General features: G+C 45.5%; 66 protein-coding genes and 1 riboswitch (1 of these 67 running past the window's edge). Of the genes, 46 read left to right on the top strand and 20 right to left on the bottom strand.

All coding sequences use genetic code 11. The annotated features are described in order from the left end of the window. The 28 genes from rpsJ to rplQ form a co-directional block, all read left to right on the top strand. Positions 1 to 206 carry the 3' portion of a 30S ribosomal protein S10 gene (gene rpsJ, locus R7E51_RS20290; RefSeq protein ID WP_004410492.1) on the top strand. 106 nt of this gene lie to the left of the window's left edge, so 206 of the gene's 312 nt are visible here — the last part of the coding sequence; the start codon falls outside the window, past its left edge; its stop codon occupies positions 204 to 206. Between the two features lie 14 nt (positions 207 to 220). Further along, positions 221 to 850 carry a 50S ribosomal protein L3 gene (rplC, locus tag R7E51_RS20285; RefSeq protein WP_005379555.1) on the top strand — a complete coding sequence of 210 codons (630 nt, stop codon included), beginning with the start codon at positions 221 to 223 and terminating at the stop codon, positions 848 to 850. A 17-nt stretch (positions 851 to 867) separates the two neighbouring features. Further along, the gene (gene rplD / locus R7E51_RS20280; protein ID WP_005379556.1) at positions 868 to 1,470 is read left to right on the top strand and encodes a 50S ribosomal protein L4; all 603 of its coding nucleotides are present in this window, start codon (positions 868 to 870) and stop codon (positions 1,468 to 1,470) included. Further along, entirely contained in the window at positions 1,467 to 1,769 is a 303-nt protein-coding gene (rplW, locus tag R7E51_RS20275; RefSeq protein WP_004398471.1) for a 50S ribosomal protein L23, read from the top strand. The genes rplD and rplW overlap by 4 nt, the downstream gene beginning before the upstream one ends. Positions 1,770 to 1,784: 15 nt before the next feature. Next, positions 1,785 to 2,609, top strand: coding sequence for a 50S ribosomal protein L2 (rplB, locus tag R7E51_RS20270; protein WP_005383168.1), 825 nt, complete (start codon positions 1,785 to 1,787; stop codon positions 2,607 to 2,609). Between the two features lie 21 nt (positions 2,610 to 2,630). After that, positions 2,631 to 2,909: a 30S ribosomal protein S19 gene (rpsS, locus tag R7E51_RS20265; RefSeq protein ID WP_004394525.1), complete on the top strand. Its 279-nt coding sequence runs from the start codon at positions 2,631 to 2,633 to the stop codon at positions 2,907 to 2,909. A 10-nt stretch (positions 2,910 to 2,919) separates the two neighbouring features. Beyond that, positions 2,920 to 3,252 (top strand): 50S ribosomal protein L22, encoded by a 333-nt coding sequence (rplV, locus tag R7E51_RS20260; RefSeq protein ID WP_005383164.1) that lies wholly within the window; start codon positions 2,920 to 2,922, stop codon positions 3,250 to 3,252. 18 nt (positions 3,253 to 3,270) lie between these two features. Next, positions 3,271 to 3,969, top strand: a complete 699-nt coding sequence (rpsC, locus tag R7E51_RS20255) for a 30S ribosomal protein S3 (protein WP_005383161.1) — start codon at positions 3,271 to 3,273, stop codon at positions 3,967 to 3,969. A gap of 11 nt (positions 3,970 to 3,980) precedes the next feature. Further along, positions 3,981 to 4,391 carry a 50S ribosomal protein L16 gene (rplP, locus tag R7E51_RS20250; RefSeq protein WP_005379577.1) on the top strand — a complete coding sequence of 137 codons (411 nt, stop codon included), beginning with the start codon at positions 3,981 to 3,983 and terminating at the stop codon, positions 4,389 to 4,391. Then, complete coding sequence (rpmC, locus tag R7E51_RS20245) at positions 4,391 to 4,582, top strand: 50S ribosomal protein L29 (RefSeq protein WP_005379576.1); 192 nt, start codon at positions 4,391 to 4,393, stop codon at positions 4,580 to 4,582. Before rplP ends, rpmC begins: the two co-directional genes overlap by 1 nt. Further along, entirely contained in the window at positions 4,582 to 4,836 is a 255-nt protein-coding gene (rpsQ, locus tag R7E51_RS20240; protein WP_005379575.1) for a 30S ribosomal protein S17, read from the top strand. Before rpmC ends, rpsQ begins: the two co-directional genes overlap by 1 nt. Positions 4,837 to 4,998: 162 nt before the next feature. Next, positions 4,999 to 5,370 carry a 50S ribosomal protein L14 gene (gene rplN, locus R7E51_RS20235; protein WP_004410450.1) on the top strand — a complete coding sequence of 124 codons (372 nt, stop codon included), beginning with the start codon at positions 4,999 to 5,001 and terminating at the stop codon, positions 5,368 to 5,370. A gap of 13 nt (positions 5,371 to 5,383) precedes the next feature. Next, positions 5,384 to 5,701 (top strand): 50S ribosomal protein L24, encoded by a 318-nt coding sequence (gene rplX, locus R7E51_RS20230; protein WP_005379574.1) that lies wholly within the window; start codon positions 5,384 to 5,386, stop codon positions 5,699 to 5,701. Between the two features lie 23 nt (positions 5,702 to 5,724). After that, complete coding sequence (gene rplE / locus R7E51_RS20225) at positions 5,725 to 6,264, top strand: 50S ribosomal protein L5 (RefSeq protein ID WP_005379573.1); 540 nt, start codon at positions 5,725 to 5,727, stop codon at positions 6,262 to 6,264. A 17-nt stretch (positions 6,265 to 6,281) separates the two neighbouring features. Beyond that, entirely contained in the window at positions 6,282 to 6,587 is a 306-nt protein-coding gene (gene rpsN, locus R7E51_RS20220) for a 30S ribosomal protein S14 (RefSeq protein ID WP_004410442.1), read from the top strand. Between the two features lie 29 nt (positions 6,588 to 6,616). Continuing rightward, positions 6,617 to 7,009 carry a 30S ribosomal protein S8 gene (rpsH, locus tag R7E51_RS20215; protein ID WP_005379572.1) on the top strand — a complete coding sequence of 131 codons (393 nt, stop codon included), beginning with the start codon at positions 6,617 to 6,619 and terminating at the stop codon, positions 7,007 to 7,009. A 13-nt stretch (positions 7,010 to 7,022) separates the two neighbouring features. Continuing rightward, the gene (rplF, locus tag R7E51_RS20210; RefSeq protein WP_005379570.1) at positions 7,023 to 7,556 is read left to right on the top strand and encodes a 50S ribosomal protein L6; all 534 of its coding nucleotides are present in this window, start codon (positions 7,023 to 7,025) and stop codon (positions 7,554 to 7,556) included. Between the two features lie 9 nt (positions 7,557 to 7,565). Beyond that, entirely contained in the window at positions 7,566 to 7,919 is a 354-nt protein-coding gene (gene rplR, locus R7E51_RS20205) for a 50S ribosomal protein L18 (protein WP_005379568.1), read from the top strand. Between the two features lie 14 nt (positions 7,920 to 7,933). Beyond that, positions 7,934 to 8,437 (top strand): 30S ribosomal protein S5, encoded by a 504-nt coding sequence (gene rpsE / locus R7E51_RS20200; protein ID WP_004745894.1) that lies wholly within the window; start codon positions 7,934 to 7,936, stop codon positions 8,435 to 8,437. Positions 8,438 to 8,444: 7 nt separating this feature from the next. Continuing rightward, the gene (gene rpmD / locus R7E51_RS20195) at positions 8,445 to 8,621 is read left to right on the top strand and encodes a 50S ribosomal protein L30 (RefSeq protein WP_005379565.1); all 177 of its coding nucleotides are present in this window, start codon (positions 8,445 to 8,447) and stop codon (positions 8,619 to 8,621) included. A 5-nt stretch (positions 8,622 to 8,626) separates the two neighbouring features. Beyond that, positions 8,627 to 9,061, top strand: a complete 435-nt coding sequence (rplO, locus tag R7E51_RS20190; protein WP_005383155.1) for a 50S ribosomal protein L15 — start codon at positions 8,627 to 8,629, stop codon at positions 9,059 to 9,061. A 20-nt stretch (positions 9,062 to 9,081) separates the two neighbouring features. Next, positions 9,082 to 10,416: a preprotein translocase subunit SecY gene (gene secY, locus R7E51_RS20185; protein WP_005379562.1), complete on the top strand. Its 1,335-nt coding sequence runs from the start codon at positions 9,082 to 9,084 to the stop codon at positions 10,414 to 10,416. A 38-nt stretch (positions 10,417 to 10,454) separates the two neighbouring features. Beyond that, on the top strand, positions 10,455 to 10,568 hold the full coding sequence (gene rpmJ, locus R7E51_RS20180) for a 50S ribosomal protein L36 (RefSeq protein WP_000868186.1): 114 nt from the start codon (positions 10,455 to 10,457) through the stop codon (positions 10,566 to 10,568). Between the two features lie 149 nt (positions 10,569 to 10,717). Next, the gene (gene rpsM, locus R7E51_RS20175; protein ID WP_005383154.1) at positions 10,718 to 11,074 is read left to right on the top strand and encodes a 30S ribosomal protein S13; all 357 of its coding nucleotides are present in this window, start codon (positions 10,718 to 10,720) and stop codon (positions 11,072 to 11,074) included. Positions 11,075 to 11,092: 18 nt separating this feature from the next. After that, positions 11,093 to 11,482, top strand: coding sequence for a 30S ribosomal protein S11 (gene rpsK, locus R7E51_RS20170; RefSeq protein WP_001118870.1), 390 nt, complete (start codon positions 11,093 to 11,095; stop codon positions 11,480 to 11,482). 27 nt (positions 11,483 to 11,509) lie between these two features. Continuing rightward, positions 11,510 to 12,130, top strand: coding sequence for a 30S ribosomal protein S4 (gene rpsD / locus R7E51_RS20165; RefSeq protein ID WP_005383146.1), 621 nt, complete (start codon positions 11,510 to 11,512; stop codon positions 12,128 to 12,130). Between the two features lie 24 nt (positions 12,131 to 12,154). Then, on the top strand, positions 12,155 to 13,147 hold the full coding sequence (locus R7E51_RS20160; RefSeq protein ID WP_005383143.1) for a DNA-directed RNA polymerase subunit alpha: 993 nt from the start codon (positions 12,155 to 12,157) through the stop codon (positions 13,145 to 13,147). Positions 13,148 to 13,173: 26 nt separating this feature from the next. After that, positions 13,174 to 13,554 carry a 50S ribosomal protein L17 gene (gene rplQ / locus R7E51_RS20155; protein WP_005383141.1) on the top strand — a complete coding sequence of 127 codons (381 nt, stop codon included), beginning with the start codon at positions 13,174 to 13,176 and terminating at the stop codon, positions 13,552 to 13,554. Between the two features lie 135 nt (positions 13,555 to 13,689). Here rplQ and R7E51_RS20150 read toward each other — a convergent pair whose 3' ends face one another. Next, positions 13,690 to 14,169 (bottom strand): DUF2780 domain-containing protein, encoded by a 480-nt coding sequence (locus R7E51_RS20150; RefSeq protein WP_017820297.1) that lies wholly within the window; start codon positions 14,167 to 14,169, stop codon positions 13,690 to 13,692. Positions 14,170 to 14,322: 153 nt separating this feature from the next. Beyond that, complete coding sequence (locus tag R7E51_RS20145; protein ID WP_005383137.1) at positions 14,323 to 14,943, bottom strand: FKBP-type peptidyl-prolyl cis-trans isomerase; 621 nt, start codon at positions 14,941 to 14,943, stop codon at positions 14,323 to 14,325. 232 nt (positions 14,944 to 15,175) lie between these two features. Between R7E51_RS20145 and R7E51_RS20140 the strand changes: the two genes are divergently transcribed. Beyond that, positions 15,176 to 15,772, top strand: a complete 597-nt coding sequence (locus R7E51_RS20140; RefSeq protein ID WP_033906006.1) for a LysM-like peptidoglycan-binding domain-containing protein — start codon at positions 15,176 to 15,178, stop codon at positions 15,770 to 15,772. 91 nt (positions 15,773 to 15,863) lie between these two features. On the opposite strand, the gene R7E51_RS20135 is transcribed toward R7E51_RS20140, so the two are convergent. Then, complete coding sequence (locus R7E51_RS20135) at positions 15,864 to 16,325, bottom strand: GNAT family N-acetyltransferase (protein ID WP_033906124.1); 462 nt, start codon at positions 16,323 to 16,325, stop codon at positions 15,864 to 15,866. Between the two features lie 142 nt (positions 16,326 to 16,467). Here R7E51_RS20135 and dbpA point away from each other — a divergent pair, with 142 nt between their 5' ends. Then, entirely contained in the window at positions 16,468 to 17,847 is a 1,380-nt protein-coding gene (gene dbpA, locus R7E51_RS20130) for an ATP-dependent RNA helicase DbpA (RefSeq protein ID WP_005379583.1), read from the top strand. Between the two features lie 54 nt (positions 17,848 to 17,901). On the opposite strand, the gene R7E51_RS20125 is transcribed toward dbpA, so the two are convergent. Continuing rightward, on the bottom strand, positions 17,902 to 18,480 hold the full coding sequence (locus R7E51_RS20125) for a Crp/Fnr family transcriptional regulator (protein ID WP_005379584.1): 579 nt from the start codon (positions 18,478 to 18,480) through the stop codon (positions 17,902 to 17,904). Between the two features lie 97 nt (positions 18,481 to 18,577). Further along, entirely contained in the window at positions 18,578 to 20,539 is a 1,962-nt protein-coding gene (gene cpdB, locus R7E51_RS20120; RefSeq protein ID WP_206958343.1) for a 2',3'-cyclic-nucleotide 2'-phosphodiesterase, read from the bottom strand. Between the two features lie 275 nt (positions 20,540 to 20,814). Between cpdB and cobA the strand changes: the two genes are divergently transcribed. The 5 genes from cobA (at position 20,815) to cysC (ending at position 26,725) form a co-directional block, all read left to right on the top strand. After that, complete coding sequence (gene cobA / locus R7E51_RS20115) at positions 20,815 to 21,690, top strand: uroporphyrinogen-III C-methyltransferase (RefSeq protein ID WP_005379589.1); 876 nt, start codon at positions 20,815 to 20,817, stop codon at positions 21,688 to 21,690. A gap of 59 nt (positions 21,691 to 21,749) precedes the next feature. Further along, the gene (cysD, locus tag R7E51_RS20110; RefSeq protein WP_005379592.1) at positions 21,750 to 22,658 is read left to right on the top strand and encodes a sulfate adenylyltransferase subunit CysD; all 909 of its coding nucleotides are present in this window, start codon (positions 21,750 to 21,752) and stop codon (positions 22,656 to 22,658) included. An 18-nt stretch (positions 22,659 to 22,676) separates the two neighbouring features. Beyond that, a complete protein-coding gene (gene cysN, locus R7E51_RS20105; protein WP_047101905.1) occupies positions 22,677 to 24,107 on the top strand; it encodes a sulfate adenylyltransferase subunit CysN in 1,431 nt (476 codons plus the stop codon). 251 nt (positions 24,108 to 24,358) lie between these two features. Further along, the gene (locus tag R7E51_RS20100) at positions 24,359 to 26,083 is read left to right on the top strand and encodes an SLC13 family permease (protein WP_047101907.1); all 1,725 of its coding nucleotides are present in this window, start codon (positions 24,359 to 24,361) and stop codon (positions 26,081 to 26,083) included. A gap of 24 nt (positions 26,084 to 26,107) precedes the next feature. Further along, entirely contained in the window at positions 26,108 to 26,725 is a 618-nt protein-coding gene (gene cysC / locus R7E51_RS20095; RefSeq protein ID WP_005379598.1) for an adenylyl-sulfate kinase, read from the top strand. Positions 26,726 to 26,814: 89 nt separating this feature from the next. Here the strand turns inward: cysC and R7E51_RS20090 are convergent, their stop codons facing one another. From R7E51_RS20090 to R7E51_RS20060, 7 genes are all read right to left on the bottom strand, one after another. Next, complete coding sequence (locus tag R7E51_RS20090) at positions 26,815 to 27,720, bottom strand: TIGR03899 family protein (RefSeq protein WP_005379599.1); 906 nt, start codon at positions 27,718 to 27,720, stop codon at positions 26,815 to 26,817. 322 nt (positions 27,721 to 28,042) lie between these two features. Next, positions 28,043 to 28,537: a DUF3299 domain-containing protein gene (locus R7E51_RS20085; RefSeq protein WP_005379600.1), complete on the bottom strand. Its 495-nt coding sequence runs from the start codon at positions 28,535 to 28,537 to the stop codon at positions 28,043 to 28,045. A 4-nt stretch (positions 28,538 to 28,541) separates the two neighbouring features. Next, on the bottom strand, positions 28,542 to 29,801 hold the full coding sequence (locus R7E51_RS20080; RefSeq protein ID WP_005379602.1) for an ABC transporter permease: 1,260 nt from the start codon (positions 29,799 to 29,801) through the stop codon (positions 28,542 to 28,544). Further along, complete coding sequence (locus tag R7E51_RS20075; RefSeq protein ID WP_005379603.1) at positions 29,798 to 30,526, bottom strand: ABC transporter ATP-binding protein; 729 nt, start codon at positions 30,524 to 30,526, stop codon at positions 29,798 to 29,800. Before R7E51_RS20075 ends, R7E51_RS20080 begins: the two co-directional genes overlap by 4 nt. A 52-nt stretch (positions 30,527 to 30,578) precedes the next feature. After that, positions 30,579 to 31,232, bottom strand: coding sequence for a zinc uptake protein ZrgA (gene zrgA, locus R7E51_RS20070; RefSeq protein ID WP_085569684.1), 654 nt, complete (start codon positions 31,230 to 31,232; stop codon positions 30,579 to 30,581). Between the two features lie 134 nt (positions 31,233 to 31,366). Next, positions 31,367 to 31,666 (bottom strand): DUF2607 family protein, encoded by a 300-nt coding sequence (locus R7E51_RS20065; RefSeq protein WP_005379608.1) that lies wholly within the window; start codon positions 31,664 to 31,666, stop codon positions 31,367 to 31,369. Between the two features lie 227 nt (positions 31,667 to 31,893). After that, positions 31,894 to 32,445, bottom strand: a complete 552-nt coding sequence (locus R7E51_RS20060; RefSeq protein ID WP_005379610.1) for a YtfJ family protein — start codon at positions 32,443 to 32,445, stop codon at positions 31,894 to 31,896. Between the two features lie 215 nt (positions 32,446 to 32,660). Here R7E51_RS20060 and R7E51_RS20055 point away from each other — a divergent pair, with 215 nt between their 5' ends. Continuing rightward, a complete protein-coding gene (locus tag R7E51_RS20055; protein WP_005379612.1) occupies positions 32,661 to 32,861 on the top strand; it encodes a DUF1107 domain-containing protein in 201 nt (66 codons plus the stop codon). Positions 32,862 to 32,931: 70 nt separating this feature from the next. Here the strand turns inward: R7E51_RS20055 and msrA are convergent, their stop codons facing one another. Next, positions 32,932 to 33,570 carry a peptide-methionine (S)-S-oxide reductase MsrA gene (gene msrA / locus R7E51_RS20050; RefSeq protein WP_017633451.1) on the bottom strand — a complete coding sequence of 213 codons (639 nt, stop codon included), beginning with the start codon at positions 33,568 to 33,570 and terminating at the stop codon, positions 32,932 to 32,934. A gap of 167 nt (positions 33,571 to 33,737) precedes the next feature. Here msrA and tamA point away from each other — a divergent pair, with 167 nt between their 5' ends. From tamA to R7E51_RS20030, 4 genes are read left to right on the top strand one after another with little or no spacing between them, the layout of a single operon-like run. Beyond that, on the top strand, positions 33,738 to 35,450 hold the full coding sequence (gene tamA / locus R7E51_RS20045) for an autotransporter assembly complex protein TamA (protein WP_206958341.1): 1,713 nt from the start codon (positions 33,738 to 33,740) through the stop codon (positions 35,448 to 35,450). Then, entirely contained in the window at positions 35,447 to 39,211 is a 3,765-nt protein-coding gene (tamB, locus tag R7E51_RS20040; RefSeq protein WP_206958339.1) for an autotransporter assembly complex protein TamB, read from the top strand. The genes tamA and tamB overlap by 4 nt, the downstream gene beginning before the upstream one ends. Before the next feature lie 44 nt (positions 39,212 to 39,255). Next, entirely contained in the window at positions 39,256 to 39,603 is a 348-nt protein-coding gene (locus tag R7E51_RS20035; protein WP_033906019.1) for a gamma-glutamylcyclotransferase family protein, read from the top strand. Positions 39,604 to 39,652: 49 nt separating this feature from the next. Beyond that, the gene (locus R7E51_RS20030) at positions 39,653 to 40,015 is read left to right on the top strand and encodes a DUF2799 domain-containing protein (protein WP_005379633.1); all 363 of its coding nucleotides are present in this window, start codon (positions 39,653 to 39,655) and stop codon (positions 40,013 to 40,015) included. A 73-nt stretch (positions 40,016 to 40,088) separates the two neighbouring features. Here the strand turns inward: R7E51_RS20030 and ppa are convergent, their stop codons facing one another. Then, a complete protein-coding gene (ppa, locus tag R7E51_RS20025) occupies positions 40,089 to 40,619 on the bottom strand; it encodes an inorganic diphosphatase (RefSeq protein WP_005379635.1) in 531 nt (176 codons plus the stop codon). A gap of 127 nt (positions 40,620 to 40,746) precedes the next feature. Then, positions 40,747 to 41,763, bottom strand: a complete 1,017-nt coding sequence (gene fbp / locus R7E51_RS20020) for a class 1 fructose-bisphosphatase (RefSeq protein WP_005383114.1) — start codon at positions 41,761 to 41,763, stop codon at positions 40,747 to 40,749. A 312-nt stretch (positions 41,764 to 42,075) separates the two neighbouring features. Here fbp and mpl point away from each other — a divergent pair, with 312 nt between their 5' ends. The 5 genes from mpl (at position 42,076) to thiQ (ending at position 47,649) form a co-directional block, all read left to right on the top strand. Further along, a complete protein-coding gene (gene mpl, locus R7E51_RS20015; protein ID WP_206958337.1) occupies positions 42,076 to 43,434 on the top strand; it encodes a UDP-N-acetylmuramate:L-alanyl-gamma-D-glutamyl-meso-diaminopimelate ligase in 1,359 nt (452 codons plus the stop codon). Between the two features lie 5 nt (positions 43,435 to 43,439). Beyond that, on the top strand, positions 43,440 to 44,078 hold the full coding sequence (locus R7E51_RS20010; protein WP_033906022.1) for a flavin prenyltransferase UbiX: 639 nt from the start codon (positions 43,440 to 43,442) through the stop codon (positions 44,076 to 44,078). A gap of 37 nt (positions 44,079 to 44,115) precedes the next feature. Continuing rightward, positions 44,116 to 44,252: riboswitch (TPP riboswitch) on the top strand. A 72-nt stretch (positions 44,253 to 44,324) separates the two neighbouring features. Next, complete coding sequence (gene thiB, locus R7E51_RS20005; protein ID WP_005379642.1) at positions 44,325 to 45,317, top strand: thiamine ABC transporter substrate binding subunit; 993 nt, start codon at positions 44,325 to 44,327, stop codon at positions 45,315 to 45,317. Positions 45,318 to 45,358: 41 nt separating this feature from the next. Then, positions 45,359 to 46,945: a thiamine/thiamine pyrophosphate ABC transporter permease ThiP gene (gene thiP / locus R7E51_RS20000; RefSeq protein WP_154204871.1), complete on the top strand. Its 1,587-nt coding sequence runs from the start codon at positions 45,359 to 45,361 to the stop codon at positions 46,943 to 46,945. After that, positions 46,945 to 47,649 carry a thiamine ABC transporter ATP-binding protein gene (gene thiQ, locus R7E51_RS19995; RefSeq protein ID WP_005379648.1) on the top strand — a complete coding sequence of 235 codons (705 nt, stop codon included), beginning with the start codon at positions 46,945 to 46,947 and terminating at the stop codon, positions 47,647 to 47,649. The genes thiP and thiQ overlap by 1 nt, the downstream gene beginning before the upstream one ends. Positions 47,650 to 47,667: 18 nt before the next feature. Here the strand turns inward: thiQ and R7E51_RS19990 are convergent, their stop codons facing one another. Continuing rightward, entirely contained in the window at positions 47,668 to 48,615 is a 948-nt protein-coding gene (locus R7E51_RS19990; protein WP_005379650.1) for a LysR family transcriptional regulator, read from the bottom strand. A 92-nt stretch (positions 48,616 to 48,707) separates the two neighbouring features. Between R7E51_RS19990 and R7E51_RS19985 the strand changes: the two genes are divergently transcribed. Further along, positions 48,708 to 49,784 (top strand): alkene reductase, encoded by a 1,077-nt coding sequence (locus tag R7E51_RS19985; RefSeq protein ID WP_206958335.1) that lies wholly within the window; start codon positions 48,708 to 48,710, stop codon positions 49,782 to 49,784. Between the two features lie 63 nt (positions 49,785 to 49,847). On the opposite strand, the gene R7E51_RS19980 is transcribed toward R7E51_RS19985, so the two are convergent. From R7E51_RS19980 to argR, 4 genes are all read right to left on the bottom strand, one after another. Further along, entirely contained in the window at positions 49,848 to 50,285 is a 438-nt protein-coding gene (locus R7E51_RS19980) for a universal stress protein (RefSeq protein WP_005379654.1), read from the bottom strand. Positions 50,286 to 50,330: 45 nt separating this feature from the next. Continuing rightward, on the bottom strand, positions 50,331 to 52,910 hold the full coding sequence (locus tag R7E51_RS19975; protein WP_017820274.1) for a TRAP transporter permease: 2,580 nt from the start codon (positions 52,908 to 52,910) through the stop codon (positions 50,331 to 50,333). 291 nt (positions 52,911 to 53,201) lie between these two features. After that, complete coding sequence (locus R7E51_RS19970; RefSeq protein WP_005379657.1) at positions 53,202 to 54,170, bottom strand: TAXI family TRAP transporter solute-binding subunit; 969 nt, start codon at positions 54,168 to 54,170, stop codon at positions 53,202 to 53,204. Positions 54,171 to 54,575: 405 nt separating this feature from the next. Next, entirely contained in the window at positions 54,576 to 55,046 is a 471-nt protein-coding gene (gene argR / locus R7E51_RS19965; RefSeq protein WP_005379659.1) for a transcriptional regulator ArgR, read from the bottom strand. Between the last annotated feature and the right edge of the window lie 375 nt (positions 55,047 to 55,421).

Raw genomic sequence — 55,421 nt, 5'->3', positions numbered from 1 at the left:
TTCGTGGTCCAATCCCACTGCCAACTCGTAAAGAGCGTTTCACAGTTCTTATCTCTCCACACGTTAACAAGAAAGCACGTGACCAGTACGAAATCCGTACTCACAAGCGTCTAATCGACATCGTTGAGCCAACAGACAAGACTGTTGATGCTCTAATGCGTCTAGACCTTGCTGCGGGCGTTGACGTTCAAATTAGCCTAGGTTAAGGGAGATTAGAAGTATGATTGGTCTAATCGGTCGTAAAGTGGGCATGACCCGCGTATTTACTGAAGAAGGCGTTTCTATCCCAGTAACAGTTGTTGAGGTTGAAGCTAACCGTGTTTCTCAAGTGAAAACTCTTGAAACTGACGGCTACGCAGCAATCCAGGTTACAGCTGGTTCTAAGAAAGCTAACCGTGTAAACAAAGCTGAAGCAGGTCACTTTGCTAAAGCTGGCGTTGAAGCTGGTCGCGGTCTTTGGGAATTCCGTTTAGAAAACGGCGAAGAGTTCGAAGTTGGTTCAGAACTAACTGTTGAACTATTCAACGAAACTAAGAAAGTAGACGTTACTGGTACATCTAAGGGTAAAGGTTTCCAAGGCGCTGTTAAGCGTTGGAACTTCCGTACTCAAGATATGACTCACGGTAACTCATTGTCTCACCGTGCTCCTGGTTCTATCGGTCAATGTCAGACTCCAGGTCGCGTATTTAAAGGCAAGAAAATGGCAGGTCACATGGGTGCTGAGCGTGTAACGACTCAAAACCTAGAGATCGTACGTGTTGACGCTGAGCGCAACCTGCTTCTTATTAAAGGTGCAGTCCCAGGCGCAACTGGCGGCAACGTGATCGTTAAACCAGCTGTTAAAGCATAACGTCTCAGGAGTAAGTAATGGAACTAATGGTTAAAGGTGCCGATGCACTAACTGTTTCCGAAACTACTTTCGGACGTGAGTTTAACGAAGCTCTTGTACACCAAGTAGTTGTTGCGTACGCAGCAGGTGCTCGTCAAGGTACTCGTGCTCAAAAAACACGTTCAGAAGTTTCTGGCGGTGGCGCTAAGCCATGGCGTCAAAAAGGTACTGGCCGTGCGCGTGCTGGTACAATCCGTAGCCCAATCTGGCGTACAGGTGGTGTTACTTTTGCTGCGAAACCACAAGATCACAGCCAAAAAGTAAACAAAAAAATGTACCGTGGTGCTATGAAGAGCATTCTTTCTGAGCTTGTTCGTCAAGAGCGTCTAATCGTTGTTGATAACTTCTCAGTTGAAGCACCAAAGACTAAAGAGCTAGTTGCTAAGCTTAAAGAGCTTGAGCTAACTGACGCTCTAATCGTGACTAGCGAAGTAGATGAGAATCTATTCCTAGCTGCTCGTAACCTATACAAAGTTGACGCACGTGATGTTGCTGGTATCGATCCAGTATCTCTAATCGCGTTTGACAAAGTTGTAATGACTGCAGAAGCAGTTAAGCAAGTAGAGGAAATGCTAGCATGATCACTGAAGAGCGTATCCTAAAAGTTCTACGTGCACCGCACATCTCTGAAAAAGCAACTATGGCAGCTGAGAAAGCGAACACTATCGTTTTCAAAGTAGCTAAAGATGCGACTAAAAAAGAGATCAAAGCAGCTGTAGAAAAGCTATTTGAAGTTGAAGTTAAGTCTGTAAATACTCTTATCACTAAGGGTAAGACCAAACGTCAAGGTCTACGCCAAGGTCGCCGCAGCGACGTTAAGAAAGCGTACGTTACTTTGAAAGAAGGTCAAGATCTTGACTTCGTTGGCGGCGCGGAATAACAGGAGTAGTTAAAAATGGCTATTGTTAAATGTAAGCCGACTTCCCCTGGTCGTCGTCACGTTGTTAAAGTTGTTAACGCTGACCTACACAAGGGCAAGCCATACGCACCTCTTCTAGAGAAAAACTCTAAGAACGGTGGTCGTAACAACAAGGGTCGTATCACAGTACGTCACATCGGCGGTGGTCACAAGCACCACTACCGTGTAGTTGACTTCAAACGTACTAAAGATGGTATTCCAGCGACAGTTGAGCGTCTTGAATACGATCCAAACCGTAGCGCAAACATTGCTCTAGTTCTTTACAAAGACGGTGAGCGTCGCTACATCCTAGCACCTAAAGGTGTTGTAGCTGGTGATGTTATTCAGTCTGGTGTTGATGCACCAATCAAAGCTGGTAACACTCTACCAATGCGTAATATCCCAGTAGGTTCAACAGTACATAACGTTGAACTTAAGCCTGGTAAAGGTGGTCAGCTAGCTCGTTCGGCTGGTGCTTACGCTCAAATCGTTGCTCGCGACGGTGCGTACGTAACTATCCGTCTACGTTCTGGCGAGATGCGCAAAGTTCTTTCTGAAGGCCGTGCAACAATCGGTGAAGTTGGTAACTCTGAGCACATGCTACGTGAACTTGGTAAAGCAGGTGCATCACGTCATCGCGGTATCCGTCCAACGGTTCGTGGTGTTGTAATGAACCCGATTGACCACCCACATGGTGGTGGTGAAGGCCGTACTTCTGGTGGTCGTCACCCAGTATCTCCTTGGGGTATGCCTACTAAAGGCTTCAAGACTCGTAAGAACAAACGCACTGACAAGTACATCGTACGTCGTCGTAACAAGTAATCTATATAAAGAGGAATCGCCATGCCACGTTCTCTCAAGAAAGGTCCTTTTATTGACCTACACTTGCTGAAGAAGGTAGAGAAAGCGGTGGAAAGCGGAGACAAAAAGCCTATTAAGACTTGGTCCCGTCGTTCAATGATCATCCCTACGATGATCGGTTTGACCATCGCTGTCCATAATGGTCGTCAGCACGTACCAGTATTTGTAACTGATGAAATGATCGGTCACAAACTGGGTGAATTCGCACCAACACGCACTTACCGCGGTCACGCTGCGGATAAGAAAGCTAAGAAGCGCTAAGGAGTAGATAATGGAAGCAATTGCTAAACATAACTTTGCTCGCATTTCGCCTCAGAAAGCTCGCTTAGTTGCGGATCTAATCCGTGGTAAATCTGTTGACCAAGCTCTAGAAATCCTAACGTTCAGCAACAAAAAAGCTGCTGCACTAGTTAAGAAAGTTCTAGAGTCTGCTATCGCTAACGCGGAGCACAACGAAGGTGCAGATATTGACGATCTGAATGTCGCAAAAATCTTTGTAGATGAAGGCCCAACCATGAAGCGTATTATGCCTCGTGCTAAAGGTCGTGCGGATCGTATCTTGAAGCGTTCAAGCCACATCACTGTTGTTGTAGCAGATCGCTAGAGACTAGGAGAGTAAGCAATGGGTCAAAAAGTACATCCAAATGGTATTCGTCTAGGCATCGTTAAGCCTTGGAATGCTACATGGTTTGCTAACACCAAAGATTTCGCTGACAACCTAGACGGCGACTTCAAGGTACGTCAGTTCCTTACAAGTGAACTGAAAAAAGCGTCTCTATCACGTATCGTTATCGAGCGTCCTGCTAAGAGCATCCGTGTGACTATTCACACTGCTCGTCCAGGCGTTGTTATCGGTAAGAAAGGTGAAGACGTTGAGAAGCTACGCGCAGCTGTAGCTAAAATTGCAGGTGTACCAGCGCAAATTAACATCGCTGAAGTACGTAAGCCTGAACTAGATGCGCAACTTGTTGGTGACAGCATCGCGTCTCAGCTAGAGCGTCGTGTTATGTTCCGTCGTGCTATGAAGCGCGCAGTACAAAACGCAATGCGCCTAGGCGCTAAAGGTATCAAAGTGGAAGTAAGCGGTCGTCTAGGCGGCGCTGAAATCGCACGTTCAGAGTGGTACCGTGAAGGCCGTGTGCCTCTACACACTCTACGTGCTGACATTGATTACGCAACTTCTTCGGCTCACACTCAATACGGTGTGATCGGCATTAAAACTTGGATCTTCAAAGGTGAAATCCTAGGTGGTATGCCAGCAGCTAACGCTGTAGAGCCTAAAGGCGACAAGCCTAAGAAGCAGCGTAAAGGCCGTAAGTAAGGAGTCGACAGATGCTACAACCTAAACGTACTAAGTTCCGTAAGGTTCAGACTGGTCGTAACCGTGGTCTAGCTAAAGGTACTGATGTAAGCTTCGGCGAATTCGGTCTTAAAGCTGTTGGCCGTGGTCGTCTAACTGCTCGTCAAATCGAAGCGGCACGTCGTGCAATGACACGTCACGTTAAGCGTCAAGGTAAAATCTGGATCCGTGTGTTCCCAGACAAACCAATCACAGAAAAACCACTTGAAGTTCGTCAAGGTAAGGGTAAAGGTAACGTTGAGTACTGGGTAGCCCAAATCCAACCTGGTAAGGTTATGTACGAAATGGGTGGTGTACCTGAAGAATTGGCACGTGAAGCGTTCCGTCTTGCGGCACGTAAACTGCCTTTCAAAACTACATTTGTAACTAAGCAGGTGATGTGATGAAAGCACAAGATCTACGCGAGAAAAGCGTTGAAGAGCTTAACGCTGAGCTAATGAATTTGCTACGCGAACAGTTCAACTTGCGCATGCAAGCTGCGACTGGTCAACTACAGCAAACTCATACTCTGAAAGCTGTACGCCGTGATATCGCACGTGTGAAAACTGTTTTGACTGAGAAGGCAGGCGCATAATGAGCGAAGTAAAACGTACTCAACAAGGTCGTGTTGTTAGCGACAAGATGGACAAGTCTATCACTGTTGCTATCGAACGTTTCGTAAAACACCCAATCTACGGTAAATACGTAAAACGTACGACTAAAGTACACGCACATGACGAGAACAACGAGTGTGGCCTAGGCGACACAGTTGAAATCGCAGAGTGTCGTCCACTGTCTAAGACTAAGTCTTGGACTTTGGTAAAAGTTCTAGAAAAGGCGAAGATTTAATCTCGTTAATTCTATGAAACTAAAGCGGCTCCAAAATATTTTTGGAGCCGTTTATTTTTTGACTACCCAATCACAAAAAAGGGTGGTACAATTCGCGTCCCTTTTAAAGAGGCAGCCCGACCCGTGATGGGTCTAGTTATTAATATTTAGCGGAGCACTAACATGATCCAAATGCAAAGTATGCTGGACGCAGCTGATAACTCAGGCGCACGCAGCGTAATGTGTATTAAGGTTCTGGGTGGCTCTCACCGCCGTTATGCACATATCGGTGACGTCATCAAAGTTACTGTGAAGGAAGCAATCCCTCGCGGTAAAGTTAAAAAAGGTGATGTTCTGAAGGCGGTGGTAGTGCGCACCCGTAAAGGCGTACGTCGTCCTGACGGTTCTGTCATTCGCTTCGACCGAAATGCTTGCGTATTGCTAAACGACAATACTGAGCAACCAATCGGTACACGTATCTTTGGTCCTGTGACACGCGAACTTCGTGGCGATAAGTTCATGAAGATCGTTTCACTGGCTCCAGAAGTTCTGTAAGGAGCACGTAGAAATGGCAGCTAAAATCCGTCGTAATGACGAAGTAATCGTTCTTGCTGGTAAAGACAAAGGCAAGAAAGGTAAAGTAACTAAGGTTCTAGCAACTGGTAAAGTTATCGTTGAAGGTATCAACCTAGTTAAGAAACATCAGAAACCTGTTCCAGCTATGGGTATCCAAGGCGGTATCGTAGAGCAAGAAGCAGCTATCGACGTTTCTAACGTGGCTATCTTTAACGCAGCTACTGGTAAAGCTGACCGTATCGGTTTCCGTTTTGAAGACGGCAAAAAAGTTCGTTTCTTCAAGTCTAACGGCGAAACCGTTTCTAACTAATAGAAGTAATTTGGAGTTCTACTATGGCGAAACTGCATGATTACTACAAGTCGTCTGTAGTCGCTGAACTGACCAAACAGTTCGGTTACACAAGCGTCATGCAAGTCCCTAGAATCGAGAAAATCACCCTAAACATGGGTGTTGGTGAAGCAATCAACGATAAGAAACTGCTAGAAAATGCAGCGTCTGATATGGCAACGATCTCTGGTCAAAAGCCACTTATCACAAAAGCGCGCAAATCTGTTGCAGGTTTCAAAATCCGTGAAGGCTACCCTATCGGTTGTAAAGTAACCTTGCGTGGCGAACGTATGTGGGATTTTCTTGAGCGTTTAATTAACATCGCTCTTCCACGTGTACGTGACTTCCGTGGTGTTAGCGCTAAGTCTTTTGACGGTCGCGGTAACTACAGCATGGGCGTTCGCGAGCAAATCATCTTCCCGGAAATCGACTTTGATAAAGTTGATCGAGTACGCGGTCTAGACATCACTATTACGACGTCTGCTGGTACTGATGAGGAAGGCCGTGCTCTGCTGGCTGCCTTTAACTTCCCATTCCGTAAGTAAGGTGAAGGGTTACTGTTATGGCTAAAAATTCAATGAAAGCACGTGAAGCAAAACGTGCGAAGCTAGTAGCTAAGTTCGCTGAAAAGCGTGCAGCGCTAAAAGCTATCATCAGCGATGTAAACGCATCTGAAGAAGATCGTTGGAACGCGGTTCTTACACTGCAATCTCTTCCACGTGATTCAAGTGCATCACGTCAGCGCAACCGTTGCAACCAAACTGGTCGTCCACACGGTTACCTACGTAAGTTCGGTCTAAGCCGTATTAAGGTTCGTGAAGCTTGCATGAAAGGCGAGATTCCGGGTCTTCGTAAGGCTAGCTGGTAATTGCCACTTAATCATTTGGAGTAAATCATATGAGCATGCAAGATCCGATTTCGGATATGCTGACCCGTGTTCGTAACGGTCAGGCAGCAAACAAAGTTGCTGTAAAAATGCCTTCTTCAAAGCTTAAAGTTGCAATTGCTGCACTACTAAAAGCTGAAGGTTACATCGTTGACTTCGCTGTTGAAGGCGAAGCAAAACCTGAGCTAGAAGTTACACTTAAGTACTTCCAAGCTAAACCAGTAATCGAGCAACTTAAACGTGTTTCTCGTCCAGGTCTACGTGTTTACAAGAAGAAAGATGAACTTCCTTCTGTAATGGGTGGTCTTGGTATTGCTATCGTTTCTACTTCCAAGGGTCTTATGTCAGACCGCGCTGCACGTAAAGCAGGTCTTGGTGGTGAAATCATCGCTTACGTAGCTTAATAAGGAGTAGACTATGTCTCGTGTTGCAAAAGCACCTGTCGCTATTCCAGCTGGCGTAGAGGTGAAACTAAACGGCCAAGAAATCACTGTAAAAGGTGCGAAAGGCGAACTAACTCGCGTTCTTAACAACGCAGTTGTAATCGCTCAGGAAGAAAATAACCTGACTTTCGGTCCTAAAGAAGGTGTTGCTAACGCATGGGCTCAAGCAGGTACTGCTCGCGCTCTAGTTAACAACATGGTTGTTGGTGTTACTGAAGGCTTTACTAAGAAGCTAACTCTTAAAGGTGTAGGTTACCGTGCTGCTATCAAAGGCAACGCTGTAGGTCTAACACTAGGCTTCTCACACCCAGTTGAGCACGAGTTGCCAGCGGGTATTAAAGCTGAATGTCCAAGCCAAACTGAAATCGTGATCACTGGTGCTGACAAGCAACTAGTTGGTCAAGTTGCGGCTGACATTCGTTCTTACCGTGAGCCTGAGCCATACAAAGGCAAAGGTGTTCGTTACGCAGATGAAAATGTGCGTACTAAAGAAGCTAAGAAGAAGTAAGGTAACACTATGGATAAGAAAGCATCTCGCATCCGTCGTGCTACACGTGCACGTCGTAAGATTGCAGAACTGGGTGCGACTCGCCTAGTTGTACACCGTACTCCTCGTCACGTGTACGCACAGGTTATCGCGGCTAACGGCTCTGAGGTTATCGCAGCAGCTTCTACTGTAGAAAAAGCGATCCGTGAGCAAGTGAAATACACTGGTAACGTTGATGCAGCTAAAGCAGTGGGTAAAGCTATTGCTGAGCGCGCTCTAGAGAAGGGCGTAACTGCAGTTGCATTTGATCGTTCTGGTTTCCAATACCACGGTCGAGTAGCGGCGCTAGCAGAATCTGCTCGCGAAGCTGGTCTGAAATTCTAAGGTAGGGTTGGAAGATGGCTAAAGAACAACAAGTTCAAGCGAATGATTTGCAAGAAAAGCTAATCGCAGTTAACCGTGTTTCTAAAACGGTTAAAGGTGGTCGAATCATGAGCTTCACTGCACTAACAGTAGTTGGTGACGGTAACGGTCGTGTAGGTTTCGGTTACGGCAAAGCTCGTGAAGTACCTGCAGCGATTCAAAAAGCAATGGAAAAAGCGCGTCGTAACATGACTACGATCGCTCTAAACGAAGGCACTCTTCACCACCCAGTGAAAGGTCGCCATTCGGGCTCTAAAGTTTACATGCAGCCTGCTGCAGAAGGTACTGGTGTTATCGCAGGTGGTGCGATGCGTGCAGTACTAGAAGTTGCTGGTGTACACAACGTACTATCTAAAGCGTACGGTTCTACGAACCCTATCAACATCGTTCGTGCAACGATCGATGCACTAGGTAGCATGAAGTCACCAGAAATGGTTGCTGCTAAACGTGGTCTAACTGTTGAATCTATTTCGGAGTAAGAACACCATGGCAACTATTAAAGTAACTCAAACTAAAAGCTCAATTGGTCGTCTGCCAAAGCACAAAGCTACTTTGCGCGGTCTAGGTCTTCGTAAAATCAACCACACAGTAGAACTTGAAGATACTCCGTGTATTCGCGGTATGATCAACAAGGTTTACTACATGGTTAAAGTTGAGGAGTAATCAGAATGCGTTTGAATACTCTAGCACCGGCTGCTGGCGCGAAAACTTCTGCGAAGCGAGTAGGTCGTGGTATCGGTTCAGGCCTAGGTAAAACTGGTGGCCGTGGTCACAAAGGTCAAAAATCACGTTCTGGCGGCAGTGTTCGTCCAGGTTTCGAAGGCGGTCAGATGCCTCTGAAACAACGTCTACCAAAATTCGGTTTCACTTCTCGTAAGAGCCTAGTGTCTGCTGAAGTTCGTCTAGCTGAGCTAGCGAAAGTTTCTGGTGACGTAGTTGATCTAAACAGTCTTAAAGCTGCTAACATCATCACTAAGAACATCGAGTTTGTAAAAGTTGTTCTTTCTGGTGAAATCAACAAAGCAGTGACTGTTAAAGGTCTACGTGTGACTAAAGGCGCTAAAGCTGCAATCGAAGCTGCAGGCGGTAAAATCGAGGAATAATCTCGAGGAACGAGGTACAGATGGCTAAGAAACCAGGACAAGATTTTCGTAGTGCTCAGAGCGGCTTAAGTGAACTAAAGTCGCGCTTGTTATTCGTAATTGGTGCACTTTTAGTATTCCGAGCCGGCTCTTTTGTGCCGATTCCTGGTATTGACGCTGCTGTACTTGCCGATTTGTTCGAACAGCAAAAAGGTACCATCGTTGAAATGTTTAACATGTTCTCCGGTGGTGCTCTTGAGCGTGCATCTATATTAGCATTGGGCATCATGCCGTATATTTCGGCATCTATTGTTGTCCAATTGCTAACTGTAGTTCATCCAGCGTTAGCTGAACTCAAAAAAGAGGGTGAAGCAGGCCGTCGTAAGATAAGCCAATACACACGCTACGGCACGCTTGTACTTGCAACCTTCCAAGCTATAGGTATTGCAACTGGCCTACCAAACATGGTCGACAATCTGGTTGTTATCAACCAAACCATGTTTACGCTAATTGCTACCGTAAGTTTAGTAACCGGTACCATGTTCTTGATGTGGTTAGGTGAACAAATTACAGAGCGCGGAATTGGTAACGGTATTTCGATACTGATTTTTGCAGGTATTGTTGCTGGATTGCCTTCTGCAATCGGTCAAACAATCGAGCAAGCGCGTCAAGGTGAATTGCATGTACTTCTTCTGTTGCTAATCGCGGTATTAGCTTTTGCAGTAATTTACTTCGTTGTTTTCATGGAACGTGGTCAACGCCGAATCGTCGTTAACTATGCGAAACGTCAACAAGGTCGTAAAGTGTTTGCTGCGCAAAGCTCGCACTTGCCTCTTAAAATTAACATGGCAGGTGTAATTCCAGCGATTTTTGCATCAAGTATTATCTTGTTCCCAGGAACATTGGCTCAGTGGTTTGGTCAAAACGGTGAGAGCAGCGCGTTCGGTTGGTTAACTGACGTGTCTTTGGCTCTTAGCCCTGGTCAACCGTTGTATGTAATGCTTTATGCAGCAGCAATTATCTTCTTCTGTTTCTTCTACACGGCGTTGGTTTTCAACCCGCGTGAAACAGCAGATAACTTGAAGAAGTCTGGTGCATTCGTACCCGGTATCCGCCCAGGTGAGCAGACAGCGAAATACATTGATAAAGTAATGACACGTTTAACCCTTGCTGGTGCACTGTACATTACCTTTATCTGTCTGATTCCCGAGTTCATGATGGTCGCGTGGAACGTACGTTTCTACTTCGGCGGTACATCGCTACTAATCGTAGTTGTTGTAATTATGGACTTTATGGCACAGGTACAGACTCATCTGATGTCTCAACAGTATGATTCTGTGTTGAAGAAAGCGAATCTGAAAGGCTACGGCCGTTAATCCGGCGGTAGACTCAGTTTCATTTACGGAGTTTAGCAATGAAAGTTCGTGCTTCCGTTAAAAAAATCTGCCGTAACTGTAAAGTAATCAAGCGTAACGGTGTCGTTCGCGTGATTTGCAGTGAGCCAAAGCACAAACAGCGCCAAGGCTAATTAGCAGAAATTTTTACTTGAAAATGAAGGTTGGGTCGAGTATATTCCTCGGCCTACCTTTTGCGTGCAAAAGAAGTAGTATTCCGCAGCGTATCCATAACGGGCTTTGCTGCGGCTAATTCTTTTATAGAAACACTTAGGAGTGAATAATGGCCCGTATAGCAGGCATTAACATTCCTGATCAGAAACATGCAGTAATCGCTCTAACAGCGATCTACGGCATCGGTAAAACTCGCTCTCAAGCTATCCTAGCTGAAGTGGGTATTGCTGAAAATGTTAAGATCAGTGAACTAACTGAAGAGCAGATCGATCAACTGCGTGATGGTGTAGCTAAGTACACTGTAGAAGGTGATCTACGTCGTGAAGTATCTATGAACATCAAGCGTCTTATGGACCTTGGCTGTTACCGTGGTCTTCGTCATCGTCGCAGTCTACCACTACGTGGACAGCGTACTAAAACCAACGCTCGCACCCGTAAGGGTCCGCGTAAGCCGATCAAGAAATAATCGGGAAGGTAGAGTACAATGGCTAAACAACCAACTCGCGCTCGTAAGCGCGTACGCAAGCAAGTTGCAGATGGCGTTGCGCACATCCATGCTTCTTTCAATAACACAATCGTAACCATTACTGACCGTCAAGGTAACGCTCTTGCATGGGCTACTGCAGGTGGTTCTGGTTTCCGTGGTTCTCGTAAGTCTACTCCGTTCGCTGCACAGGTTGCTGCTGAGCGTTGTGCTGAAATGGCTAAAGAATACGGCCTAAAGAACTTGGAAGTTATGGTTAAGGGTCCTGGTCCAGGTCGCGAATCTACTGTTCGTGCACTAAACGCCGCTGGTTTCCGCATCACAAACATCGTTGATGCTACACCAATCCCTCATAACGGTTGTCGTCCACCTAAGAAACGTCGCGTATAACGTTTCTAGGACAATTGGAGAAGAATCATGGCAAGATATTTGGGTCCTAAGCTGAAGCTTAGCCGTCGTGAAGGCACTGACTTATTCCTTAAGTCTGGTGTTCGCGCGATCGATACCAAGTGTAAAATTGATAACGCACCAGGTGTACACGGCGCTCGTCGCGGTCGTCTATCTGAGTATGGCGTTCAGCTTCGTGAGAAGCAAAAAGTACGTCGTATGTACGGCGTTCTAGAAAAACAATTCCGTAACTACTACAAAGAAGCTGCTCGCCTAAAAGGCAACACTGGTGAAAACCTACTTCAGCTTCTTGAAGGTCGTCTTGATAACGTAGTTTACCGCATGGGCTTTGGCGCAACTCGCGCAGAAGCACGTCAGCTAGTTAGCCACAAAGCTATCCTAGTAAACGGTAAAGTTGTAAACGTTCCTTCTTTCAAAGTAGCGGCTAATGACGTTGTTTCTATTCGCGAGAAAGCTAAACAGCAAGCTCGTATCAAAGCAGCTCTAGAAGTTGCTGAACAACGTGAAAAACCAACTTGGATTGAAGTAGATGGTGGCAAGATGGAAGGTACATTCAAGCGTATGCCTGAGCGTTCTGATCTATCAGCTGACATCAACGAACAATTGATCGTCGAGCTTTACTCTAAGTAAGGTTTAAACTAAAGAGAGGACACAATGCAGGGTTCTGTAACAGAATTTCTTAAGCCACGTCTAGTTGACATCGAACAAATCAGCTCGACTCACGCAAAAGTAACTCTTGAGCCATTAGAGCGTGGCTTTGGTCATACTCTGGGTAATGCACTTCGCCGCATCCTTCTATCTTCTATGCCAGGTTGTGCTGTAACAGAAGTAGAAATTGAAGGCGTACTTCATGAGTACAGCACGAAAGAAGGCGTTCAAGAAGATATTCTTGAAATTCTTCTAAACCTTAAAGGTTTGGCTGTGCGCGTTGCCGAAGGCAAAGATGAAGTGTTCATTACTTTGAACAAATCAGGCTCGGGCCCTGTGGTTGCAGGTGACATCACCCATGATGGTGATGTAGAGATCGCTAACCCTGAACACGTAATTTGTCACCTAACGGATGACAACGCTGAGATCGCAATGCGTATCAAAGTTGAACGTGGTCGTGGTTATGTTCCAGCTTCTGCGCGTATCCATAACGAAGAAGACGAGCGTCCTATCGGTCGCCTACTAGTAGATGCTACTTACAGCCCAGTAGACAAAATTGCCTACGCTGTAGAAGCTGCTCGTGTAGAACAGCGTACTGATCTAGACAAGCTTGTTATCGATATGGAAACAAACGGTACTCTAGAACCTGAGGAAGCAATCCGTCGTGCAGCTACAATCCTAGCTGAACAATTGGATGCATTCGTAGATCTTCGTGATGTACGAGTTCCTGAGGAGAAGGAAGAGAAGCCAGAATTCGATCCGATCCTACTGCGTCCTGTAGACGATCTTGAACTAACAGTTCGCTCTGCTAACTGTCTGAAAGCAGAAGCGATTCACTACATCGGTGATCTAGTACAACGTACTGAGGTTGAGCTACTTAAAACGCCTAACCTTGGTAAAAAATCTCTTACTGAGATTAAAGACGTACTTGCGTCACGTGGTCTGTCTCTGGGCATGCGCCTAGAAAACTGGCCACCTGCATCAATCGCTGAAGATTAATCGATACTAGTTAGAAGGATTAGGTCATGCGCCATCGTAAGAGTGGTCGTCAACTCAACCGCAACAGCTCACATCGCAAAGCGATGTTCAGCAACATGGCTAGCTCTCTAGTACGTCATGAAGTTATCAAGACTACTTTGCCAAAAGCAAAAGAGCTACGTCGCGTAGTTGAGCCTTTGATTACACTAGCTAAGACTGACAGTGTTGCTAACCGTCGTCTAGCATTTGCACGTACTCGTGACAACGAAGTAGTTGCAAAACTATTTAACGAACTAGGTCCACGTTTTGCTGCTCGTCAGGGCGGTTACACTCGTATCCTAAAAGCTGGCTTCCGTGCTGGTGATAAAGCTCCAATGGCTTACATTGAGCTTGTAGATCGCCCAGCTGCTGAAGAAGCTGCTGAGTAATCAGTTCGTAAGAACGAGAAAGCCGAGCATTAGCTCGGCTTTTTTGTATCTGTAATTCAGTAAACCTTTATATCCAGCCTGCATTTATTTCAACCCATGCAGACTGGCAATTTAAAAAGTGATTATCACTTACGCTTATTTACTAGTATTCCACAACCCGCCCAACGAACTTAGAAGCCCTTCGCTAGCGCCTTGCTTGTTCAAGTAATCCAAGATTACTGGAGCAAACTGACTGATCATAGATGGGTCTAAACCTAACGTATCGAATGCACTTTTTACTGCACTGATATTCTCAATATTTCCTAGTAAGCTTTGTGCTCCTTGTAAGTTTGAAAGTCCAGGAATCAAAGACTGTAATTCACTACTATTTTCTTGCGAAAGCTGGCTTTGAGCCAAAGCGAGTAGCGCACCACTGCCTCCGGCTGCTTGCTCAGTGGATACTGGTAATTGGCTAGTTAGCATGTCTGTTAATGGAGAAGACTCGGTGTTCAAGCTGCTGCCGACCATGTCCATCAGGCCACTTTCTTTACTTTTTTGAGTGACTGAATCTAAGAATGCGTGCGCACTACCAATGTTGATTGATAGGAGTGCTAGAGTTAGGAGTGTTTTACGCATAGTACCTCCAAAGGTTGAGCGTTTTTTAAAAGTGATTTTATTTTTAAAGGCTATCAGAGTGAAAGGTTCAGAGGTGAGAAAGTCTATTCAGTTTAGACAAAAAAACGGCGCTAGTGCGCCGTTTTATTTAATCGTAATTGAAAATGGTTTCAATTAGATAATATCTAATAGTTCTACTTCGAAAACTAAAGCTGCAAATGGAGGGATAGCCGCACCAGCGCCACGCTCACCGTACGCAAGATCTTGTGGTACGTATAGCTTCCACTTAGAGCCAACAGGCATTAGTTGTAGTGCCTCTACCCAACCTTTGATTACACCTGTAACAGGGAATTCAGCAGGTTGACCGCGAGATACAGAGCTATCGAATACAGTACCGTCAGTTAGCTCACCGTGGTAGTGAACGCGAACTGAGCTTTCTGCTGTAGGAACTGCACCAGTACCTTCAGAAATGATTTCGTACTGAAGACCAGAGTCTAGAACGTTAACTTCAGGTCGTAGAGCGTTGTCTTTTAGGAACGCTTCGCCTTCTGCTGCTGCAATTTTTGCTGCTTCTTGGCGAGCTGTTTCTGCACGAGTGTGAAGTTCTTGTAGTGCTTTGTTGATTTCATCAATTTCGATTGATGGCATGTCACCAGTTAGTGCTGTTGCAATACCCGCTGCGATAGCATCAACGCTAAGACCTTCAAGACCAGAGCCTGCAAGTTGCTGACCCATTTGCAGACCAATGCCGTAGCTTGCTTTTTGTTCTGCAGTTTCAAATTTAATTTCAGACATGAATGTCGCTCTTATTAGGAGTGATAAAGGTAACAGGATATCAGTTTCGGGCTTAGGTTTAAATGATTGCGACTGAATGCTTAATTGAGGCGGCCAGGTTGTGACTTATCTCTTACTCCAAGTGAAATTTCTGCTAATTTAATCCCAATTCCATTTTAGTTTGGTGAAAAACATATACTCTCCGCGTCGGTATTTTTATACTGGCCGTAGAAGTATTAAGGGACTCATTACAATGAATCGTCGCAGAAAGAAAAAGCAGCAAGTCGACTATGTCGAGTTGGTTAAACAAAAATTCGCTGCTATCGACTGGAAGCAGCCGTTCAACAAAGAGCAATGGTTGGAGCGTATACAGCCTGTTAAGCAGTTTTGGTTGCGCCTGCCTAAATTTCATCAGCGTGCTTTGATGGTCTTAGTGCCATTGATTCTGGTACTCCTTGTTATTCCTTTGCCGAATAAAACAGACCAGCCAGTTGAGCAGACTGAGGTCGATCATCAACGCGTAGCGATTGAGCTGAACGCGCAGAGTTTAAGCCAGCAGAGAACCTCTCAGAACTCTGGACCGAAATCTGAAGACTGGAAAGAGTACACGGTTAAAAATGGTGATACATTAGCGCAGGTTTTCAGAAGTAATCAGCTCTCTATGGCGGATCTTAGCGCTCTAGTCAAAATAGAAGGCAGTGATAAGCCGCTAAGCCAAATAAAGCAGGGACAGTTGATTCGCTTTAAGCTTAGTGACGAAGGCGAGTTAGATATGCTACAGCTGGAAAAAAGCGGGCGGTCCGTTATGTTTTTCCGTTTATCGGATGGGTCCTTTGGGCGTAACAAGTAAACGCTTCAAATGAAAAGACGCGAAGATATCGCGTCTTTTTAGTTAGTTTTTCATAGCGATTAGTTTTCATAGTAACCAATCGAGTTGAAGCTTATAGCGCTACGGATTCTTTCCGCATATCCACATGAGGGATACCATCTTCAAGATAGCACTCTGAGATAACCTTGAATCCATGACTAGCATAAAACTGGATGAGGTGTTCTTGAGCACCTATATCTATTGTCTGTCCTGGCCATAATGTTTCGCATTGTGCCAAGGCCTTGTCCAATAACTTATGGCCTAAGCCACCGCCTCGCGCGGTCTGCTTTGTCACCACTCGACCAATACTCACATTGTCATACGAGGTGCCTGCGGGCAGTAATCGTGCGCAAGCAACCAGTTCATCACCGTGATAGCCTATTAGATGATAAACGCCTTCCAGTGTGTCCTTACCATCAAGTTCAGGGTAAGGGCAGGTTTGTTCAACAACGAATACATCCACACGCAATTTCATCATTTCATACAGCTGTGTGGTTGTTAGCTGAGCAAAGGGCAAAGTAATCCAAGTGAGCATGTTGTTATCCGTAATGAGAATAGAGTGACTGACTTTACTTTGTTTTGAGCTCATACTCATTAACAAAGGTTAATTAGCACTGGTTTTCCCACCAAATCTGGTGATAATGTGCCCTCTTTCCATCTCACCTGAGGATATCCCCGTGAGCAAACAAACATTCGATCAAGTTGGGCTGAACCCAGCGTTACTCGCCACACTTGATTCCCTGAACTATACCCACATGACGCCAATTCAAGCTTTGAGCTTGCCTGCAATCCTAAAACATCGTGATGTCATCGGGCAGGGTAAAACGGGCTCAGGTAAAACCGCTGCATTTGGTTTAGGGGTTTTATCGAACCTCAACGTCAAACGCTTTCGTGTCCAGTCATTAGTATTGTGTCCAACACGTGAGCTTGCAGATCAAGTAGCGAAGGAAATTCGTACTTTAGGTCGCGGCATTCATAATATTAAAGTGCTTACTCTCTGCGGTGGGATGCCAATGGGGCCACAAATTGGTTCGTTAGAGCATGGTGCGCATATCCTAGTTGGTACTCCTGGTCGTATTTTGGATCACCTTGAGAAAGGCCGAATTGATCTTAGCGAACTGAATACCTTGGTGCTAGATGAAGCTGATCGCATGTTGGACATGGGTTTCCAAGACGCATTAGATGCAATCATCGATGCAGCGCCAAAGCAGCGCCAAACTCTACTTTTCAGTGCTACTTTTCCAGAGAAAATTGAGCAAATTGCGCAGCGTATAATGCAGACACCGGAAGTGATTAAGGTGGAATCGACGCATGATACCTCAAGCATTGCGCAGTACTTCTATAAAGTTGAAGGCTCGGAAGCACGTGATGAAGCGTTGGCGAATTTGCTGCTGACTCACCAGCCAGAGTCCGCGGTGGTTTTTTGTAATACCAAAAAAGAAGTGCAAAGTGTCGCAGATGAGTTGCATCACAAAGGATTCAGCGTTATCGATATCCATGGGGACTTAGAGCAGCGTGAACGCGACCAAGCATTGGTGCAGTTTGCTAACAAGAGTGTGTCTATCCTTGTTGCAACAGACGTTGCGGCGCGTGGCTTAGACGTTGATAATCTTGATGCTGTCTTTAACTTTGAGCTATCACGCGATCCTGAGGTTCATGTGCACCGTATTGGTCGTACAGGTCGTGCGGGTAGTAAAGGTTTAGCGTTTAGCTTTTTTGGTGAGAAAGACGGTTTACGTGTAGCTCGTATTGAAGAATACCTAGAGATGGACGTGGTACCAGCAACATTGCCTGCCAAATCAAATCAGCAGCCATACCAAGCGAAAATGGTGACGATTAACATTGATGGCGGTAAGAAACAGAAAGTACGACCGGGTGATATTTTAGGTTGTTTGACAGGAAAAAATGGTATTCCAGGCTCTCAAGTCGGAAAGATTCACCTATTCCCTGTGCGCGCTTATGTTGCCGTCGAAAAGTCTGTGGCTAAAAAGGCTCTACAAACCATTAGTAACGGCAAGATGAAAGGGCGCCAGTTCCGGGCGCGAATTCTTAAATAGCTCAAATAGCAGAGAAAAAGCTCTTCGTTTGAAGAGCTTTTTTCTTTTTTGAGTTTATTTGAGAGTGTGATCTTTGGTTAAGCGTGCTTTGATTCGACTCAAACTGATTGGCGTAATGCCCAGGTAGGCCGCAATTTGACTATCGGTAATACGTTGCTTTAAATCTGGGTAATGAGCGCAAAATAATTGATATCGTTCCTCTGGAGAGTAGAGCAACATAAAGCGTTCTTTATTCTCTTTATTAACCAGTTGGTTTTCGAGTAGCTTTAAGTAAATGGCGTGCTTTTCTGCTCGCCAGTGATGCAACGTTTCAATTGGCAAGCAAAATAGCTGACAAGCGCTCAGCGTTTCCAATAAGTAAGGCGAAGGTTGGTCCTTTATTATGCTCTCAAACCCGATAACCCAGTCCTTCTCCCAATAAAATTCTTTACTGAATTCTTTGCCGTGCTCCGTGAGATAGCTTGCGTGGCATAACCCCTCAATGATGAAGTAAAGGTGTGAGCTCAACTCCCCTTGGTGATTAAGAATGTGGCGTGTAGGCAGTTCGAGCAACTCACCATTTTCAATAAGTTGGTTTGCTTCTGTCTCTAAAAAGCCATGATTGACTAAGTCTGAAAAAAGATCGATGTGCATGTGATAACTCGGAAACGGTTTTCTTTATTTTAACGGGTTTTATTGATAACAAAAAAGCGGCTCATGAGAGCCGCTTAGTGTTGCTGTCAAATCAACCTTATTTATTCAGATCGATTTGATAAATTGCGAAACCAATGTCGTCTGTTGACACGCGTTTCATTGGGTATTGTCCTTTCTCTTTGATGAACTGCGCCGCTTTATCGCTAGGGGAGGTTTCGAAACGAATATCTAGCTTGTTATCGGACTTAATCGGTGCGAAAGACCAGTTGTTGTCAGCGCTTGGTGTCACTTCTCCTTTTTCTTCACTCACGCGAGAAATATAAGTGGCGACGACAGAGCGGTTTTCATCTGGTGCGTCAAATGCAATGAAATCTGGGCCTGTACCAGGGAAAGTATTGCTATAAGCACGGTAGTTATTGGTTGCGATGATGAAATCTTGCTTCGGATTGACAGGCTTACCATTGAACGTCAGATTCACAATGCGCTGAGAATCTGGATTAATCACTTTACAATCCGCATCGTACTTCGGCGGTTGGGTAACGTCGATTTGGTAGTTAACCCCATCAATAACATCGAAGTTGTACGTACGGAAATTATCCCAATCAATCAAAGATTGCGGTTTAGGATTGTTGATGTCGATGTGGTTGAATTGACCCGCACTGCACTCTAGCCATTCGCGAACTTCTTTACCTTTCACTTTCATCGCAACCAAGGTGTTTGGATATAAGTAAAGATCGGCCGCATTACGGAAGGTGAGCTGACCGGATTCTACTTCTGTAAAGTTATTCGGATCGTTCTTACGACCGCCGACTTTAAATGGTGCTGCCGCACTCAGTACTGGAATGTCAGAAAGGTCTGGGTCGCCTTGAATAAAGCGTTCTACGTAGTCTTTCTGAGCAAGGTTAACGATTTGAATGGTGGGGTCGTCCTGCACTAATGCCAAGAAGCTGTACATGACATCATTTGCTTTGCCGATTGGTTGGTTTACAAATTCACGAGTGCCTTTGTGATCTTCTTCTAACGCTTTCACAATATCTGCATCGGCTTTAGCTAATGACTTCTTATTTACTTTATCGAAGATAGGGCGTGCTTCTGCTTGGCCTTCGACGACTTGCCATCTGCCTTCTTTCTCTTTCAGCATCAAATCCATCACACCTACGTGACTTCCCCAGCGGCCCGGCATCACGGACGTTACACCATTGATGGTCCCTTTATCTATATCAACACCAGGTAGGTTTGCGAAGTCTTTCCCTGGGAAGACGGCGTGAGAGTGGCCAAAAGCAATCGCATCAATACCTTCAACTTCTGTGAGGTAGTAAACAGAGTTTTCAGCGCCTAGCTTGTATGGATCAGTAGAAATGCCCGAGTGTGGAATCGCCACAATCACGTCTGCGCCTTCTTTCTTCATTTGAGGAATCAGTTTCTCTGCTGTTTCCTTAATGTCTTTAGCAAAGACTTTGCCTTCTAAGTTCTTCTTATCCCACACCATAATTTGTGGAGGTACAAAGCCGATGTAACCCACTTTTATTTGATGCGCTTCGCCGTTTGTGCCTTTAAAAGTGTGAGTTTTAATGAGGTAAGGTTTGAAGTAATGCTCACCGGTTTGTCTATCAAATACGTTTGCATTGATGTAAGGGAAGTTTGCACCCTTCAACGTCGTTTGTAGGAAATCTAAGCCATAGTTGAACTCATGATTGCCAATGTTGCCCACATCGTAGTCTAGCTGGTTCATCGCTTTGTAGACTGGGTGCACGTCGCCGGGATTAATCCCCTTTGCCGCCATGTAATCGCCCATTGGGCTGCCCTGAATTAAATCACCGTTATCTACTAGCACCGTGTTTTCTGTCTCGGACTTAGCTTGTTTCACTATTGTCGCTGCGCGACTTAAACCGATTTGCTGTGATGGTTGGTCTTTGTAGTAATCGTAATCCATCACGTTGGTGTGAATGTCGGTGGTTTCGATAATACGAAGCTTGATGGTATCGGCCATTGCTGGGCCAGCAAGCGTTAGCATGCCACTTAATACTGCGAGGGAAATAGGATGAACTGCCACTTTCATTTGGTGCTCCAATTCAATGATAAGGGGAAATCGTACTGCGTAATGTATCAAACACAGATGCAACTCGATGATAAAGATACAGAAAACTGTGAACATTAATCAGTTTACTGAACCTTATTCATATTAACCGCCGACTTTTTCACGCTTTTGAATGAGACCAAACAAAAACTTCTTAGCAGATTTTTGAATAAAAAATGAAATTTTAGAATTTCAGGTAATATAAACGCCCCGCCATAATGCTTGCATAACGATATCAATGGACGATGAGCAAGCACATGGCAACGAACGATTCAGTCACTTCTTTTCCTAAACCAAAGCCCCGGTTAGTTTCTGACAACCCAATAGCTGGTGTTACTCGTTTTGCAAAGCAATCGCTACAGCCTGGTGAAGTCGCCTTAGTAGGTGCAGGACCTGGCGATCCTGAACTTCTGACGGTGAAAGCACTGAACTGCTTGCAGCAAGCTGACGTGGTTTTGTACGACTATTTGGTGTCTGAAGAAATCATGGCATTGATTCCAAGCGATACGATTTTGGTGTGCGTTGGGAAGAGAGCTGGGCATCACAGTGTGCCGCAGGAGAAGACGAATCAGCTTTTGGTGGATTTTGCCAAGCAGGGCTACAAAGTAGTGCGCATTAAAGGTGGTGATCCGTTTGTATTCGGTCGTGGTGGTGAAGAGTTAGAAGTGCTTGCTGATGCCGGCATTCGTTTTCAAGTTGTCCCTGGCATTACCGCAGCAGCTGGCGCAACCGCTTATGCTGGTATTCCACTGACTCATCGTGATTATGCGCAATCGGCCATCTTTGTGACTGGCCACTTGAAAGAAGAAAGTGATGAGATGGATTGGTCCACGTTGGCGCGTGGGAATCAGACTTTAGTGATCTACATGGGGCTGATGAAATCACACTATATTCAGAATCAACTCATTAAGCATGGTCGTTCAGCGTCGACTCCGATTGCCATTATTGAGCGTGGCACGCAGATTCAACAAAAAGTATTTACGGGAGAACTCTCCCAACTCTCTGATTTATCGAAGGAAGCACAATCGCCATCTTTGATTGTTGTCGGAGAGGTAGTGCGACTGTCTCAAAAGTTAGACTGGTTTTTGTCTAGTACTGAATTCAACAAAAGTGCTATTGCCAACTCCATATAATTTCAGACCAAAGATTAGAGACGTAATGCGCCTTCAAGCTTAAAAAGGAAATACAAAACATGGACCAACAACGTTTAACTCACCTTAAACAACTCGAAGCGGAGAGTATCCACATCATCCGTGAAGTTGCGGCTGAGTTTGATAACCCAGTCATGATGTATTCGATTGGTAAAGACTCATCAGTGATGCTGCACCTAGCGCGTAAAGCTTTTTACCCAGGTAAGATTCCATTTCCATTGCTGCATGTCGACACCGATTGGAAGTTCCGCGAGATGATTGAATTTCGTGATCGCACCGCGGCCAAATACGGTTTTGAGCTTTTGGTACATAAGAATCCAGAAGGTCTAGCCATGGGCTGTAGTCCGTTTGTTCATGGTTCTTCTAAGCACACTGACATCATGAAGACTCAAGGCTTAAAACAAGCGCTGAACAAGTACGGTTTTGATGCGGCCTTTGGTGGCGCGCGCCGCGACGAAGAGAAATCACGGGCGAAAGAGCGCGTGTATTCATTCCGCGATAAGAACCATACATGGGACCCTAAAAACCAACGTCCTGAGCTATGGAAGACGTACAACGGTCAGGTTAATAAGGGTGAGAGCATTCGTGTATTCCCGCTGTCTAACTGGACTGAGCTTGATATCTGGCAATACATCTATTTAGAAAACATCGAGATCGTGCCGCTTTACCTCGCGGACAAACGCCCAGTTGTTGAACGCGATGGCATGCTGATCATGGTTGATGATGATCGTATGGAGCTTCAACCGGGTGAAGTGATTGAAGAGAAGAGTGTGCGCTTCCGTACCCTTGGTTGTTATCCATTGACTGGGGCCATCGAGTCTGAAGCAAACACTTTAACTGGCATTATCGAAGAGATGCTGGTGGCAACGTCGAGTGAGCGCCAAGGCCGAGCGATCGACCACGATCAGTCAGGATCGATGGAGCTTAAGAAACGTCAAGGTTACTTCTAAAGGATCTAAGGAAAGATAATGAACAGTGCAGTTGAAGCTCAATTAGCCGAGCTTGGTATCGAAGGCTATTTAACACAACACCAGTACAAGTCGTTACTTAGATTCTTGACTTGTGGCTCGGTGGACGACGGTAAAAGTACATTAATCGGTCGCTTACTCCATGACTCAAAACAAATTTATGAAGATCAGCTAGCGGCAGTGCACTCAGACAGCCAACGTGTGGGCACCACGGGTGAAAAGCCTGACCTTGCGTTGTTGGTCGATGGCTTACAAGCTGAGCGCGAGCAGGGGATCACGATTGATGTAGCTTACCGCTATTTCTCGACGCAGAAACGTAAATTCATCATTGCAGATACTCCTGGACACGAGCAGTACACACGTAACATGGCTACAGGTGCATCGACATGTGACTTAGCTGTGATTCTGGTTGATGCACGTAAGGGCATTCTCGATCAAACTCGTCGTCACTCTTTCATTTCCAACCTGTTGGGCTTGAAGCACTTTGTTGTCGCGATCAACAAGATGGACTTAGTGGATTACTCCCAAGAGCGCTTTGAAGAGATCCGCGATGAGTATCTGAAGTTCTCTGAGAATCTGACAGGGGATATTGATATTCAAATCATCCCGATCTCAGCGCTTGAAGGGGACAATGTGGTGGATAAAGGCCAAAACCTGACTTGGTTTAAAGGCCCATCATTGCTTGAGCTTCTTGAAACGGTCGATGTGGATCAAGAAAAAGGCGCGGGTGAATTCCGCTTCCCTGTGCAATACGTTAATCGTCCTAACCTCGATTTCCGTGGTTTTGCGGGGACCATTTCTTCTGGTTCGATCAAAGTCGGTGATGCCATTAAAGCATTGCCATCGGGTAAAACGTCAACTGTGGCTCGTATTGTGACCTTTGATGGTGATATCGAAGAAGCTCGTGCCGGATTAGCTGTCACTCTGACGCTAAGCGATGAGATCGATATTAGCCGTGGCGATTTGATTGTTCTAGATAATGCTCAAGTGGAAACCACAAACCATTTGCTTGCCGATGTGGTATGGATGACAGAGCACCCCCTGCAACCGGGTCGTGACTATGACATCAAAATCGCAGGTAAGAAAACCGTAGGTCATGTTGAAGCGATTCGTCATCAATATGACATTAATAATCTCTCGACTCATAGCTCGGCAGAGCTGCCATTGAATGGTATTGGTTTGTGTGAATGGTCTCTTAATGAGTCAGTCGCGCTGGACAATTATCAAGACTGTGCAGATACCGGTGGCTTTATCATTATCGATCGTCTGACAAACGTGACGGTTGGTGCTGGCATGGTTAAAGAGAGCCTCGCCGTGGTTGAGCGCGATTTGACGGGCATCTCTGCGTTTGAAGTTGAGCTTAATGCGCTTGTCCGTAAACACTTCCCACACTGGGAAGCAAAAGACGTCAGCCAGTTTCTGAAAAAGTAACTGGCTTACCCAAGTACGATAATTTCAGGCTCTGTCTGCTGTTGTACTTGGGGCGTCGCTACCTAACTGAATTGCGAAATGTCGTTAGGTATTCTCCTAATACCAGAATGCTTCGGTGGAGCCCAAGAAAACCGAGCATTCTGATGTTCTTTTCGCTTGCGCTGATTTTTGTCTGTTTACTCGTTTGTCGGTGTTTCATGGATAAATGAGTCGTTGTTGTGCCCTTTGGGGCTATTTGGTAAGGAAAGGCTATGTGGGAACAAGGGTTTGTGTTAGCGATTTTGCTTGGCATTATCACTTGCTTGCTTGTCACGAAAATTAAGCCTAGTTACGTCTTTGCGGGTGCCGCTTTTATTGCATTCATGGCTGGGATGATGGATTCAGCCACTATCGCATCCAATTTTACCAACTCTTCATTGTTAACCCTGGTTCTATTGATTCTTGCATCCTGTGCTCTAGAAAAAACACTGCTGATCAGTTGGGTGAGCCGAAGTATCTCTGAGGGTCAGTTAGGCAGCGTGATTGCTAAGCTCGGTGTGTCGACCGCCTTGCTTTCTTCATTTACGAATAATACCGCTGTGGTTGTCTCATTGATTGGGGCGATTAAGCGTAATCAGCAGCATGCACCTTCGAAATTACTTATTCCCTTGTCTTATGCCGCCATTTTTGGTGGCACGTTAACTTTGATTGGTACGTCGACTAACTTAATCATCAACAGCTTTGTCGAAGACGCAGGCTTACCGAGCCTGAGCTTTTTTACACCTACGATGATAGGTTTGGCTGTGCTGGTGGGAGGGATGCTGATTCTTATCCCACTGAGCTACTTGCTACCGAATTATGATGATCAAAGTCAAGAAGATTTACCTTACTTTCTTGAGTCTCGCGTTGAGCCAGGCTCACCGCTAGTTGGGCGTACGATCAGCGAGAATAATTTACGTGCGCTGCGCAAACTGTTTCTTGCAGAAGTGGTGCGCGATGGTGTTACTGTTTCTTCTGTGGGACCGGATTTTGTGCTCAATGCAAAAGACCGCCTGTTATTTTGTGGCGATGTTGAGAGCGTCGCGACCCTGCAAGAAATTCCGGGCCTCAAGTTGTTTGGTCAGCAGCACTTAAATGGGCAAAACTTTATCGAAGTTGTGGTGAGCTCGTCGGCGACATTTTGCTACAAAACCCTCAAAGAGAGCCGATTCCGCGACCGATTCGATGCCGTTGTTGTGGCGATTCGCCGAGGCCACGAACGCCTAGAAGGTGGCTTGGGTAGTATTACCTTAGCGCCTGGGGACACGTTAGTTCTGGTTCCAGGAAAGCGTTTTGAGTCTGAACGCCGAGCTCATCGTAAAGAGTTTGTTTTAGTGCATGACTTGGACTCTAGCGCTCGGCTTGATACGAATAAGTCTTCCATTGTATTACTGGGCTTTGCAGCCGTAATTGGATGCGCTCTATTAGAGTTAGTACCGATTATTAAAGGTCTAGCTGCGTACCTTATCGCGCTTATTGCGTTTGGTATTGTGCAGATTTCAGAACTGCGCCGCCGTTTTCCGATCGATATCGTCGTGATTGTCGGTTCCGCTTTGTCTATTGCTCAACTGATGATCTCTTCTGGATTGTCAGAAAGAATGGGAGTGATGTTTATTGAAGCGTTTAATGGCTGGGGAGTATTTGGTGCCTTGGTGGCGACTTATATCATGACATTGGTACTCACTGAATTGGTGACAAACAATGCCGCGGCTGCGCTTTCTTTTCCTATCGGCTATAGCATGGCGGTGGGTTATGGCGTGGATCCGATGCCATTCATCATGGCGGTTTTGTTCGGCGCGAGTGCGAGCTTTATCTCTCCCTACGGTTACCAAACTAACCTGCTGGTGTACAGCGTAGGAAATTACAAATTGACCGACTACGTGAGAATTGGAGTGCCAATTTCGATTGTGTACTCTGTATTAGTACTTACTTTGATCCCGGTCTTTTTCCCGTTTTAATTCCGATATTTACAAGGATACGTTATGACTGCCGAAACGACGGTAAAAGATGAAAACATTGTTTGGCACCAGCATTCGGTTGATAAACAGTTTCGTGCTGAATTAAAGAAGCAAAAACCTGCCGTATTGTGGTTCACTGGTTTATCTGGAGCGGGTAAATCAACCGTAGCAGGGGCGTTGGAAAATCGCCTTGCAGCACTGGGTTACCACACCTATTTATTGGATGGTGACAATGTACGACATGGTTTGTGTAGCGATTTAGGTTTTTCTGAACAGGACCGTCGCGAGAACATTCGTCGTATTGGTGAACTGGCGAAGTTGATGGCAGATGCGGGTTTAATTGTTCTGTCGGCGTTTATTTCACCGCATCGTGCAGAGCGGAAGTTAGTACGCGATTTATTGCCAGAAGGCGAGTTTATCGAAGTGTATGTCAATGCATCTCTAGAGGTTTGCGAAGGTCGAGATCCTAAGGGTTTATACCGTAAAGCCCGTGCGGGAGAGATTCCTAATTTCACTGGTATTGATTCGGAATATCAAGCGCCAGAGAACCCTGAAATCGATTTGCCCGCGGGAGAAAAGAGTGTCGATGAGCTGGTGGATTTGTGCTTAATCGATCTTAAACAACGCGGTGTGATCCGATAAAAAAGCATTTAGATCATAGGTGACCTAAAGCTCTTTGAGCAGCTTGAGAAGTATTTGGATCATAGGTGATCAAATGCTTCTCAAGCTGGCTAGACGGTATGATGAACCGTACTTTTAGCTTCACTATGGACACTAAACCTATGATTTAACAGTGCAAGCATTTGATCGTAGTATTCGGCATGTGGTTTGTTTCCGAGTAAGGTACAGAGCTCATTACCTGTCGGTGTGAAGCGGTAATATAAAAGGCGGACACCTTTACTGTTTACGTTCAGTGACAAGTTTTTACCTTGGTAGGTGAGGACCAACGGTGTCTCGATACTAATTTCGCCAGATTCAAGTTCGGCACTGTGCAGCAGCCCTAATTCAATTAAGAGCAACAAGCTTGAATACGGCAGTTGAAAACTTCCCATATTTAGGCTGTTGGCGACGTCTCGCTTGCCGAAGCTAAATATGCCTCCTTGCGCTTTGTAACCAATCAGCAGTTTTCTGCTGTGATCCCCTCCAAAACTGCACGCTAAAGAGGCGGCTCTTTGCAGAGTTTGTGCTTCCTTTGGTGACATATCTTTGAGGGTTTTCAACGCTTTCATGGACGTTGAGCCCGGATTTGTCACTTCACGCTTCATCACTTGAGCCCATAGCTTTTGCATCGCGCTGTTATGGATGTCTTGAGCCATCTCAAAAAATCGATGCAACCAATCTTGGTCTGGCTCTCCCGCTGTCTCATCTCGGCATGAACTGTGCGCTAATTTTAAAATCTGTTCTAAGTTTTTTTGTCGCTGTTCTTGGCGTCTTTGCTCTCGCAATTGGGCTCTTTCAAACGCAGATTTGGCTGGCGGTTCGGTTTGCAGTAAGGCGTCAAGACCGTGTATTTGGGCTATGGTTTTTACCTTACTAGCACTGTCTTTTATGTAGCCTTGTTTCTTTTCTTGTTGCGTATTTTTTTTTGTGTCTGACTGATGTTCGATGACAACAGGTTGCTTTGTCGGGTCTGCCATTCGTTTTCCTACCAAGAACTGCGCGGTTCGCACGTTTAAATTTACACCTTATCTGACCAAGCGACCAGACAGGAGTTCTCAGTTTTTGAACGAATAGGGCTATTCAAAATGATAATGAGTTGTTAAAATTGTTATCGTTATTTTGGAGGGGCTATGAAGTTCTCAGAAGCAGGTAAACTCAAAAAGCACCTGTCGATAGCGTTTCTTTTGGTTATTTATGTGGGCGTATTAGCGTATTTATCTCGTTATATCGTGTAGCACAAAGCTAAAAAAGGCGCCAGTGTGACGCCTTAGGTGTAGCGAGGCTTATCGACGACTTAAATTACATATCGTCGTAGGCTTCTATTTCTGATCCCTCAATAACGTAAGCCGTTTCTGCCAGTTCGTGGTTTATCGTCTCGGTTTTCAACGTTCCAACCACATATATGACATCCCACAACTCTTGAACAGGCGCGCCTTTCGGAAACTTCACGTAAATGATCTGGTTTGGAGGCGGTGGTGGCACGTGAATACAAGCTCCAAAATATGGCACCAATAAAAATTCGGTGACGGTATCGGCATCACCTTCAAGTGGGATAACAAACCCTGGAATTTTAACTTGGCTTCCGTTCAGTTCTGGTCGAACATTACCAATCTTGGACTGCTGCGCTGCGCCACCACTGTGATCAGATGCGGGCATGCCTATACTGTCGAACAATTTACGCTCTTTTTCTGGAACAAGGTCAATCCAGTCAAGCTTCAATGGTTCTTCGCTGGCCATAACAGGCGCTGTGAATGCGACGACCAGCAAGCAACTTGCGAGTATTTTTTTCCACATTTTATTAAATCCTTATTGTCATTCCGTCACTCAGTGACTGTCGGTAGGCGCGGAGTGCGGGAATGAAACCAATCACAATACCAGCGCATTGTACGAAACCTAATAGCATCCACTCATAAGTAGATAAGATGCTTAAGGTGAGATGTATTCCATAGTGCTGTTGGATGATCGGCTGCGCGATAGCAAGAATGGCATACAGCCCAGTAACGCCAGTAATAATACCAGCAGCAGTAAGCAAGCTAGCTTCACTAATTAAGAGTGAGAAAACATGACGAGGCCTTGCTCCCATGGCACGTAAAATCGCCATTTCACGGCGGCGTTCCTGTAGGCTAGTTAATAGACTGCTTAACATACCTAACAACCCTGCAATCACGACAAAACCAGATACTGCCATTAGGGCTTGCTCTGCAACCGACATCATTCCCCATAACTCATGCAACGCAACGCCGGGCATAATGGCGCTAAGCGGCTCTTTGGGGTAGGTGTTAATTTGTCTTTGCAGGGCGAAAGTTTGAATACGAGATTTCAAACCAACGAGCATAGCGGTAATTTGTTTGGGCTGAAAGTCTCTGTTTTTGAGATCTTGTGCCTTGGGTGTCGGGCCCAAACGCGCACCACTTTCCCACCCAACGTGAATGGCTTCGATGGCTTCCAATGATACATGGACAGTTTTGTCGACTGGTGTTCCTGTAGGAGCAAGGATACCGACAACTTTAAATGGCAGATTGTCATGACGGCTAAAGCCAACGTCGCTAATGCCGTGGGCAATGATGATTTCGCTACCGATATCATAACCAAGTTGTTTAGCGACATCAGAACCTAGCACGGTTTCAAATAAACCATTGAATTCTCTACCCTTGCTAAATGTTAGTGGTTGCTTACTTCCAAACTTGTAATGCTCAAAGTAACTGTGATTGGTTCCCATAACTCGGAAGCCTTTATGCGAGTCGCCAAGCGAGATTGGAATAGCCCAATCGACTGAACGATGATTGGCAAACTCTTGGTAGCTTTTCCAATCGATGTTGTTGGTCGCATTACCAATACGAAACACAGAATAGAGCAATAGGTTCACTTGCCCAGAACGTCCACCAATAATGAGGTCAGTGCCTGAAATTGTATTGGCGAAGCTATCCTTGGCTTGAGTTCGGATACGCTCGACGCCCAAGAGGAGTACCACTGAAATCGCAACGGTCATGATGGTTAGAATTGCCGTTGCTTTGCGGTTCATCAAGCTTTTCCAGGCGAGCTTTACAACAGCACTCATGATATGGCTCCTAGGCTAGATACTTGATTAATGTCGGGTAGATTGAGCGTGCGATCGAATAAGGGTTCGAGTGTTGGGTCGTGGCTAACGAATACCAGTGTGGCATTGGCTTGATTCGCTTGCTCCATAAGGAGCTCAATAAATGCTTTACGATTGTCATAGTCTAAAGCTGAGGTTGGTTCGTCAGCGATCACTAACTCTGGATGTCCTATCAGAGCTCGAGCCGCAGCCACACGTTGTTGTTGACCAATACTCAATTCAGAGACAGGGCGTGTATGAAGCTCGTTTGGCAAGTGCAGTCGTTCTAGTAGGGCCTGAGCCTGTTCATTTAACGTTTGAGATGAGGCACCTAAATGGGCACGGTCACGTCGTATTTTACTGAACTGACATGGCAATAATACGTTTTCAAGTACGTTAAGGTACGGCAATAAATTGAACTGTTGAAAGATGTAGCCAATATGATTGGCGCGAAAGCGGTCTCTCTGACTGGCACTTAAACTAGCAAGGTCAGTATCGAGTACAGATAGAGAGCCTGAAGTTAATGTGTTAATCCCCGTCAACAAAGCGAGCAAGGTCGATTTACCGCAGCCACTTGGACCTTTGATAAACACATGCTCGCCTTGTGTAATGTGTAATTTGGGGATGTGGATGGTTGGGTTGGTTGAACCGGGCCAGAAAAATTGGGCATCCTCTAGCTCGACAACATTTGGTGTGGTTTCAGTCATATTAAATCACCAAAGCTGTGGCGTGTAAGTGGGTACTTACACGCCACTCGTGTTATTTGATTACGATTTGGGTGTTATCTTTGCTTAATTTAATTGCTGATTGCATGGTATCAGTGAATATATTGACGCTGATGGACTCTGTAGTTGGGAATTGGTTAAACCAATCGGTTTGGATTTGGCTAAGCTGATTAACTTGTTCGCAATTGAAGCGATATTGCACCGAAAATTCACCGTGACCGCCATGATCGTGCGCCTCATCATGATCGTCATGGTGGTCATGTTTATCATGATGTTCATTATGATCATGGTGTTCGTGTCCTTCATGATCGTGATGTGCATGGTCATCATGGTCGTGCTCACTATGATCATGTTCCTCATGAGTTTCGCTTAGGTTGTGGCTCACGTAAGCTTCTTCAATATTACAATCAGCTTGTGAGTTAATAGCGAACAATGCGTTGCTGTCTTCGAGTGTAGCGACGGCTTGTTTAAGCGCTTGCTCTTGTTGTGCGTTTTCTGGAGCATGTTCGAAACCCACAACATCAGCTCCAGGAGCTGTGATCTCTACTAACAGATCTTTGCCATCTTGGGCGATATTAAACTCGACGTGACCATGCACATGAGCACCATGCTGGCGGTATTCGTTTGCATTCGCTGCTGTCGATAAAGTGAGGCCAATAGCAAGGGCTAAAACGTGTTTTGATGACATTGTATTTTTCCTAATTTTACTGGCATTAACCAAAGGCGGTATTGCTCAGATTCGAGTTTCACTAAGTTATTGTTCCCTGACACACTAGGTGCGGAAATGAACTCAATAATTTTGAGTGTGGAATAGTTTGGAAATTAAGCAAAATAAGGAGGGGCACGAGCAGCGCCAAGAACTTCTTCGCCGTACACGAGATGCAAAAAAACATGATGATGCTGGGCGCGCGTAAAAGTCGGTGTAGAGAGGGTAGGTTGTACCTTTGCTATACCGTGCTGAACACCAGAAAATAATTGGCAATGATGATGGGTATGATGGTCGGGCGTCAGATCGACTTGATGAAGTACAACCGCAAAGTTCCAAGCGATCAGCAACGCAACACTGAAAAATAAAGCAGTGCGATACCAATATCTTAGTGTTTTTTGCTGGTGGTGGTACATCTGAGCTCCTCTTACCGACTGTTATAATATAACACCCATAATGAATAAAAGTTCACTCTTTTGTTGGCTAGCAGAAAAATTTAACTCCACACATACGTGCCGAAAAATATTGGTAATACTCTCTGATGGAAGTGTCGCACTTATAAAGAGCAGAGTTATCACTGCCCATGCTTCTAATCAAATTCATATAGCTCCTTACAACAAGAGCAAGGAGCCATTCAATGAAGCTAGATGTTCTGTTTAATAAGCTCAATGACTTTTGTTATCTCATCTTGCTCAAGTGCGCCCTCTTTGACGAACAGAATTTTGCCCGTTTTGTCTTGAACAATAATGGCCGAACTTTCTTCTTTCAGGTCCCAAGTATTAGCAACTACGCCATTTTCATCAAGAACCATGGATGACCAAGGAAACTCTTTTTTACTGTCTTGAGCTGAAGACTTCACGAAAGAGCCTGTCCCCCAAATTGCATCATCTTGGTTGATGATAGTCGTCGTCTGGTAGCTTTCTTGTGGAAAATTTGCCGCTGTTATTGCTGACATTAAAGGGGCATTCATCTCTTTTGAACTGCTACGGCCTGCAATGGCTTGAATGACACGAACTTTGCCTTGCATATGTTGAGTTGCCCAGGGTTGGTATGCAACGCCTTCGCCTTGTAAAACAATCTCGCCGTAAGCGGCAACATTGACAGGAGGAACGCTTTTTCCCACTGACAAGTTGTGTGCAAAGGTCAAGCTTGGCGTTAAGGCCAGTAATAGAGGTAGGAGAGTCTTAGTTTTCATATTGTTATATTCCGTACGAGGTTTGGAAGCTTCCAGTATATATCCAGATCCTAGAAATTTGTAGGACCGTTGATAACATTTATTTAACGTATGGAGTGGTGTAATCTTGCGTTATATTTAGAATTTGCTAAAATGAGTTCCGTCGCAAATTGCGCATTAAGATTGCAGAGGAAAAATAAGCAATCCGTGTTTTCTCAAAGGAATTGAGGTGAGTTATGCTACGTGAGTTTGCTGTATATCGACCATTACAAGTGGCCCGTTTTGTTAAAACGTTGTTCAAAGGTCAATTTTTTATTGTTGGGGTTGGCTGTTTTCAGTTCGACAATGGCAAAGTGTTACTACCTGACGTCAACGATCATAAAAGGCTCACCATCTTTAAAGAAGTCAACCAAGTGATAGCATCATTATCGGCTTAGTTAGCTTGGTACCCACTTAGATTTAGAAAAGAGCGACCATATCGGTCGCTCTTTTTGTTGCTGGCTAGGTTTATCCTTGGAGGCTTGGTGGGAAGCAAACTCCCGTTCCTCCGATACCACAGTAACCATCAGGGTTTTTCGCCAAATATTGCTGGTGGTAGGTTTCCGCAAAGTAATACGGACCTGCTGGTTGTATTTCGGTGGTGATGTTCGCGCGTTGCTCTTCTTGCAGTGCTTGCTGATACAAGAGTTTCGATTTCTCTGCGCTCTCGAGCTGCTCCGTCGAATAAGTGTAAATTGCAGAACGATATTGAGTACCTAAGTCGTTACCTTGACGCATTCCCTGAGTTGGGTCGTGTTTTTCCCAAAAAACAGCCAGTAGCTTTTCTAATGAGATGACGCGTTCATCGAAAACGACTCGAACGACTTCTGTATGACCCGTTTTACCCGTACAGACTTCTTCATACGTGGGATTGGGTGTGTAACCCCCAGCGTAACCGACCGAAGTAGATACAACGCCGTCGAGTTGCCAAAATACGCGCTCAGCGCCCCAAAAACAGCCCATTCCGAGCAAGATCTGCTGTTGGTGTGACGTCAGAGGCGCCTTTAGGTTAGATTTATTTACAAAATGATGATCGTCAATCTGCATTGGTTGATCTCTACCTGGCAAGGCATCTTCTATACTGATCAATGTTTGTTTGTTGAGCATGGTATTTGTCCTTCAATACGTGTCTTAAATTTGCGAACTTTTTCATTTCGTCTGTATCTGATGCTGTGATGACATAGACCGCGTTAAACCTATTAATATTACAGACTTAGAATCTAATTGGCGTTATCATTATTTACGTTTACTTAACCTCATTCAGCCATAAAAGCATGATAAAAAAAGCTCTCCCCACCATTGTTGGCCTGTTTGCCTTTTCTCATGGTGCCTATGCCGATGTTTCTTTGACTTTGAAAGGCATTGATGGCGCTTTAGAAGAGAATGTCAGTGTGTATCTATCATCTATTCCAGAGAAGGATTACTCCACTTCTCTGCGTTTTCAAGCGAGATTAGATCAAAGTATCACTGAAGCGCTTAACGCGCTTGGGTATTATCATGCAAAAATTTCATACTCTATTCCTGAAGCGAATGATGAGTTAATTGTACTCATCAAGCCGGGCTTGCCAGTGAAAGTGAAAGTCATGGATGTGGTCATCACTGGAGAGGCCAAGGACGATGAAGAATTTGCAAAACTTATTGAGCGCTCTCCGCTCAAAGTTGGCCAAGTTTTGAATCAAGGCCAATACGACAGCCTTAAGTCAGGCATTCGTAACTTGGCGTTTCAGCGTGGTTACTTCAATGGTGAGTTTACGCTAAGCCGATTAGAGGTTATCCCTGATCTGAACGAAGCTAATGTCCGTTTGCACTACAGCAGTGGAATACGTTTCAATTTTGGCGACGTTTCTTTTATTGGCAACCACATCTGGGAAGACCGTGTCGCATCACTACAACCTTTTAAAGAAGGGGACCCATACAACGTTTCGAAGCTGGGCGAGTTTAACCAGAAGCTATCAAATACGGAGTGGTTTTCCTCAGTTTTTGTTGAGCCTGAATTGGATAGGCTTGATGATGGCCGAGACTTGCCAATTAAAGTGTCTTTATCTCCTGCTTCTAAGAATCAGATCGAGACGGGTATTGGTTACTCAACGGATGTCGGCGTTCGAGGAACGTTGAAGTGGAAGAAACCTTGGGTGAGCTCCCGAGGACACAGTTTCAACACTGCTTTATCCCTATCTAAGCCAGAGCAAACCGTGACTGCTTCTTACAAAATTCCTTTAGAAGATGTCGCTAACGATTATTATCAAGTTCAATATGGGCTTAAAAATCTAGACAACCGTGACACGCAGAGTATCGAGTCTAACCTTGCAGTGGAACGTCATTGGTTAGCAGACGGTGGTTGGCATAATACCGTTTATGTTCGTCATTTGTACGAGAGCTTTACGCAAGGTTTACAAGATGATGAATTCAACTTCGTACTTCCAGGTGCAACATTTTCTCGGACTAGGGTTCGAGGGGGCAATATGCCAATGTGGGGAGACAAGCAAAGCATCACTATTGAGTATGGTGATACCGCTATGCTTTCTGAAACTAGAGTGCTCCGCTTAATTGGCTCGACTTCTTGGATTCGTGGTATTGGAGAGAATCATCGTGGTTTGTTCCGCTTAGAAGGTGGTGCGAATATTACCGATGAACTTGAAAAACTATCACCGTCGCTGCGTTTCTTCGCTGGTGGTGACAATAATATTCGTGGTTACGGCTATGAATCTATTTCACCTGTGGATGAGAGTGGTGCTTTGACGGGTGGTAAATACATTGTTAGCAGTACATTAGAATACCAATATCGTGTTTATGGAAACTGGTGGGCTGCAACGTTTTACGATATTGGTGATGCGTTTAATGAAACACCAGATTGGAAATCAGGTGCTGGTGTTGGTATCCGCTGGGCGTCTCCGGTGGGCCCTGTTAGTTTTGATTTTGCATGGGGGTTGGATGCAAAACCAGAACGAGAGTTTCGTATCCACTTTTCATTGGGGCCTGAGCTATGATCAAAATGATGTTTAAGTGGACCAAATGGCTGTCGCTCAGTTTGATTGGTCTATTGCTGTTGCTCATCATTATTGTCGCGACAGTTTTATTTACCCACCCAGGCCTCAAATTTGCCTTGTGGGGAGCTGAAAAAGCACTACCACAATTGCAGATTGAAAAAGTGCAGGGTTCATTGTTTCCTCGCTTCGAACTGCATAACGTCAGTTTTGTCGATGAGTCTTTGAATATCGACGCCAACGTCGAGCGTTTAGCATTGGCAGTGAACTTCCGCTGTTTCTTTGACCCTAAGGTCTGTGTCGATGAGTTAAGACTGCAGGGGCTTGACTTTAAGATGCCAGAGCTACCGCCAGCAAGCGAGGAGCAAGAGGAAACACCACCACTGCGTTCTATCAGTACGCCAGTGCCAATTTTTGTTAATAAAGTCAGCTTTAATGATATCAATGTCAATGTGCTGGGCAATCAAATTGATTGGCAAACATTCTCGACCGCTTTGTCGATGCAAGGCGATCGTTTGGTGATCGCACCTACCGCGTTGAAAGACATTAATGTGGCTTTAGCACCAAGTGAAGCGGCCCCAGAAGCGGTTGTTGAAGAGCCGAAAGAAGCCGATGCTACGCCGCAAGATATTGTGTTACCCGAAGTATGGATTCCACTGACGGTGGAAGCGCGTCGTCTTGATATTCACAACTTCAAACTGGCGGGTGAAACGCCAGTGATCGTCAATCATCTTGGTTTGGTTGCAAGAGCAGGCGGTGAACGTGTTGATGTCAAAACGTTAGAGCTCGACATGCCAGAAGTGGAAGGCAAGTTGAGCACACAAGTGACGCTTTCTTCTGATTACCCTATCAAAGCGCAATTGGACGCGTTAGTGAAGCAAGCGGATGCGAAGGGACAAAAACTGTCGCTTTCGGTCTCGGGTTCGGTTGGTGATTTGTCACTAAATGCTACGCTTTCTGAGCTTGTACAAGCGGAGATCAAAGGTGATATTCAACTGCTTAAAACGCAGTTACCGTTTGATGTCGCGATTAAAAATGTACAGGCGCAATGGCCGCTATTTGGACAAAGCGATTACCAGGTTTCTGTACCAAGCTTGGCGGCAAAAGGCTCACTTGATGGCTACGAAGTCGCATTAGAAACCAAAGCTTCGGGCAAAGATATTCCCGCCGTTGATGTCGCACTAAACGGCAAAGGTACGTTAGAGCAAATTGACCTCGAAAGCCTTGTAGTGAAAACCCTGGGAGGCGAACTCTCTGGGAAAGTCATGGCCAATTGGGCCGCGCCAATCAACTGGCAAGCTGACTTGAACCTGAAAAATATTCAACCAGGTTTACAATGGAAAGAAGCTGAAGGGGATATCAGCGGTAACCTTTCGACTTCGGGATCGTTAACAGAACAAGGCGGTTGGCAAGTCAGTTTGCCTAAGTTAGACATCGACGGCATTTTGCGAGGGTATCCGCTGAATGTTGAAGGGCAACTTGAAGCGTCTGATAAGAACGGCAAAGGCGAAGACATCCAACTTACCACTCAGGGTCTAGCGCTTTCTCATGGCCCGAACCAACTCAGTGCAAAGGGTAAGATCGATAAGCAAATTCTGATGGATGTTGAGGTTAACTTCCCTGATTTTGCGAAAAGTGTTCCGGATCTTGCAGGTAAAATGCAAGGTAAAGTCGCACTACGTGGTAGCTTGAAAGAACCAGACATCAATCTTGATCTCGCTTTAAATCAGATAAACTGGCAGCAACAGGCGAACGTAGAAACGATCACTTTAAAGGGTGATGTGAAGCCTCTGCCAGCACCAAAAGCGAACATAAGCCTTATTGCGAACAACATTACCTATGACGACATAAAAGTTGATAGTGCTGACCTTGAAGTCTCTGGGGATGAAAAACTGCATCAACTTACGCTCGATGTAGTGTCTGACCTAGTGTCGACCAGTTTAGAAATTGAAGGGACATTCCAGCAGAAACCAGAAATGATTTGGGATGGGGCGCTGCGCCGCTTGACGCTGAGCTCGCAACAAGGCCCGTGGGCGTTGCAAAAATCGACCGCGGTGAAGGTCAATATCGACAAACAGATCGCGAACGTTCAAGCGCATTGTTGGTTGCAAGCGGAGTCGAGCGTATGTCTAACCGAAGACATTAGTGTCGGTAAGAGTGGCCAGGCGAAGTTAGCCATCAATGATTTTGATTTTGACCAAATCAAACAATTCCTGCCGCCAGAAACCAAGCTGCAAGGCTCGGTTAATGCACAGGCTTTTGCTAAATGGGCACCAGAGAAAAAGCCTGAAGTAACCTTAAGTGTCAATATGCCAAAAGGCCAAGTTGAACAAGCGCTTGAACAGCCAATTAAAGTCGGTTGGGAAAGCTTCAACTTTAAAGCAGCATTAGCGAAAGACAAGCTTGATGCCGAGTGGCTATTTGATGTGAAAGATAACGGTGACTTGTCTGGTAAGGTTTCTTTACTGAATGTCTCGACTGAAAAGCCCACTATTGATGGTAAGGTTTCACTCTCTACGTTCCACTTGGACTTCTTGGCACCGTTGATTGGTGAGTACAGCTTGTTTAAAGCAAACATGAATACTGACCTAGCGATATCAGGTGACGTTATGCATCCGAAGGTGAACGGTCAGTTCTTGATTGACCAAATGAAGCTACAGGGTGAAGTCACACCGATAGATATAAACTCAGGGCAGGTCGTCATCAACTTTAAAGGCCATCAAGCGGACTTGGATGCCGGAATTTTAACCCCGGATGGTGAGTTGAACGTTACCGGTGATGCCGACTGGCAGGACTTACAGAACTGGCGCACTAAAGCGCGTGTATTTGCTAAAGAGCTCAATGTTGATGTGCCTCCAATGGTAAAAATCAAAGTGGAGCCTGACATGACAATAGATGTGACTCCTCAGCTTGCGAAAATTGAGGGTGATATTAATTTGCCATGGGGCAGAATTGTCGTCGAAGAGCTTCCACCAAGTGCGGTAGGCGTATCGAGTGATACCGTTATTCTTGATAAAAACTTGCAGCCAGTGGAGGATGTGGCTGCGATGCCGTTTGATGTGGAAACGAACATCAACATTAAAATTGGTGATGACTTCCAACTTGCCGCTTTTGGTTTAAAAGGTGGGTTGAAAGGGAACCTAAACGTGACACAAAAAGACAAAGGTCCTTTCATCGTTGGTGAAGTGAATGTTGTCGATGGTTCTTATCGTTCGTTTGGTCAGGACTTATTGATTAAAGAAGGTAAGATTCTGATGAATGGTCCACCAGATCAACCTTACTTGTCTATCAAAGCGATTCGTAATCCAGACAATACCCAAGATGATGTCATTGCGGGGGTACAAGTGTCGGGCCCAGCATCTGATCCGAGTATAGAAATTTTCTCAGAGCCCGCGATGAACCAAGCCAATGCACTTTCTTATCTACTTCGTGGTCAAGATATTGATGGTGAAGCCGGTGGTAATGCAATGACGACTACCTTAATTGGTTTAAGCTTGGCGAAGAGTGGGCGTGTGGTTGGTGAAATCGGTGAAGCCTTTGGCGTACAGGATTTACAGCTGGACACTGCTGGGTCGGGCGATGACTCGCAAGTGACGGTGAGTGGTTATATTCTGCCAGGTTTGCAGGTGAAATATGGTGTCGGCATCTTTAACTCCCTAGGTGAGTTCACTGTGCGTTACCGATTGATGCAAGACTTGTATTTAGAAGCGGTATCTGGTGTAGATAGCGCCGTTGACCTACTCTATCAGTTTGAGTTCGATTAAAGTGCTTTAACCTAAGCATACACAGTCATGACTAAGGAGTGGTTATGCAGCATTTGATTTTTGTCTACGGCACGTTACGCAAGGGAGAGTACAACCATCAGTATTTGCGCTCGGCGCAGTTTCTTGGTTTACATGAAACGGATGCTCAATTTGCAATGTATGACTTAGGCCCTTATCCAGCGTTGTCTGATGGGCAACGCTCGATTCAAGGTGAAGTGTATCTGATTGATGATGAAACCTTATCCGAGCTAGATAGGTTAGAAGATGTGCCAGTGGAATATCGCCGAGAGAGCATCGTTACGCCGTTTGGCCAAGCTTGGATCTACTTATATCAAGATACTGAGCAATTAACCGAAGAAATCGCTTCCGGAGATTGGTGTCAAAAGGTGTGAGCTATACTGACATTATCAATAGCAACGAGCTAAACACTAAGGAGTCACGATGAAAACATTCGTAATTGGATCAATGGCGTTGCTTCTTGCTGCATGCGCACAAACAACACTACCGACTTCGAATAATGTGACCGATTGGCAAGTGTTTGGTAAGCAGTCAGCTTTAGATGGATTACGGGAGTTATCTGAGGAGCGAATTGCGAAGCTGGATGATGTTAACCATGCGACGGCAGAACTGATAATGGCTTATCAAGCGGGTTACCAGCAAGGCAAGCAAGAGTATTGCGAGCAAAGTGCTTATATGCTCGGTGTTATCGGGCGTCCGTATTTTGGCATTTGTGATGATGTTGACCCCTTCTTTCAACATGACTACGACGCTGGACGAATGTCTTCAGCAGGCGCACCTATCTAGTTGACACAGGTAAGATGAAAGCAAAAGAGCTGCCCTAGAGCAGCTCTTTTTAATTTTGTATCAGCAGTGATGCTTATTTTTTCTGAGCTCGCTCGTAAGATTCTAGGATTTCAGCTTTGGCGGCAGCAACATCTGCCCAACCATCCACTTTCACCCATTTGCCTGCTTCAAGCTCTTTGTAACGCTCAAAGAATTGCGTGATCTGCGCTTTCAGTAGTTCTGGGATATCGTCCACATCTTGGATGTGCTCGTACTCTTTCGAGATTTTTGAGTGGGGAACCGCAAACACTTTTGCATCTTCACCCGATTCATCTGTCATCTTCAAAACGCCAACAGGACGGCAGCGAATGACTGAACCTGGCATGAGTGGGTATGGTGTTGGTACCAATACGTCGACTGGGTCGCCATCAAGAGACAGGGTATTGTTCACGTAGCCATAGTTGCATGGGTAGAACATTGGTGCAGACATGAAACGGTCGACAAATACAGCACCAGAGTCTTTATCTACTTCGTACTTGATTGGATCTGCATTTGCAGGAATTTCGATCACGACATAGATATCTTCAGGCAGCGACTTGCCTGCTGGTACATGGTTTAAGCTCATTAGAATATTCCTTTTCATTAACGATGAGTCACACAAAAGCGGCTTCATCTGATGATAAATTCGCGTTTCACTTTAGCGACAAAAACGCGGCAGGTAAACACCTGCCGCGTTGGACAAAGGTCTGAAATTATTCTTCGTCGCGGTGCAGTTCAAGGAACTCTTCCACTTTGCGAACCATGTTCTTCGAACCCACAAAGAAAGGTACACGCTGGTGCAACTCAGTAGGCTTGATGTCCATAATGCGATTCACACCGTCCGATGCAATGCCGCCAGCTTGCTCAATGAGGAATGCCATAGGGTTACATTCGTAAAGCAGGCGTAGCTTGCCTTGCGGGTGGCTTTGTGTGCTTGGGTAAAGGTAGATACCGCCTTTCAGTAGGTTGCGGTGGAAATCAGCAACCAGCGAGCCAATGTAGCGAGAAGTGTATGGGCGACCGTCTTCTGGCACGTTTTCTTGGCAGTACTTGATGTACTTCTTCACCCCTTGAGGGAAACGAATGTAATTACCTTCGTTGATGGAGTAGATCTTACCATCATCAGGAATCATCATGTTTTCATGAGAAAGACAGAAGCTGCCGATAGATGGGTCGTAAGTAAAGCCGTTTACACCGTTACCAGTTGTGTATACCAACATGGTGGAGGAGCCGTAAATTACGTAGCCCGCAGCCACTTGTTTGTGACCAGGTTGTAGGAAGTCTTCTTCAGTTGGTGGGGTACCGATTGGAGAAACACGACGGTAAATCGAGAAGATAGTACCAACAGAGACGTTCACATCGATGTTAGAAGAACCATCAAGTGGGTCCATCAGTACTACATATTTGGCGTTTTGGTTGAGTTCTTTATTGAACGCAACTGCTTCGTCTTCTTCTTCACTGGCAACGCCACACACTTGATCACGAGCTTCAAGCGCGGCTTTGAACTTATCGTTCGCGTAAACATCGAGCTTTTGCTGATCTTCACCTTGGACATTTTCCGTGCCTACAGCACCAGTGATATCACCGAGACCCGCTGCGTTGATTTCGCGGTTAACGATTTTTGCAGCTAAACGAATGGAGGCTAAAAGGGATGATAGATCACCGCTAGCGTGGGGGAAATCCGCTTGTTTTTCGACAATGAACTCGCCTAGGGTGCGCAGTCCTGACATGGTTAATCCTTACATTTTCATTTCATTGGGGGTAGTGCGCAAGTGAGCATCTCTTTATGGATGTTAAACGATTGCGCTGGATGTAAGTTTAAGTCGCAGATCTTTTTAATGGTAATGAAGTAACTGTTTGAGATCTCAATTTATTTGTAGACTTATTTGAGGGATTCATCAGTAAGCAAGAGGTTGTACAGTCTGTGTTCAACCTTGTCATATTTGTGAAAGGGACTGCAAGAAGAAGGCTAAAGTCACTCGCTTTTCAGGCGGTAATCGCGATAATGAAAGCATTAAAAAACGCATTACAAGGTTTAGTTTATGCACATTCATATCTTGGGTATCTGTGGCACATTTATGGGCGGCGCAGCGATTCTAGCGCGCCAATTAGGACATAAAGTCACTGGTTCTGATGCCAACGTTTATCCGCCAATGAGCACACTGCTTGAGTCTCAAGGTATTGAAATTATTGAAGGCTTTGACCCGTCTCAACTCGACCCTCAACCAGATCTTGTGGTGATTGGTAATGCGATGAGCCGTGGTAACCCTTGTGTCGAGCATGTGCTCAACACTAACATGCGTTACACCTCTGGCCCGCAGTGGCTCAACGAGTTTTTGCTGCATGATCGTTGGGTATTGGCGGTATCGGGTACACATGGGAAAACGACCACGTCGAGCATGCTTGCTTGGATACTTGAAGATTGTGGTTATCAACCGGGTTTCTTAGTCGGTGGGGTACTCGGTAACTTCGGAGTGTCTGCTCGTTTGGGTGAAAGTATGTTTTTTGTCGTTGAAGCGGACGAATATGACAGTGCTTTTTTCGATAAGCGTTCTAAGTTTGTGCATTACCATCCTCGCACTTTAATCATGAACAATCTTGAGTTTGATCATGCCGACATCTTCGATGATCTAGAAGCGATCAAACGCCAATTCCATCATTTAGTGCGAACTGTACCGGGCAATGGATTGATCTTAGCGCCGAGGCAGGATCAAGCGTTAGCGGATGTATTAGAGCGTGGTTGCTGGACTGAAAAACAGTTTTCAGGTGTTGATGGCGACTGGCAAGCGCACAAATTAGTGCTTGATGGCTCAAAATTTGACGTTGCGTTGCAAGGTGAGAAGGTTGGTACCGTCGAATGGAATTTGGTGGGTGACCACAATGTGGATAATGCGCTGATGGCAATCGCTGCTGCACGACATGTTGGAGTCACTCCGGATCTTGCTTGCCAGGCATTAGGGCGTTTCATCAATACCAAGCGCCGTTTAGAGCTGAAAGGTGAAGAACAAGGTGTGACGGTTTACGATGATTTTGCGCATCACCCAACGGCAATTGAACTTACTGTCGGTGGTTTGCGTAACAAGGTAGGTGAAAAACGCATCCTTGCTGTGTTAGAGCCGCGTTCTGCCACCATGAAGCGTGGTGTACACAAAAACACACTTGCAGAGTCACTACACAGTGCAGATGAAGTCTTCTTGTTCCAGCCAGATAATATCGAGTGGTCTGTGCAAGACATTGCCGACCAATGCAAACAGCCAGCGTTTGTCGATGCGGATATAGATAACTTTGTAGCCAAGATCGTCGAACGTGCGCGAGCAGGTGACCAAATTCTAGTCATGAGTAATGGTGGCTTCGGTGGTATTCACGGAAAACTTCTTGAGCAGTTAAAACAAAAAGCCTGATTGATATGCAAAACAAAACACAACCCTCTCACAAAAAAGCCATCACGTTGGCATTAACGGGGGCTTCTGGTGCTCCCTACGGCCTTCGTCTTTTAGAATGCTTGGTTGCGGCGGATTATCATGTCTACGTTCTGATTTCTTCGGCAGCTCGTGTTGTGATGGCAACCGAGCATAATCTTAAGCTGCCAAGTGGTCCAGAAGCAGCGCAGCAAGCATTGGTAGAGCACCTGAACTGCAATCCCGATAACATCACCGTTTGCGGTAAAGATGACTGGTTCTCACCGGTTGCGTCTGGTTCTGCTGCACCAAAGCAAATGGTGGTTTGCCCATGTTCTGCGGGAAGCGTTGCAGCGATTGCGCATGGTATGTCAGATAACTTGATCGAGCGGGCCGCTGATGTGGTAATGAAAGAGCGCGGGCAGCTGTTGCTCGTGGTTCGCGAAACACCATTTTCAACGCTACATCTGGAGAACATGCACAAACTGTCGCAAATGGGCGTCACCATCATGCCAGCAGCTCCAGGCTTCTATCATCAGCCAAAGAGTATTGAAGACTTAGTGGATTTTATGGTGGCGAGAATTCTTGACCACTTAGGTATTGAGCAAGGTTTGGTGCCTCGTTGGGGTTATGACCAGCGCTCGTGAGCTGATTGTGTAACCACTCAAATACCTTTACAATCCATCCAACTCATCGGGGAGCAAACCCATTTAGCATTGAGTCAATCAATGCATTGGGGCGCTGAGACCTAAGTGTTTAACTAGGGACCCGTATTACCTGAACCAGATAATGCTGGCGTAGGAATTGAGTCTGGATATTGGAAGTCCTTAATAGCCGCCTCAAACCCTGTGCCGCTCAACTTATTTCTCTGAAATACTCATGGAGAGCGAGCAGTGAAACCCACTCTAAATCTGATTGCCCTAGCTGCAATCACCTCTACTTCAGCGTTTGCCGCTGAAAACACATTAACCATCTATACCTACGACTCTTTTGCCGCAGATTGGGGGCCGGGTCCTAAAATCGAGCAAGCTTTTGAAGCAAAATGTGGCTGTGACGTTAACTTCGTAGCGTTGGACGATGGTGTGTCGATTCTGAATCGTCTTCGTCTTGAAGGCGGTAATAGCAAAGCGGACATCGTATTAGGTTTGGATAACAATCTGATGGCAGAAGCGAAGAAAACCGATCTGCTTGCCGAGCACAATGTGGATACGGCTAACACAGTGTTACCAAACGGTTGGAGTGACACGACGTTTGTACCGTACGATTACGGCTACTTCGCGTTTGTGTACAACAAAGAGAAACTGGCTAATCCGCCGAAAAGCATGAAAGAGCTGGTGGAAACGCGCGACGATCTGAAAGTGATTTACCAAGATCCGCGGACTTCAACGCCGGGCCAAGGCTTAATGCTATGGATGAAATCTATTTATGGCGACGATGTGACGCAAGCGTGGCAGAAGCTAGCGAGCAAAACCGTAACGGTCACGAAAGGTTGGTCTGAGGCGTATTCTATGTTCCTCAATGGTGAGTCCGATTTAGTGCTTTCTTACACCACTTCACCTGCGTACCACTTAATTGCGGAAAACGATTCGAAGTTTGCTACGGCGAATTTTGCTGAAGGCCACTACATGCAAGTTGAAGTAGCCGCCAAAGTGAAAGGGGCAAAAAATTCAGAACTTGCTGATCAATTTATGAGTTTCATTTTAAGTGATGAGTTCCAATCGGCGATGCCAACGGGTAACTGGATGTACCCAGTCACTGACGTTGAGTTACCTAAAGGTTTTGAAACTTTGAGTGTTCCAAGCAAGTCGTTGAGCTTTAGTGCTGATGAAGTGGCAAAAATGCGTAAGTCTTGGATTCGCGAATGGCAAAGCGCATTGACGTTTTAGCTGACGTTTCCATCCTCATCTGAATGAGATAGGTTTTACCTTTGAATTCTGTTCCAAAAATAGGTTTAGGGGTCGCGATGATCATCGCGACCTTTGTTATTTCTGCCCTAGGTGCTTTGATTGTTCAAGCCCCTTCACTTGATGTGTCTGTGGTATGGGGCGACCCGTACTATCAACATGTCACCAAGTTCAGTTTCTACCAAGCGTTTCTTTCCACATTGCTCAGTGTTGGCTTTGCCATTCCAGTAGCGCACGCACTTTCGCGTCGCCAATTTATTGGTAAATCATTACTGCTTAAGCTGTTTGCATCGACACTGGTTTTACCGGTTTTGGTTGGTGTTTTTGGGTTGTTAGCGATTTATGGCAACAGTGGTTTGTTGGCGCAGTGGTTGCAAAGTTTCGATACTAAACTGCCATTCTCTATTTACGGTTTGAACGGTATTTTACTCGCCCATGTGTTCTTTAATTTACCTTACGCGGCACGATTGCTTCTGCAAGCCTTGGAGTCTATTCCTGCCGAGCAGCATAAGCTTTGCGCGCATCTTGGGATGAGCCATTGGGATAAGTTTCGCTGGGTAGAATGGCCGCGTTTAAGGCAGCAGCTTCCCCACGTTTGTGGGTTGGTGTTTATGTTGTGCTTTACCAGTTTTGCCACTGTAATGGCGTTGGGGGGCGGGCCAAAATCCACCACCATTGAATTGGCCATTTACCAAGCGATTAAGTTTGATTTTGATTTACAAGCTGGGGCGTTATTGGCGCTGTGGCAGATGCTGTTATGTGGACTGCTTTCTATTGGAGTGCAGAAGTTAACAAGGCCTGTTTCTATCAGTGCTGGAAGCACATCGGTACAGCAATATTTAACGAAGGATCATGGGTGGTCAAAAGCTTGGGATAGCTTTTGGATCATAGGTGCCTTTTTACTGGTAATACCGCCGTTATTGATGGTGTTACTGAGTGGCATCAACCAACAAGTTTGGACAGTATTAACCGATGAGCGTTTTTGGTCTGCGCTATTGAACTCCCTCAAAGTCGCCTGTGTCGCTAGCGCGCTTGCGGTCGCTGCAGGGGTGTCCATACTATTGACCAGTCGCCGTTGGCGGTTGCAGTACAAAAACACGCGAGCCGATCAGATTGAGTTAATCGGCACCATTATTTTGGTGACTCCAGGTCTGGTGATTAGCACCGGTTTATTCTTACTACTGCGCGCATTTACCGATGTTTTTAGCTTGGCATTTTTTGTCGTGATTTTGGTGAACGGTTTGATGGCTTTGCCTTACGTGATCAAAACGCTAGCGCAGCCAATGCTGCACATTGAACAACAGTATCAGTATGTATGTGCCAGCTTAGGCATGCGTGGCTGGCAACGGTTTAAAGTGGTGGAGTGGCAGGCGCTACGCAAGCCGTTTGCACATGCGTTTGCGATCAGCTTTATGTTTGCAATAGGGGATTTAAGTGCCATCGCACTGTTTGGTGGACAAGAGTTTCGTACCTTACCTCTGTATTTGTTCCAGTTGCTTGGCAGTTATCAGATGGACGCAGCTGCGGTGGTATCGGTGACCCTATTGTTGTTGAGTGTGGGCTGTTTTGCCTTGATTGAGAAAGTATTGAAAACGAAGGAGAGAGCGTAATGTTAGTGTTGGATGATGTGCAGTACACCTACCAACGTGAACTGTTTCGTTTTGACTTAACGATTGAGCAAGGACAGATTGTATCGCTGATGGGACCAAGTGGGGCAGGGAAGTCAACCTTGCTGGCGTTGGTGGCAGGATTCATCCATCCTGACCGTGGTGATATTTGTGTTGATGGTGAGTCCATTGTGCGTAAAGAGCCTTATCTGCGTCCGTTCTCTATGTTGTTCCAAGAGCACAATTTGTTTGCTCACTTATCGGTGCGTGACAACATCGGTTTGGGCTTACACCCGGGGCTAAAGCTCACGGTGGACCAAAATCGTCAGATTGAACAAGCTGCGCAGCAAGTTGGTGTTGCAGAGTACCTCGACCGTTTGCCAGAGCATCTTTCTGGTGGCCAGCGTCAACGTGTTGCCTTAGCGCGTTGTTTTGTTCAGCCTCATCCCATGTGGCTATTGGATGAGCCGTTCTCGGCGCTTGATCCGGTGTTGCGTGAAGAGATGCTGAGCTTGGTAAAAAAACTCGCAGCAGAGCGGGGAATAACCGTATTGATGGTCACGCACCATTTAAGCGATGCCAAAGCGATTGCCAGCCACTTTGTGTTTGTGGCAGATGGTAAAGTGGAAGCCGCGGGTGATATGTCTGCATTGAGTGAACAGCATGCTAGTGAGAAGCTTGCGGCATTTATCCGAGCAGCATGCTAGTGCCTGATAGTTGCTAGGTTATGCTTCTCCGCAACACAAACCATGCCGAGGTCCAAATTCAAATTGAGATCTTAAGCTCATGATATGGTCAATCATTGCTTGTACACGCCGTGGGCGGTTTGCTCCAGGACGATAGACTAAATAAATAGGCATTGGTACCGTGTGCCATTGCGGTAACACTCTGACTAAGGTGCCACTTTCTAGCTCTTGCGTCATGTTCTGCACAGGTAAGTTAGCGATGCCTAGTCCTTTAAGTGCGCCTTTCAATATTGCTTCTACAGTTGTACTTGAGAAGTTACTGGTTATTGAAACATTGACGGTATTATCGTGTGAGATCAGCGTCCAAGGCCCTATTTCTGAAACATATTGATACCTCAAACAGTTGTGTTTTGTCAGGTCTTCTGGCGTTTCAGGTACGCCGAACTCAGCTAAATACTCAGGGCTAGCAGCCAGGACTCGAGTGGTATAGCCTAATTTTTTTGCGATCAATCGATCATCCACTATCTGACCGACTCGAATTGCCATATCAAAGCCGTGTGAAAACAGATCAACAAAATCGTTCGATGCTTCTAACGCAATTTGTACTTTTGGCCATTGTTTTAAAAATGGCAAAAAGATGTGTTCCGCCATATACGCATCCAACGCTGGTGGCGCGGAAATACGCAGCCGGCCTTGGATCTGTTGTTCCATCTCCTGTACGTCATGGCCAATTGAGTGGAATTCCTCAACTAAGCTTGCAGCACGCTCTAAAACCATTTGGCCAGCTTCGGTGATCACTAACTTTCGGGTTGTGCGCTCTAGGAGTTTGGCTTCAAAGTGTTGTTCGAGTTTGGTTATGGCTTTACTAACAGTAGATTTCGGTAGGTTTAACTCCAGCGCGCACTTGGTTAAGCTCAGTAGTCGACAGCTTGTGACAAAGATAGAAAGCGTTCTAAAGTCAATTGTTTCTAAATTGCGAACAATCACTTTCAATTATCCATATTGTTTCAATATTAATCTGATTATAGTCTGGCACCTCATCCTTAGCCATCAAGTTATTGTCATTTGAGGTAAACAACATGTCCAACTCTGTAGACTTATTTTCTCCTATCGAACTCGGTCAATTATCATTAGATAACCGTGCTATTATGGCGCCTTTAACGAGAGCTCGTGCTGGCGCAGACCATATTCCTAATGACCTTATGGTTGAATACTACGCTCAACGTGCGAGTGCCGGACTTATCATTGCTGAATGCACCATGGTGATGGAAGGTACGTCTGCTTTTATGGCAGAGCCGGGCATTTACAACGAAGAGCAAATCGTAGCTTGGAAAAAGGTAACGGATGCGGTTCATGAGAGAGGCGGTAAGATTGTACTGCAAATTTGGCATGCGGGACGAGCTTGTCATCCTGATTTGAATGAAGGCAAAACACCTGTAGCGGCGAGCGCATTGTCCATTCGTGATGAATTAGTCCATACCCCTTCGGGTAAGCAAGCATATACGGTACCACGAGCACTCGAAGTTGATGAGATAGCTTCCATTGTTGCGGCGTTTAAACAAGGTGCAGAAAACGCCAAGAAAGCCGGCTTTGATGGGGTCGAGATACATGGCGCCAATGGTTATCTTATTGATAACTTCCTTCGTGACGGTTCAAATTTACGTACCGATGAATACGGTGGCTCGGTTGAAAATCGTGCTCGATTTTTACTTGAGATAGTGAAAGAAGTCGTTGAGGTGTGGGGACCTGGAAGAGTCGGTCTGCGCACATCTCCGCTAAATGGATTTAATGACATGAAAGACAGTGATCCAGTTGGCTTGATGCGTTACTTAGCAGAGCAACTTAATTCTTTCGATCTTGCTTATTGGCACGTGATGCGTGCGGATCTGAAAGGCGTACAAAAAGCAGATGTTCTCAAGCCAGCACGCGAAAACTATAAAGGTCACTTAATGGCGAACGTGGGCTACAGTGCACAAGAAGCGGCAACAGCAATTGCAGAAAACAAAGTTGATGTGGTCGCATTTGGCGTTCCCTTTATCGCAAACCCAGATTTAGTTGAGCGATTTAAGAAAAATGCACCTCTTAATGAGGCGAAACCAGAACACTTTTATTTGGGGGGAGCAGAAGGTTATACCGATTACCCAGTGATGGCATAACCCTTACTTGTTTAATATAAAAAGGACGCTAATGTTAGCGTCCTTTTTCGTTTCTGTATTTACTTAGCCTTGCGGTTTTACGACCATCACATTGATTGGAGAATATTCCACAACCTTACTCGCGACAGAGCCAAGCATTACTTTATTGATTTTAGAGCGCTTGTGACTTGGCATAATGATGAGATCTGCGCCTAAACGTTCTGCATAATCAAGAATGGTCGCGTAGGCCTTGCCTTCAGCAACATGCACTTGGTAAACCACATCTTCAGCAATATGCTCATTAGCGAAAGTTTTTAGTTGCTGCTTCACGTCTTGCTTCATTTTGGCCGCAGCATCTTTCGGAAAGTATGTGGCAACCATCGACATGTGAATACCAGGTAGTACCGTCAGAAGATGGATTTGAGCATTTGCTTGCTTTGCCTGCCAAACCGCTAGTTCAACCGCTCGGTCTGAAAAGCCTTGGTCATTTAGATCAACCGGAACAAGAATTTGTTTGTACATTCAATGTCTCTCATTAAGGCCCCTTTATCCTCGGGGCCAAATCGGTTATGCGCTCAATTGTTCCTTACGAGCACGACGTTTTTGGTTCATTGCAAGCACCAGCAAAATCATTAAGCATGGTACAAACACCCACTCTTTCATCGGACGGTCTGCATCCTGGATAACCCACTTGATTTCCCAATCAAAGTCGATACCTGCGGACTCTGCTGGACTACCAAATTCAACCATATCGACAATCATTTTGTTGTCACTTTCGGTCAGCATCAGACCCATAGATGAAATACGTGCGTCTGCTGTTGTCGCACTGTCTTCGAATGGAAGACGAACCGTTTTCTCAATGTAGTCGCCCTCAAGGTTTTCACCGGCAACACGTAACTCCAATGATTCTCCTACATTTAGTGTTTCCGTGATTTGAGCTACCTCAACGCCAGGAGAAAGAACTTTCGCTGGGTACAGCATGTCCCACCAAAAACCTGGACGGAAAAACGAAAACGTCAGTACTAATAATAGGACTGTTTCCCACCACTTGTTACGCGTGAACCACCACCCTTGAGTTGCCGCAGAGAATATCAGCATTGCAATGATCGATGAGATGACCGTGAGCGCCAAATGCCACCAAGAGTCGATCCCCATTAACAATAGCTGGGTATTGAACACAAACATGAACGGCAAAATAGCGGTTCGAATATCGTAAGTAAAACCTTGGATACCGGTACGAATTGGATCTGATTTCGCAATTGCGGCTGCTGCAAAAGCTGCAAGACCTACAGGTGGGGTATCGTCGGCCAAAATACCAAAGTAGAAAACGAATAAGTGCACCGCTATCAACGGAATAATCAAGCCATGCGCCGCGCCGAGCGTAACAATAACCGGCGCCATTAGCGTAGAGACCACGATGTAGTTCGCCGTTGTTGGCAGACCCATCCCCAGAACCAAGCTAATGATGGCGGTAAACAGCAGCATAAGAATGATACTGCCACCAGAGATAAACTCGACGAAGTCGGTCATCACTAGGCCGATACCCGTTAGTGTAACAACACCAACAACGGTGCCCGCTGCCGCGGTTGCAACGCCGATACCAATCATATTACGCGCACCAGAAACTAAGCTCTCGGCAAGATCGACAAAGCCATCTTTGGTTTGCTGAAGCATGTCACCTTGCTTTGACAGCAGTGCAATCAACGGACGTTGAGTAAGCAAAATGAAAATCATGAACACCGTTGCCCAGAATGCCGAAAGGCCAGGTGAGAAACGTTCGACAGTCAAACACCAAACCAATACGACGATAGGGAGTAGGTAGTGCAAGCCTGACTTAACGGTTGGGCCAGGATCAGGTACTTCTGTTAATTCTGCATCAATCTCAATTGCGCCATCTTGCACGTGATTTGCTGAGACTTTCACCAACCCAACGTACGCGATTAATAGTGCGACGGTAACAATTGGTGTCGCGGCATCACCAAAGACGTCCTTTGTCCAACCCACTCCGTAGTAAACCAATGCGCTGATCACACACAATCCTAAGATTGTGCCAGTAAAGGACAGCAGACTTTGTACTAGTGTTGGGTTGTGGCGACGAGGAAGCCCTGTCATGCCTGCTTTACACGCTTCAAGGTGAACAATGTAAATTAAAGCAATATAAGAGATTAGCGCTGGAAGTAGGGCGGCTTTAATCACCTCAACGTAGGAGATACCGACGTATTCCACCATCAAAAATGCTGCTGCACCCATGATTGGCGGTGTTAACTGACCATTGGTTGAAGCCGCTACCTCTACCGCACCCGCTTTTGTGCCGGGAAAGCCAACACGCTTCATCAGTGGAATGGTAAAGGTGCCAGTTGTTACTACGTTTGCGATTGAAGAACCAGAAACCAGACCAGATAAACCTGATGCAACAACGGCCGCTTTAGCTGGACCACCTTTCATATGGCCAAGCAACGAGAAGGCAACTTTAATGAAGTAAGCACCGGCACCAGCGCGTTCCAGCATTGCTCCAAACAATACAAACAAGAAGACAAAAGAGGTAGAAACACCTAGCGCAACTCCAAATACGCCTTCAGTTGTTAGCCACAAGTGAGACATGGCCTTGTTCAAGCTTGCCCCTTTGTGCGCGATAACGTCAGGCATGTAAGGGCCTGCAAAGGTGTAAGTAAGGAAAACAGCAGCCACGACCATTAATGGTGGACCAAGTGCTCGGCGTGTTGCTTCTAAAAGGAGGAGCATACCGATCACAGCAACAACGATATCAACTGTTGTCGGTGCGCCTGAGCGTCCTGCTAGCTCAGTATAAAAAAGGTATATATAGGCTGCTGAAAAGCTGCCAGCCAACGCGAGTATCCAATCAACAAGAGGGATATGATCGCGAGGAGAATTCTTCATCGCTGGATAAGCAGTGAAAGCCAAAAAGATCGCGAAAGTAAGGTGGATAGATCGCGCTTCCGTGTCGTTCAGTACGCCAAAATTGAAAATAAATGGTAACGGGGATGCGTACCATAATTGAAATAGTGACCAACACAGAGGAACAAACCAAAGGATTCGTCCTTGCATTCCCGAAGGGCTACGTGCACCTGTGTCTGCCTGAGCCACCATTTCTTGCACATCTTGTGACGGAGCTTGATTCGTCGCCATGTACTTTTTCCTTATTATTGATGGTCCTGTCTGATTTTTATCGAGAACCACACTTCGCCTCTATCAGTGTAGTGAATGGAGCGAAGTTTGCTTTCGAGTATTTTGCTGCCTGAACTCAAAGTGTTGATTGTTGGATACTCTGTTAGGCGGCGTTTAAGTTTTCTTGGGTATGAGCTCGCAGTTTTCAGAAGAAAACTGGCGAATGAAGCATACAGTTAGAACGTGCTACAACCTGTATGCTCAAACAGGCAGAAAATATTCTTTCCTGCCTGTATGTAGAGTCTGAGGAAATTACTTAATTAGACCCATTTCTTTGTAGTATTTTTCTGCACCTGGGTGAAGAGGAATAGAAAGACCAGCTTTCACCATGTCTTCTTTCTTCAAGTTTGCGAATGCAGGGTGTAGACGTTTGAAGGTATCAAAGTTTTCAAACACAGCTTTTGCCACGTTGTAAGCGACATCGTCTGAAACATCAGAGGTCGTTACCATTGTTGCTGCAACACCAAAGCTGTTTACGTCTTTGTCTGTACCGCGGTACATACCAGCCGGTACTGAGCTAAAGGCGTAGTATGGGTTGTCGGCAACAATTTTATCGATTTTAGGGCCTGTTGCTGAAACTAGCTTCGCATCACATGATGTGGTTGCTTCTTTGATTGAACCGTTCGGGTGGCCGACCATGTAGATGAAGGCGTCAATTTTGTTATCACAAAGTGCCTGAGAGCGTTCAGAGCCTTTTAGCTCAGACGCCAATTTGAAGCTGTCGTTTGTCCAACCCATCGCTTCCATGACAACGCCCATCGTTGCACGGTCACCAGAGCCTGGGTTACCGATGTTTACGCGCTTACCTTTCAGGTCTTCAACGTTTTCAATACCTGAATCTGCACGCGCAATGATGTTGAAAGGTTCTGTATGAAGAGAGAACATTGCGCGTAGCTTCTTGTACGGGCCTTGTTCTTCAAACTTGCTCGTACCGTTGTAGCCGTGGTACTGCCAATCCGATTGCACGATACCAAAATCTAATTCGCCTGCACGGATAGTGTTAACGTTGTAAATTGAGCCACCAGTCGATTCTACTGAACAACGGATGTTGTGGTCTTTACGACCTTTATTTACCAACTTACAGATAGCACCACCAGTTGGGTAGTAAACACCTGTCACAGAGCCAGTACCGATGGTAATAAACTCTTGAGCGTTAACTGCGCCTGCGCCCATTACGGCTGCAGCGATAGCGCCTACTTTGAGAAGTTTGTTAAATGCCATGAATTTCCCTTCCTTATATTCATTATTTACCCGGAAATAACCATAAATCACTTCTGGAGTTTCCTATTTGGAAACGGCACCTTTTTCAATCCAATCGTTTGAAAAAGCGAGCGAATCATAACAAAAATTTGGCAGAAAATTATCCAATTGTTAAATGTTATAGTTGATAAGTCTGAATTTTGTATCAGGGGATAGGATTCAATTTGTGATTTAATTCTTTTTATAACAATTACTTAATTGACGTTTAGTGACTGAAATGAAAAAGATCAATTGCGTGATGTTAATCACAAAATGGGTGGTCAAATAATGAGCGGAGTAAGCAAAAAATTTACATAAATTATGGGCTACAAAATGAGACTTCTTTTATAACCCACAATGAGTTAGCTGATTGAAGCTTTATAGAACTTAACCAGTATATTCGAACAGCTCGCACACTGATTTGAAGAGTTGCTCAGTCGTAATTGCCATGGTTGGCGTAATGAAAATGGTATCGTCACCTGCGACAACGCCAAGAATACCTTCGGATTTACCGAGTGAATCAAGCAAGCGAGCAATCAACTGTGCTGCACCTGGGCCGGTGTGAATTACCACTAACGCTGCATTACGATCGATGTCTAGTACCAGTTCACGCAGAGAGCTGCTGACTGTTGGGACACCTAGCTCAGCAGGAAGACAGTAAACCATTTCCATTTTTGCATTGCGCGTACGGACGGCGCCAAATTTAGTCAGCATACGTGAGACTTTAGATTGGTTGATACTCTCAAACCCTTGCTGTTTGAGTGCGTCAACAATCTCGCCCTGTGAGCCAAAGCTTTCTTCTTTTAACAGGGCTTTAAAGGCGCGAACTAAGTTGTCTTGTTTTTCTGAATTGCGCATAGTCATTACAAATCTCTTATTACGGGTCAGCAATTTTGCATATTCTCGCATATATATTCAGGCGGTGCCAAAGAGTCCCAGGATTATGTTAGATGCGTCACTGTAAACTATATACCACATAGAATTCTTTAGCGCGCTGAAGTAGGGCTGTATCTGTTTTCTTGAATTCCTTGTCATTTCAACAGAATAAAAGAATAATCCAAGCCCCATTTGTAGCACGGTAACAGCGAGTTGCGCGAGGTCGCAAAGCTAGCGTTAATTGATTGTAATCAAGTTGTGATTCCGATAGCTTTATTTAAGTTGGTTACAAACTACCCTACGAATACGTTTATAAGAGAAATACTCTCAAGGAGAACTACATGAAAGTAGCCGTTA

The organism is Vibrio sp. Vb1166 (genome assembly GCF_033338695.1).
Lineage (GTDB): Bacteria > Pseudomonadota > Gammaproteobacteria > Enterobacterales > Vibrionaceae > Vibrio > Vibrio alginolyticus.
This window is presented reverse-complemented; position numbering and strand designations above follow the sequence as displayed.

Coding starts and splice junctions, on each gene's coding strand:
- rplC (WP_005379555.1), top strand. CDS start 221: ATGATTGGTCTAATCGGTCGTAAAGTGGGCATGACCCGCGTATTTACT.
- rplD (WP_005379556.1), top strand. CDS start 868: ATGGAACTAATGGTTAAAGGTGCCGATGCACTAACTGTTTCCGAAACT.
- rplW (WP_004398471.1), top strand. CDS start 1,467: ATGATCACTGAAGAGCGTATCCTAAAAGTTCTACGTGCACCGCACATC.
- rplB (WP_005383168.1), top strand. CDS start 1,785: ATGGCTATTGTTAAATGTAAGCCGACTTCCCCTGGTCGTCGTCACGTT.
- rpsS (WP_004394525.1), top strand. CDS start 2,631: ATGCCACGTTCTCTCAAGAAAGGTCCTTTTATTGACCTACACTTGCTG.
- rplV (WP_005383164.1), top strand. CDS start 2,920: ATGGAAGCAATTGCTAAACATAACTTTGCTCGCATTTCGCCTCAGAAA.
- rpsC (WP_005383161.1), top strand. CDS start 3,271: ATGGGTCAAAAAGTACATCCAAATGGTATTCGTCTAGGCATCGTTAAG.
- rplP (WP_005379577.1), top strand. CDS start 3,981: ATGCTACAACCTAAACGTACTAAGTTCCGTAAGGTTCAGACTGGTCGT.
- rpmC (WP_005379576.1), top strand. CDS start 4,391: ATGAAAGCACAAGATCTACGCGAGAAAAGCGTTGAAGAGCTTAACGCT.
- rpsQ (WP_005379575.1), top strand. CDS start 4,582: ATGAGCGAAGTAAAACGTACTCAACAAGGTCGTGTTGTTAGCGACAAG.
- rplN (WP_004410450.1), top strand. CDS start 4,999: ATGATCCAAATGCAAAGTATGCTGGACGCAGCTGATAACTCAGGCGCA.
- rplX (WP_005379574.1), top strand. CDS start 5,384: ATGGCAGCTAAAATCCGTCGTAATGACGAAGTAATCGTTCTTGCTGGT.
- rplE (WP_005379573.1), top strand. CDS start 5,725: ATGGCGAAACTGCATGATTACTACAAGTCGTCTGTAGTCGCTGAACTG.
- rpsN (WP_004410442.1), top strand. CDS start 6,282: ATGGCTAAAAATTCAATGAAAGCACGTGAAGCAAAACGTGCGAAGCTA.
- rpsH (WP_005379572.1), top strand. CDS start 6,617: ATGAGCATGCAAGATCCGATTTCGGATATGCTGACCCGTGTTCGTAAC.
- rplF (WP_005379570.1), top strand. CDS start 7,023: ATGTCTCGTGTTGCAAAAGCACCTGTCGCTATTCCAGCTGGCGTAGAG.
- rplR (WP_005379568.1), top strand. CDS start 7,566: ATGGATAAGAAAGCATCTCGCATCCGTCGTGCTACACGTGCACGTCGT.
- rpsE (WP_004745894.1), top strand. CDS start 7,934: ATGGCTAAAGAACAACAAGTTCAAGCGAATGATTTGCAAGAAAAGCTA.
- rpmD (WP_005379565.1), top strand. CDS start 8,445: ATGGCAACTATTAAAGTAACTCAAACTAAAAGCTCAATTGGTCGTCTG.
- rplO (WP_005383155.1), top strand. CDS start 8,627: ATGCGTTTGAATACTCTAGCACCGGCTGCTGGCGCGAAAACTTCTGCG.
- secY (WP_005379562.1), top strand. CDS start 9,082: ATGGCTAAGAAACCAGGACAAGATTTTCGTAGTGCTCAGAGCGGCTTA.
- rpmJ (WP_000868186.1), top strand. CDS start 10,455: ATGAAAGTTCGTGCTTCCGTTAAAAAAATCTGCCGTAACTGTAAAGTA.
- rpsM (WP_005383154.1), top strand. CDS start 10,718: ATGGCCCGTATAGCAGGCATTAACATTCCTGATCAGAAACATGCAGTA.
- rpsK (WP_001118870.1), top strand. CDS start 11,093: ATGGCTAAACAACCAACTCGCGCTCGTAAGCGCGTACGCAAGCAAGTT.
- rpsD (WP_005383146.1), top strand. CDS start 11,510: ATGGCAAGATATTTGGGTCCTAAGCTGAAGCTTAGCCGTCGTGAAGGC.
- R7E51_RS20160 (WP_005383143.1), top strand. CDS start 12,155: ATGCAGGGTTCTGTAACAGAATTTCTTAAGCCACGTCTAGTTGACATC.
- rplQ (WP_005383141.1), top strand. CDS start 13,174: ATGCGCCATCGTAAGAGTGGTCGTCAACTCAACCGCAACAGCTCACAT.
- R7E51_RS20150 (WP_017820297.1), bottom strand. CDS start 14,169: ATGCGTAAAACACTCCTAACTCTAGCACTCCTATCAATCAACATTGGT.
- R7E51_RS20145 (WP_005383137.1), bottom strand. CDS start 14,943: ATGTCTGAAATTAAATTTGAAACTGCAGAACAAAAAGCAAGCTACGGC.
- R7E51_RS20140 (WP_033906006.1), top strand. CDS start 15,176: ATGAATCGTCGCAGAAAGAAAAAGCAGCAAGTCGACTATGTCGAGTTG.
- R7E51_RS20135 (WP_033906124.1), bottom strand. CDS start 16,325: ATGCTCACTTGGATTACTTTGCCCTTTGCTCAGCTAACAACCACACAG.
- R7E51_RS20125 (WP_005379584.1), bottom strand. CDS start 18,480: ATGCACATCGATCTTTTTTCAGACTTAGTCAATCATGGCTTTTTAGAG.
- cpdB (WP_206958343.1), bottom strand. CDS start 20,539: ATGAAAGTGGCAGTTCATCCTATTTCCCTCGCAGTATTAAGTGGCATG.
- cobA (WP_005379589.1), top strand. CDS start 20,815: ATGGCAACGAACGATTCAGTCACTTCTTTTCCTAAACCAAAGCCCCGG.
- cysD (WP_005379592.1), top strand. CDS start 21,750: ATGGACCAACAACGTTTAACTCACCTTAAACAACTCGAAGCGGAGAGT.
- cysN (WP_047101905.1), top strand. CDS start 22,677: ATGAACAGTGCAGTTGAAGCTCAATTAGCCGAGCTTGGTATCGAAGGC.
- R7E51_RS20100 (WP_047101907.1), top strand. CDS start 24,359: ATGTGGGAACAAGGGTTTGTGTTAGCGATTTTGCTTGGCATTATCACT.
- cysC (WP_005379598.1), top strand. CDS start 26,108: ATGACTGCCGAAACGACGGTAAAAGATGAAAACATTGTTTGGCACCAG.
- R7E51_RS20090 (WP_005379599.1), bottom strand. CDS start 27,720: ATGGCAGACCCGACAAAGCAACCTGTTGTCATCGAACATCAGTCAGAC.
- R7E51_RS20085 (WP_005379600.1), bottom strand. CDS start 28,537: ATGTGGAAAAAAATACTCGCAAGTTGCTTGCTGGTCGTCGCATTCACA.
- R7E51_RS20080 (WP_005379602.1), bottom strand. CDS start 29,801: ATGAGTGCTGTTGTAAAGCTCGCCTGGAAAAGCTTGATGAACCGCAAA.
- R7E51_RS20075 (WP_005379603.1), bottom strand. CDS start 30,526: ATGACTGAAACCACACCAAATGTTGTCGAGCTAGAGGATGCCCAATTT.
- zrgA (WP_085569684.1), bottom strand. CDS start 31,232: ATGTCATCAAAACACGTTTTAGCCCTTGCTATTGGCCTCACTTTATCG.
- R7E51_RS20065 (WP_005379608.1), bottom strand. CDS start 31,666: ATGTACCACCACCAGCAAAAAACACTAAGATATTGGTATCGCACTGCT.
- R7E51_RS20060 (WP_005379610.1), bottom strand. CDS start 32,445: ATGAAAACTAAGACTCTCCTACCTCTATTACTGGCCTTAACGCCAAGC.
- R7E51_RS20055 (WP_005379612.1), top strand. CDS start 32,661: ATGCTACGTGAGTTTGCTGTATATCGACCATTACAAGTGGCCCGTTTT.
- msrA (WP_017633451.1), bottom strand. CDS start 33,570: ATGCTCAACAAACAAACATTGATCAGTATAGAAGATGCCTTGCCAGGT.
- tamA (WP_206958341.1), top strand. CDS start 33,738: ATGATAAAAAAAGCTCTCCCCACCATTGTTGGCCTGTTTGCCTTTTCT.
- tamB (WP_206958339.1), top strand. CDS start 35,447: ATGATCAAAATGATGTTTAAGTGGACCAAATGGCTGTCGCTCAGTTTG.
- R7E51_RS20035 (WP_033906019.1), top strand. CDS start 39,256: ATGCAGCATTTGATTTTTGTCTACGGCACGTTACGCAAGGGAGAGTAC.
- R7E51_RS20030 (WP_005379633.1), top strand. CDS start 39,653: ATGAAAACATTCGTAATTGGATCAATGGCGTTGCTTCTTGCTGCATGC.
- ppa (WP_005379635.1), bottom strand. CDS start 40,619: ATGAGCTTAAACCATGTACCAGCAGGCAAGTCGCTGCCTGAAGATATC.
- fbp (WP_005383114.1), bottom strand. CDS start 41,763: ATGTCAGGACTGCGCACCCTAGGCGAGTTCATTGTCGAAAAACAAGCG.
- mpl (WP_206958337.1), top strand. CDS start 42,076: ATGCACATTCATATCTTGGGTATCTGTGGCACATTTATGGGCGGCGCA.
- R7E51_RS20010 (WP_033906022.1), top strand. CDS start 43,440: ATGCAAAACAAAACACAACCCTCTCACAAAAAAGCCATCACGTTGGCA.
- thiQ (WP_005379648.1), top strand. CDS start 46,945: ATGTTAGTGTTGGATGATGTGCAGTACACCTACCAACGTGAACTGTTT.
- R7E51_RS19985 (WP_206958335.1), top strand. CDS start 48,708: ATGTCCAACTCTGTAGACTTATTTTCTCCTATCGAACTCGGTCAATTA.
- R7E51_RS19980 (WP_005379654.1), bottom strand. CDS start 50,285: ATGTACAAACAAATTCTTGTTCCGGTTGATCTAAATGACCAAGGCTTT.
- R7E51_RS19975 (WP_017820274.1), bottom strand. CDS start 52,910: ATGGCGACGAATCAAGCTCCGTCACAAGATGTGCAAGAAATGGTGGCT.
- R7E51_RS19970 (WP_005379657.1), bottom strand. CDS start 54,170: ATGGCATTTAACAAACTTCTCAAAGTAGGCGCTATCGCTGCAGCCGTA.
- argR (WP_005379659.1), bottom strand. CDS start 55,046: ATGCGCAATTCAGAAAAACAAGACAACTTAGTTCGCGCCTTTAAAGCC.